The organism is Actinomadura litoris (assembly GCF_009733595.1).
GTDB classification, from domain to species: Bacteria; Actinomycetota; Actinomycetes; order Streptosporangiales; family Streptosporangiaceae; genus Spirillospora; species Spirillospora litoris.
The window spans coordinates 345,310-402,980 of the sequence record NZ_WOFH01000003.1 but is presented as its reverse complement, the minus strand read 5'-3'; the positions used below and the strand labels follow the sequence as shown (position 1 = coordinate 402,980).

Below are 57,671 nucleotides of genomic sequence, written 5' to 3'. Positions count from 1 at the left end.
GCGACCGGCGTGCCGATCGGGACGTCCTCGCCCGCGCCGAGCCGGTTCAGCAGCACCGACAGCGCCGCCTGCACGACCATGAACACGCTGGCCCGGTCGTCGCGGGCGAGGTCGGTCAGCCGCGCGTGGACGCCGGCGGGGACGTCGAACGGGATCGCCCCGCCCCGGTAGGACGCCGCCGCCGGACGCGGCCGGTCGGTGGGGACCGCCAGTTCCTCCGGGAGCCCGGCGAGGGCCGTCCGCCAGTGGTCGAGCTGCCGGGAGACGAGCGCGTCGTCCTCCCCGAGCAGGTCGTGCTGCCAGAGCGTGTAGTCGGCGTACTGGACGGGCAGCGGCGCCCAGTCCGGCTCCGTCCCGGCGCGGCGGGCCGTGTAGGCGGCGGTCAGGTCGCGCGACAGCAGCCGCATGGACCAGCCGTCCCCCGCGATGTGGTGGACGAGCAGGAGCAGGACGTTCTCGCCGGGCGCCGCCTCGCACAGCCACGCGCGGAACGGGATCTCGGCCGCGAGGTCGAACCCGTGGCGGGCCGCCTCGTCGAGTTCGGCGAGGTCGTCCAGGACGGTCAGTTCCGGGGCCGTGCCGCTCGGGAGGATCACCTGGTAGGCGCCCTCGGCGTCCTCGGCGAAGACCGTCCGGAGCACCTCGTGGCGGCCGACGACGTCGGTCAGCGCCGCCTTCAGCGCCGCGCGGTCGAGGTCGCCCTCCAGCCGGACGGCGACGGGCAGGTTGTAGGTCGGGCTCGGGCCCTCCATCTGGTGCAGGAACCACAGGCGGCGCTGCGCGAACGACAGCGGCACCCGCTCCGGACGCTCCACGGCCGACACACCCGCACGGGCGCCACCGGCCGACGCCAGCACGGCGGACAGCCCCGCGACCGTCGGCGACCGGAACACCTCCCGGACCTCCAGTTCCACGCCCAGCACCGACCGCACCCGGCTGACCAGCCGCGTCGCCAGCAGCGAGTGGCCGCCCAGCGCGAAGAAGTCGTCGTCGACGGAGACGGCGGGCACGCCGAGCAGTTCGGCGAAGACGCCGCAGAGGATCTCCTCCTGCGGGGAGCGCGGACGGCGCCCGTCGCGGGAGCCGGCCGGGCCGGGGACGGGCAGCGCGGCCCGGTCGAGCTTGCCGTTGGGGGTCAGCGGCAGCTCGTCCAGCGCCACGAAGACCGACGGGACCATGTAGTCCGGCAGCGTCGCCGCCAGGTGGTCGCGCAGCCCCTCCGGCGCGGACGGCACCACGTACGCGACGAGCCGCTGCTCGTGGACGAGCACCGCCGCCCGCGCGACCCCCGGGTGCGCGGCGAGGACGTTCTCGATCTCGCCCGGCTCGATCCGGAACCCGCGCAGCTTGACCTGCTGGTCGGCGCGGCCGAGGTACTCCAGCTCGCCTTCGGCGTTCCAGCGGGCGAGGTCGCCCGTCCGGTACATGCGCTCACCGGCACCGCCGAACGGGCACGCGACGAACCGCTCGGCCGACAGCCCCGGACGGTTCAGGTAGCCGCGCGCCAGCGACGCGCCCGCGATGTACAGCTCACCCGTGACGCCCGGCGCCACCGGACGCAGCCCCTCGTCCAGCACGTAGACGCGCGTGTTGGCGATGGGGCGGCCGATCGGCGGGGTGGACGGCCAGTCCGCCGGGTCCTCGGGCAGAGTGGTCGCGGTGACCACGTGGGTCTCGGCGGGGCCGTAGTGGTTGTGCAGCCTGCGGCCCGGCGCCCGCGCGAACAGCTCGCGCAGCGGCGCGTTGAGCGTGAGCGCCTCGCCCGCCTGCGCGATGTGCGCCAGCGTCGGCAGGGCCTCGCCCACCTCGGCGAGCGCGTCGATGACGAGGTTCGGCGCGAACAGCTCCTCGATCCGCCGGTCGCGGATCCAGGCGGCCAGGTCCTCGGGGCTGCGGCGGGTGTCCTCGGGGCAGACGACCAGGCGCCCGCCGCCCGCCAGCGTGCCGAGGATCTCCTGCACGGAGACGTCGAAGCTCACGGCCGTGAACTGCGCGGTCGTCCCGGCGGGCACCGCGCCGCCGTGCCAGGCCAGCAGGTTCAGCAGCGAACCGGCGGGCATGACGATGCCCTTCGGGCGCCCCGTGGACCCGGACGTGTAGATCACATACGCCGGGTGCCCGGGCGCCCGCGACACGCCCTCGGGCGCGGTGGCCGGGTAGGCCGCGAGGTCCTGCTCGTCCAGCCGCAGGACGGGCGCGGCGGTGCCGGGCAGCGGCACGTCCCCGGACGTCACGACCAGCGCGGGCGCGGCGTCCTCCAGCATGAACGCGATCCGGTCGGCCGGGTACCCGGGATCGACCGGCAGGTACGCGGCGCCGGCCTTCAGCACCGCGAGCAGCGCGACGGCCAGCTCCGGCGAGCGCGGCAGCGCGACCGCGACGAAGCGCTCCGGCCCGGCGCCGCGTCCGATCAGCAGGTGCGCGAGCCGGTCGGCGCGCGCGTCCAGCTCGGCGTAGGTCAGCGAGGAGTCGCCGTCCTCGACGGCGACGGCGTCCGGGGTGGCGGCGGCGTGCCGCTCGACCAGCCCGGCGAGCGAGCCGGCGGGCGAACCGGCGGGCACCGCGCCGGCGGTGTCGTTCCAGTCGAGCAGGACGCGGCGCCGCTCGTCCTCGGCCAGCACGTCGAGGTCGCCGATCCGGCGGGACGGGTCGTCCGCGACGGCGGCGAGCAGCCGCAGCAGGCGGCCGGTGAGCGCCTCGGCCGTGCCGTGCTCGAACAGGTCGGCGCTGTACTCCACGGCGCCGGTCAGCCCGGCCGGGGCCCCGGCCTCGTCGTGCAGGTCGACCAGCGCGAACATCAGGTCGAAGCGGGCCACGCCCGCGCCGACCGGCGTCCCGGCGATGCTCAGCCGGGGCAGCTCGGTGGCGCCCTGCGGCGCGGCGCTCTGGTCGTTGTTGTTGAAGGCCAGCATGACCTGGAACAGCGGGTGCCGCGCCATCGACCGGACGGGGTTGAGCACCTCCACGAGCCGCTCGAACGGGACGTCCTGGTGCGCGTAGGCGGCCAGGTCGGCCTCGCGGACGCGGTCGAGGAGGTCGGCGAAGCTCGGGTCGCCCGCCGTGTCGGTGCGCAGCACGAGCGTGTTGACGAAGAACCCGACGAGGTCGTCGAGGGCCTCGTCGGCGCGTCCGGCGACGGGCGCGCCGATCGGCAGGTCGGTGCCCGCGCCCATCCTGGTGAGCAGCGCCGCGACGGCGGCGTGCACGACCATGAACACGCTGGCGTTGCGCTCCCTGGCGAGCGCGGCGAGCCGGGCGTGCACCTCGGCGGGGACGTCGAAGCGCACCCGGCCGCCCCGGTGGGACGCCTCGGCGGGGCGCGGCCGGTCGGCGGGCAGCGCCAGCTCCTCGGGGATCCCGGCGAGGTTCTCGCCCCAGAAGGCGAGCTGCCGGGAGATCGGGCTGCCGGGGTCGGTCTCGGAGCCGAGGCTCTCGCCCTGCCAGAGGGTGTAGTCGGCGTACTGGACGGGCAGCGGCGTCCACACCGGCGCGGCGCCGGCGCGGCGGGCCGCGAACGCGGTGGTCAGGTCGCGGGCCAGCAGCGGCATCGACCAGCCGTCGCTGGAGATGTGGTGCACGAGGACGAGCAGCACGTGCTCCCGCGGGCCGAGCTCGAACAGCCACACCCGCGCGGGGATCTCGGCGGCGAGGTCGAAGGGGTGCCGGGCGGCGCGTCCGAGCGCGTCGTCCAGCTCGTCCTCGGTGACCTTCCGGACGACCGGGCGGAGCCGGGCCCGCTCGGGCGACAGCACCTTCTGGTAGGGGCCGTCGTCGTCCTCGGCGAAGACGGTCCGGAGGCTCTCGTGCCGGACGGCGACGTCGTCGAGCGCGGCGAACAGCGCGTCGCGGTCCAGGTCGCCGGTCAGCCGCAGCGCCGCCGGGATGTTGTAGGCGGGGCTCGGCCCCTCCAGCTTGCCGAGGAACCACAGCCGCCGCTGCGCGTAGGAGAGCGGGACGCGGTCCGGGCGCGGCCCGGCGACCAGGCGCGGCCGGTCCTCGCCCGCGCCGTCCAGCGCGGCGGCGAGGCCGGACACCGTCGGCGTCTGGAACACCTGGCGGATCGCGAGATCCCCGCCGAACGCCTTCCGGACGCGGCTGACCAGCCGGATCGCCAGCAGCGAGTGCCCGCCGAGCGCGAAGAAGTCGTCGTCGGGGCCGACCTGCGGGACGCCGAGGACGTCGGCGAACAGCCCGCACAGGATCTCCTCGCGCGGGCTGCGCGGCCGCCGCCCCGCCTCGCCCGCGAGGTCCTCGGGGGCGGGCAGCGCGGCGCGGTCGAGCTTGCCGCTCGCGTTCAGCGGCAGGTCGGCGACCGCGGCGACGACGGCGGGCGTCATGTAGTCGGGCAGGAACGCGGCGGCGTGCGCGCGCACCGCCGCCGGGTCGAGCCGCGCGCCGGAGGCGGGCACGACGTAGCCGACGAGGCGCTGGTCGCCGTGCTCGGGCTCGCGGACGACGGCGGCGGCGCGGGCCACGTCCGGGTGCCCGGTCAGCGCGGCCTCGATCTCGCCGAGCTCGATGCGGAAGCCGCGGAGCTGGACCTGGTCGTCGGCGCGGCCGAGGAAATCGATGTCCCCGTCGGCGCGGAACCGCGCGAGGTCGCCGGTGCGGTACATGCGGGTGCCGGGCGCGCCGAACGGGTCGGCGACGAACCGCTCCGCCGACAGGCCGGGCCGGTTCAGGTAGCCGCGCGCCAGCGACGCGCCCGCGACGTACAGCTCGCCGCGCACGCCGGGCGGCACCGGGCGCAGCGCCGCGTCCAGGACGTAGGCGCGGACGTTCTCGAACGGGCGGCCGATCGGGACGGGCCCGGCCGGGACCGGCGCGCCCGGCTCGATCCGGTGCTCAAGGCAGTTGACGGTCGCCTCGGTCGGCCCGTAGGCGTTGACGACCGCGACGCCTGGGTTGCGGGCGCGCCAGTCCGCCAGCGCCTCGCCGATCAGCGCCTCGCCGCCGAGCACCAGCGTGCCGGACGGCCCGGCGGTGTCGGGCAGCGCGCCGAGGATCGTCAGGTGGCTCGGCGTGGCCTTCATGAACGTGGGGCGCGGGCCGGCCGCGGCGTCCTCGTCCAGCTCGGCGAGGCGGGCGAGGCCGCCGCCGACGAGCGGGGTGTAGACGGCCGCGACCGTCATGTCGAACGCGACCGGCGAGTGGACGAGCACGGTGCCCGCCGCGCTCGGGTAGGCGTCGCGGGCGCGGCGCAGGTAGGCGCCGAGCGCCCGGTGCTCGACGACGACGCCCTTGGGGCGGCCGGTCGAGCCGGAGGTGTAGATCGTGTAGGCGGCCTGGCCGGGCGGGACGTCCCGCCCGAGGTCGGTGTCGGCCAGCGCGTCGAGCAGCGCGGTGGTCCCGGGGGTGTCGAGGCGCAGCACCTCGACCCCGGCCGGGGCGTCCTCGCCGGTGGTGATCACCAGCCCGGGGCGCGCGTCCTCCAGCATGAACGCGACCCGGTCGGCCGGATAGCCGGGGTCGACCGGCAGGTACGCGGCCCCGGCCTTCATCACCGCGAGCTGCGCGACGACGAGGCCCACCGAGCGCCGCATGGCCAAGGCCACGAACCGCTCCGGCCCGGCGCCGCGGTCGGCGAGGAGGCGGGCGAGCCGGTTGGCGAGGGCGTTCAGCTCGGCGTAGGTGAGCGTGACCGACGCGTCCATGACGGCGGGCGCGTCCGGGGTGCGGCGGACCTGCTCCTCGAACATCGTCACGACCGACGGCGCCACGACGGAGTCGTCGTCCGGCACCGGGAGGGGCGCGGGCAGGAGGCGGTGGCGCTCGTCGGGGGTGAGCACGTCGACACGGCCCACCTTCAGGCCCGGGTCGGCGGTCACCGCCGCGAGCACCTGGACGAAGCGCCGCGCGAGCGCCTCGACGGTCTCCCGGTCGAACAGGTCGGTGCTGTAGACGAGCGCGGCCGACAGGCCGTCGGGCGCGCCGTCCTCGGCGTGCCGCTCCTCGACGGCCAGCGACAGGTCGAACCGGGCGATGCCGGTGCCGACCGGGTTGCCGGTGACGGTCAGCCCGGCGAGCCGCGCGACCGAGTCCGACGCCGAGCGCCAGTCGTTGTTGTTGAAGGCGAGCGCGACCTGGTAGAGCGGGTGCCGCGACATCGAGCGCGCCGGGTTGAGCACCTCGACCATGCGCTCGAACGGGACGTCCTGGTTGGCGTAGGCGGCGAGGTCGTTCTCGCGGACCCGCGCGACCAGCTCGCGGAACGTCGGGTCGCCCGACAGGTCCGCGCGCAGCACCAGGTTGTTGAGGAAGAACCCGACGAGGTCCTCGACGGCCTCGTCGGTGCGGCCCGCGATGGGCGTGCCGATCGGCACGTCCGTCCCGGCGCCCATGCGCGACAGCAGCGTCGCGAGCGCGGCGCGCACCACCATGAACAGGCTGGCCTGGCTCTCCCGGGCGAGGCCGAGCAGCGCGCGGTGCAGGTCGCCGGGGACGTCGAAGGAGACCGTGCCGCCCTCGTGGGACGAGACGGCCGGGCGCGGCCGGTCGAACGGCAGCGCCAGCTCCTCGGGCAGCCCGGCGAGGGACTCCTCCCAGAACGCGAGCTGCCGGGAGATGGGGCTGTCGGGGTCGTCCTCGGAGCCGAGGACGCGGCGCTGCCAGAGCGCGTAGTCGGCGTACTGCACCGGCAGCGGCGCCCAGTTCGGCAGGCGGCCCGCGACCCGCGCCTCGTAGGCGAGGGTCAGGTCGCGGACGAGCAGCGGCATCGACCAGCCGTCACCCGCGATGTGGTGGACGACGAACAGCAGTACGTGTTCGTCGGGGGCCGTGCGCAGCAGCCACACGCGCAGCGGCGGCTCCGCCGACAGGTCGAACCCGGAGCGGACGGCCTCGCCGAGCCGCTCCTGGAGGCGCTCCTCCGGGACGTCCTCGATGACGGGCTCCGGGCCGGAACCGGCGGGGAGGATCACCTGGCGGGGGCCGTCGGCGTCCTCGGCGAAGACCGTCCGGAGGCTCTCGTGCCGGTCGGTGACGTCGGCGAGCGCGGCGCGGAACGCCGCGTGGTCCAGCGGCCCGCCGAGGCGGAGCGCCGCCGGGATGTTGTAGGTCGGGCTGGGGCCGTCGAGCTGGTTGAGGAACCACAGCCGCCGCTGCGCGAACGACAGCGGCACCCGCTCGGGACGCTCGGCCCGGGTCAGCGGCTCGCGGCCGCCGCCGTCGACACCGCCGATGGCCGCCGCCAGCGACGCCACCGTCGGCGTCTCGAACACCTGGCGGATCGCCAGCTCGACGTTCAGCGTCGAGCGGACGCGGCTGACCAGCCGGATCGCCAGCAGCGAGTGCCCGCCGACCTCGAAGAAGTCGTCGTCCACGCCGATCCGGGCGAGGCCGAGCACGTCGGCGAACAGCCCGCACAGGATCTCCTCCTGCGGGGTGCGCGGGGGACGTCCGGTGGCGCGGGGCGCGTCGTCCTCGGGGGCGGGCAGCGCCGCGCGGTCGAGCTTGCCGTTCGGGGTCAGCGGCAGCTCGTCGAGCGTGACGACCGCCGAGGGGACCATCGGCTCGGGCAGCGACCGGGCCGCGTGCTCGCGCAGCTCCGCCGCGTCGGGGCGGGCGTCCCCGGCGGGCACGACGTAGGCGGCCAGGCGCGGGTCGCCGGGCTCGTCCTCGCGGACGACCACGACGGCGCGCGCGACGCCGGGGTGCGCGGCGAGCGCCGCCTCGATCTCGCCGGGCTCGATCCGGTGGCCGCGCACCTTGACCTGGTGGTCGGCGCGTCCGGCGAACTCCAGGTCGCCGTCCACGCGGACGCGGGCGAGGTCGCCGGTCCGGTACATGCGGGCGCCGGGCGGGCCGTAGGGGTCGGCGGTGAACCGCTCGGCGGTCAGCGCCGCCCGGTTCAGGTAGCCGCGCGCGAGGGCGGCGCCGCCGATGTACAGCTCGCCCGCGACGCCGGGCGGGACGGGCCGCAGCCCGGCGTCCAGCACGTAGGCGCGGACGTAGGAGAACGGCCGCCCGATCGGGACCGCGCCGTCCGGGGTCGGGGCGCCCGGGTCGAGCCGGTGGTCGAGGCAGTTCACGGTCGCCTCGGTCGGCCCGTAGGCGTTGTAGACGGTGGCGCCGGGGTGCCGGGACCGCCAGCCCTCCAGCACCTCGCCCGACAGCGCCTCGCCGCCGAGGATCAGCGTCCCGGTCGGGGAGATCTCGTCGGGCAGCGAGCCGAGGATCGTCAGGTGGCTCGGGGTGGCCTTCATGAACGCCGTCCCGGCCGGGGCGTTCTCGTCCAGCTCGGCGAGGTGGACGTGGCCGCCGCCGACGAGCGGCGTGTACAGCGCGGTCACGGTCAGGTCGAACGCGACCGGCGAGTGGACCAGCGCCGACTCCCGCGTGCTCGGGTAGGTGTCGCGGGCCCGCCGCAGGTACGCGCCGACGGACCGGTGCTCGACCACGACGCCCTTGGGACGGCCGGTCGAGCCCGAGGTGTAGATCAGGTAGGCGGGGTGCCGGTCGGAGGGCGGTGCTTCCCGGTCGGCCTCGCTGAGGTCGGCGGCGTCGCCGTCATCGGTGATCAGGTCCTCGGCGTGCAGGACGGGCGCGTCCACCGGCGGCAGCTCGGCGGCCGGTTCACGGGTGGTGAGCACCAGCGCGGGCGCGGCGTCCGCGAGCATGTAGCCGATGCGGTCGGACGGGTAGGCCGGGTCGACCGGCAGGTACGCGGCACCGGCCTTGACGGTCGCGAGCATCGCCACGACCAGGTCGGCGGAGCGCGGCATGGCCAGCGCGACGAACCGCTCCGGCCCGGCGCCCAGCCCGACCAGCCGCCGGGCGAGGCGGTTGGCGCGGGCGTTCAGCTCCGCGTAGGTGAGCGTCGTGTCCCCGGCCGTCAGCGCGGGCGCGTCCGGCGTGCGGGCGGCCTGCTCCTGGAACAGCTCGACCAGCGTCGCGCCGGTCTCCTCCTCGCGCTCGGCCGGACGCAGCAGCCGCGCCCGCTCGTCCGGCGCGAGGACGTCGACGGCGCCGACCCGCAGGTTCGGCTCGGCGACCATCGTGTCCAGGACGCGCAGCACCCGGTCGGCGACGGCCTCGGCCTGCGCGCGGTCGAACAGCTCCGGCTGGTAGAACAGCCGGAAGCGCAGCGCCTCCTGCGGCAGCGCGCACAGGCTCAGCGCGAAGTGGTTGGCGGACACGGCCTTCGGGCTGGCGAAGCGCGGGCCGTCCTCGGCCTGCTCGCTCGCGGCCTCGAAGCGTTCGAGCGGGAAGTTCTCGAAGACCACCGAGGTGTCGAACAGCTCGCCGTGCCCGGACGCGCGCTGGATGTCGGCGAGGCCCAGGTAGGGGTGGTCGCGCAGCGGGTGCTGCTCCTTCTGGAGCCGCATCAGCATCTGCGGCAGCGTCTCGGACTCCTCCAGCCGCAGCCGCTGCGGCAGCGTGTTGATGAACAGCCCGACCATCGACTCGACGCCGGGCACCTCCGGCGGGCGGCCCGACACCGTCGCGCCGAACACGACGTCGGAGCGCCCGGTCATCCGGCTCAGCACGATCGCCCAGGCGCCCTGCACGAGGGTGTTCAGCGTCAGCCCGAGGGCGCGGGCCCGCTCCGACAGCGCGGCCGACGCGCGCTCGGACAGCCCGAACTCCAGCCGCTCGGGGGTGACGGGCGCGTAGCCGGGGCCGGGCGAGGCGGCGAGCGTCGGGCCCTCCAGCCCGGCGAGGGCCTGCCGCCACACGTTCTCGGCGGCGGCGGTGTCCTGCGCGGTCAGCCAGCGCAGGTAGTCCCGGTAGGGGCGGACGGGCGGCAGCGTGTCGCCACGCCCGAGGTAGAACGCCAGCAGCTCGCGGATCACGATCGGCAGCGACCAGCCGTCCATGACGGTGTGGTGGATGGAGACCATCAGCCGGTGCCGCTCGTCCTCCAGCCTCAGCATCGTGAACCGCACCAGCGGCGGGCGGGAGATGTCGAAGCGCTTCGCGCGGTCGTCGGCGGCGAGCCGCTCGGCCTCGGCGTCGCGCTCGGCGGCGGGCAGGCCGGACAGGTCCACGTCGGTCCAGGGCAGCGCGACCTTGCGCGCGACGAGCTGCGCCCACTCGCCCGACTTGCGCTGCCGGAACGCGACCCGCAGCGTCGCGTGCCGCTCCAGCAGCCTGCGCGCCGCGTCCTTGGCGGTCTCGACGTCCAGCTCGCCGGTCAGGTCGAAGGAGAGCTGGACGGTGTAGACGTCGGTGGCGTCCTCGTCGTAGAAGCTGTGGAACAGCAGCCCCTCCTGCAACGGGGAGAGGGGCAGGATGTCCTCGATGATCCGCTGCTGCTGACTCACTCCCACGTCCCCCACTCGGCTTCCAGACTCTCTTCGAACTCTTCGATCTCGCTCTGGCTGATGGTGTCCAGCACCACGTCGGACGGCGTCAGCCCGCCCGCGCCCGACCGCGCCGCCGCCTCGGCCAGGCTCCGCAGGGCGGCGAACCAGCCCTCGGCCATCGCGCGGACGCGGGCCTCGCCGATCACCCCGGTCGCCCACGTCCAGCCGGCGACCAGCTCGGGGCCGTGCGCGCCGTCCTGGGTGAGCGCGTTGACCTCCACGACGTGCGCGAGGGGCGCGGCGCCGTCCTCGGCGGGCGCGAGCCCGGCCGCCTCCGGCACCACCGACCAGTCGGTCTCCTCCGCGCCGACCGCGAACCGGCCGAGGTAGTTGAACCCCACGGGCGGCTCGGGCAGGCCGGCGAGGGCCTCGGCCGTGCCGGGGTTGAGGTAGCGCAGCATCCCGTAGCCGATCCCCTGGTCGGGGATCTCCCGGAGGCGCTCCTTGATCCGTTTGAGCGCCGCGTCCGGGTCGGTGCCGCCGGGGTCCAGCCGCACCGGGTACATGCTGGTGAACCATCCCGCGGTGCGGGACAGGTCGGCGCCCGCCACCTGCTCCTGCCGCCCGTGGCCCTCCAGGTCGAGGAGCACCCCGTCCGGCCCGCCGGGCATGGCGAGCGCGAACGCGGTCAGCAGGACGTCGTTGACGCCCGCGTTGTAGGTGGCCGGGACGCGGGTGAGCACGGCCTCGGTGACGTCGGCGGGCAGCGTCAGCGACAGGTGCCCGGCGGTCGCGTGGGTGTCGCGTTCCGGGTCGAGCGGGCGGTCGCCGAGCGGCGGCGCGGGCGGCTCCAGCACGCGCCTCCACAGCGCGGCCTCGGCGGCCCGCGACGGCTCCAGCGCGGCCTCGGCCAGCCGGCGCGCCCACGTGCGGAACGACGTGCCGACCGGCTCCAGCGCCGGGACGTCCCCGTTCGCGGCGGCCCGGCACGCCTCGGCGAGGTCGGGGCCGAGGATCCGCCAGGAGACGCCGTCCACGGCGAGGTGGTGCACGGTCAGCAGCAGCCGCCCCTGCACGTCGGGACCCTGGTCGAACCAGACCGCCTGGACGACGACGCCCGAGCCCGGGTCGAGCCGGTCGCGGGCGGCGAGCGCGTGCGGCCGCATCGCCTCGGTGCCGGCCGTCGTGGCCTCGACGCGGCGCAGGCAGTCGGCGGCCTTGACCGCGCCCGGCCCCTCGATGACGGGGTCGCCGTCGGCGCCGAGGCGCAGGCGCAGGACGTCGTGGTGGTCGAGCAGCGCCTGCACGGCGGCGAGGAGGTGCTCGTGCCGGAGCCCGGCGGGCGTCCGCAGCACCATCGACTGGTGGAACCCGTCGATGGGCCCGCCGCGCCGGGCGAGCCAGCGCATGATCGGGGTGGCGGGCAGCGGGCCGACGCCCGCGCCGGGCGCCTCGCCCCCGGCGCCGTCCGCCGTGGTGACGGTCCGCGCGAGCGCGGCGACGGTCTTGTGCTCGAAGACGTCCCTGGGCGACATCACCAGCCCGGCCCGGCGCGCCCGGCTGACGAGCTGGATCGAGGAGATGCTGTCGCCGCCGAGGTCGAAGAACCCCTGGTCGACGCCGACCCGCTCCAGCCCCAGCACCTCGGCGAACAGCCCGCACAGCAGCTCCTCGCGGGGCGTGCCGGGCTCGGCGGCGGCCGTCCGCTCGGGCGGCGGGGGCGCGGGCAGCGCGCGCCGGTCGAGCTTGCCGTTCGCGGTGCGCGGCAGCGCCTCCAGCGGGACGAACGCGGCGGGCACCATGTAGTCGGGCAGCGTCCGCCCGAGGTGCTCGCGCAGCTCGTCGGCCGGGACGCCCGGGACGACGTAGGCGACGAGGCGCCCCTCGCGGGCGAGCACGGCGCACTGGGCGACGGCGGGGTGCGCGGCGAGCGCGGTCTCGATCTCGCCGGTCTCGATCCGCAGGCCCCGGATCTTGACCTGGTCGTCGGCGCGTCCGGCGTAGTCGAGCGTGCCGTCGGGGCGGTGGCGGACGAGGTCGCCCGTCCGGTACATGCGCGCGCCGGGGCCGCCGAACGGGTCGGCGACGAACCGCTCCGCCGTCAGGCCCGGCCGGTTCAGGTAGCCGCGCGCCAGGCCGGGCCCCGCGACGTACAGCTCGCCGGGGACGCCGGGCGGGACGGGCCGCAGCCCCTCGTCCAGTACGTAGAGGCGGGTGTTGGCGATCGGGCGGCCGATCGGCGGCAGGCCCTCACCGGTCAGCCGGCCGCTCATCGTCGCGGCGACCGTGACCTCGGTCGGGCCGTAGGCGTTGATCATCGTCCGGCCGGCGGACCAGCGGGCGACCAGCTCGGCCGAGCACGCCTCGCCGCCGACCACCAGCACGCGGAAGTCGGGCAGGTCGGTGGCGGGGACGCTGCCGAGCACGGTCGGCGGGATCAGCGCGTGCGTCACCCCGTGGGTGGCCAGCACGTCGGCGAGGTCGTCGCCGACGACCGGTCCGTCGGGCGCGATCACGAGCGCGGCGCCGTTCGGGAGCGCCATCAGCAGCTCCATCACCGACGCGTCGAAGCTCGGCGAGGCGAACTGGAGGACGCGGTCGCCCGGCCCCGCGCCGAGCGTGTCCGCCTCGGCGGCGGTGAGGCTCGGGATGCCCGCGTGCGAGAGCACGACGCCCTTCGGACGTCCCGTCGACCCGGAGGTGTAGATGACGTAGGCGGGGTGCGCGGCCCGCAGCGGCGCGAGCCGCTCGGCGTCGGTGACGTCGGTTTCGTCACCGGGGACATCAAGCTCCTCCGGGCGCAGAACCGGGGCGGCGCCGGACGGGACGTCGCGGTCCGCGACGACCAGCGCGGGCGCGGAGTCCTCCAGCATGAACGCGATCCGGTCGGCCGGGTAGGCGGGGTCGACCGGCAGGTACGCGCCGCCCGCCTTGACCGCGGCGAGCGCGGTCACGACCTGCTCGACCGAGCGGGGCAGGACGAGCGCGACGATCCGCTCGGGCCCGACGCCGAGCCCGATCAGCCGCCGCGCGACCCGGTTCGCCCGCGCGTTCAGCTCCGCGTAGGTCAGCGTCCCGGACGCGGAGATGACCGCCAGGTCATCGGGCGCCGACGCGACCCGGGCCTCCAGCAGCTCGGGCAGCGTCGCCGCCGGGACGGGCGTGGCGGTGTCGTTCCAGGTCACGAGCGCCTTCTCGCGCTCGGCCGGGGTCAGCACGTCCAGCGTCCCGACCGGCGCGGAGGGGTCCCGCACGGCCGCCGCCAGCAGCGCGACCAGCCGGGCCGCCATCGACCCGGCCGTCGCCGCGTCGTACAGGTCGGTCGCGAACTGCACGGACCCCGCGAGCCCGCCCGGCCCCTCGCTGAAGGAGAACACCAGGTCGAACTTGGCGACGTCGAGGTCGGTGGGCTCCCGCTCGGCGGCGAGGTCGCCGAACCGCTCGGGGGCGCCGCCCGTCCCGTCGTTGTCGAAGGCCAGCACGACCTGGAACAGCGGGTGCCGGGCGGTGGAGCGGGCCGGGTTGAGTAGCTCCACCAGCCGCTCGAACGGGACGTCCTGGTGGGTGTAGACCTCCAGGTTCCGTTCCCGGACGCGCTCGACCAGCTCGGCGAACGTCGGGTCCCCCGAGGTGTCGGTGCGCAGCACGAGCGTGTTGACGAAGAACCCCGCGAGGTCTTCGAGCGCGCGGTCGCCGCGTCCGGCGACGGGCGTGCCGATCGGGACGTCGGTGCCCGCGCCGAGCCGGGTCAGCAGCAGGCCCAGCGCGGCCTGCACGACCATGAACGTGCTGGCCCGGTGTCGCCGCGCGAGGCCCGCGAGGCGGGCGTGGACGTCGGCCGGGACGTCGAAGGCGATCGTGTCGCCGCGCTGCGACGCGGTCGCGGGACGCGGCCGGTCGGTCGGCAGCTCCAGCTCCTCGGGCAGGCCCGCGAGCGCGTCCTCCCAGTAGGCGAGCTGGCGGGAGACGACGCTGCCCGGGTCGTCCTCGGAGCCGAGGGTGTCGCGCTGCCAGAGCGTGTAGTCGGCGTACTGGACCGGCAGCGGCTCCCAGCCCGGGGCCGCGCCGGCGCGGCGCGCGGTGTAGGCGGCGGCGAGGTCGCGGGCGAGGACGGGCAGCGACCAGCCGTCCCCCGCGATGTGGTGGACGAGCAGCAGCAGCACGTGCCGGTCGCCGCCCAGCTCGAACAGCCAGGCGCGCAGCGGGATCTCGGCGCCGATGTCGAACGCGTGCCGCGCGGCGGCGCTCAGCTCGCCGGGCAGCCGCCCCTCGCTGGTGCGGACGCGGACCAGCTCGGGGCGCGCCTCGTCCAGGACCCGCTGGTAGGGGGTGCCGTCCTCGTCGGCGATCACCGTGCGGAGCACCTCGTGCCGCGCGACCAGGTCGTGCAGGGCGGCCTGGAGCGCCGCCGCGTCCAGCCCGCCGGTGAGGCGGAGCGCGGCGGGCAGGTTGTAGGTCGGGCTCGGGCCCTCGAACCGGTCGAGGAACCACAGCCGCCGCTGCGCGAACGACAGCGGGATCCGGTCGGGACGCGGCCCGGCGGCGAGCGTTCCGGTGGCGGGTGCGGCCGGTTCGAGCAGGTCGACCAGGTCCGCGATCCGGGGCGCCTCGAACAGGCGCCGGACGGGCAGGTCGACGCCGAGCGCGGAGCGGATCCGCCCCGCCAGGCGCGTGGCGAGCAGCGAGTGCCCGCCCAGCTCGAAGAAGTCGTCGTCGATGCCGACCTCGGGGACGCCGAGCACGTCGGCGTAGATCGCGCAGAGCGCCTCCTCGCGCGGGGTGCGCGGGGCGCGCCCGGCGGGCCGCGCGGCGCGCTCGGGGACGGGCAGCGCCCGCCGGTCGAGCTTGCCGTTGGCGGTCAGCGGCAGCGCGTCCAGCACGACGAACGCGGCGGGGACCATGTAGCCGGGCAGGTCGGCGGCGAGCCGCTCGCGGACCGCCTCCACCAGGCCCTCCGCCGCTCCGTCCGGGACGAGGTAGGCGTCCATGCGGAGGTCGCCGTGCGCGTCGTCGCGGACGACCACGGCGGCCTCGCCGACCCCGGGGCAGCCGACCAGCGCGGACTCGACCTCGCCCAGCTCGATCCGGAACCCGCGGATCTTCACCTGGTCGTCGGCGCGGCCGAGGTACTCCAGCTCGCCGTCCGCCGTCCAGCGGGCGACGTCGCCGGTGCGGTACATCCGCGTCCCGGCGGGGCCGTAGGGGTCGGCGACGAACCGCTCCGCCGTCAGGCCGAGCCGGTTCAGGTAGCCGCGCGCCAGGCCGCCGCCCGCGACGTACAGCTCCCCGGCGACGCCCGGCGGGACCGGCTGGAGCGCCGCGTCCAGCACGTAGGCGGCGAGGTCGCGGAGCGGGCGGCCGATCAGGCTGCGGGACCGCCCGGCGGACGCGGCGTCCAGCGGCCGGTAGGTGACGTGGACGGTCGTCTCGGTGATCCCGTACATGTTCACCAGGCGGGTGCGCTCGCCGTGCCGCGCGTACCAGCCCGAGAGCCGGGACGGGTCGAGCGCCTCCCCGCCGAACACCACGTACCGCAGCGCGGGCAGGCCGGCGCCCTCGGCCGCGTCGGCGGAGATGAGCTGGTAGAACGCCGACGGCGTCTGGTTCAGCACCGTGACGCGCTCGCGGGCCAGCAGGTCGAGGAACTCCTCGGGCGCGCGGGTCACCGACTGCGGGACGACGACGAGCCTCCCGCCGTGGGCGAGCGCGCCCCACAGCTCCCAGACCGAGAAGTCGAAGGCGTAGGAGTGGAAGAGCGTCCAGGCGTCGTCCGGGCCGAACCCGAAGTCGCCGTCGGTGGCGGCCATCAGCCGCACCACGTTGCGGTGGGTGACCGGCACGCCCTTCGGACGGCCCGTCGACCCGGAGGTGTAGATGACGTAGGCCGGGTGGTCGGGGTCGCGCGCGACGCCGGTGAGGTCGGCGGGGTCGTGGGCGGCGAGCGCGGGATCGTCGACGAGGACGCGCGGCACGTCCGTCTCGGTGCCGCCGCTGGTGATCACCAGTTCGGGCGCCGCGTCGTCGAGCATGAACGCGATGCGCGCGGCCGGGTAGCCGGGGTCGATCGGGATGTAGGCCGCGCCCGACTTCAGCACCGCCAGCAGCGCGACGACCAGGTCGGGCGTGCGGGGCAGCGCGACGGCGACGAAGCGCTCCGGGCCCGCGCCGCGCCCGACCAGGTGCCGGGCGAGGCGGTTGGCGCGCGCGTTCAGCTCCCCGTAGGTGAGGGCGTCGTGGCCCGGCGCCGACACGGCGACGGCGTCCGGGGCCTGGGCGGCCCGGGTCTCGAACAGGCCGACGAGTGTGTCGGCCGTGTCGAGCCGCTCCCACGGCGCGGTCGCGGCCTCCCGCTCGGCCTCGTCGAGGATGTCCAGGCTCCCGACGGGCGCGGCGGGGTCCTCGGCGGCGGCGCCCAGCAGGCGGACGAGCCGTCCGGCCATCGCGGCGACGGTCTCCGCGTCGTACAGCTCGGCGGCGTACTCGACCTCACCGCGCAGCCCGATCGGGGCGCCCGTGACGTCGTGCCGCTCGACCAGCGCGAACAGCAGGTCGAACTTCGCCGCGCCGGACTCGCGGGGCGCGACCGACAGCTCCAGCCCGGGGCAGCCGTCGAGCGCGGCGGGCGCCGACCCGGGGTCGACGGTCACGGCCACCTGGAACAGCGGGTGCCGGGCCATGGACCGGGCCGGGTTCAGCACCTCGACCAGCCGCTCGAACGGCACGTCCTGGTTGGCGTAGGCGGCGAGGTCGCCCTCGCGGACGCGGGTCACCAGGTCACGGAAGGCGGGGTCGCCGGACAGGTCCGTCCGCAGCACGAGCGTGTTGACGAAGAACCCGACGAGGCCCTCCAGGGCGCGGTCGTCGCGTCCCGCGATCGGCGTGCCGAGCGGGATGTCGGTGCCCGCGCCGAGCCGCGACAGCAGCGCGGCGAGCGCCGCCCGCACGACCATGAACATGCTGGACTGGGTCTCGCGGGCCAGGCCCGCCAGCCGCGCGTGCACCTCGGCGGGGACCTCGAACGCGACCGTCCCGCCGCGATGGGACGCGACCGCCGGACGCGGCCGGTCGGTCGGCAGGTCCAGCTCCTCGGGCAGCCCGGCGAGCGCCCGCTTCCAGTGGTCGAGCTGCCGCGCCTGGATGCTCTCGGGGTCGTCCTCGGTCCCGAGCGCCTCGTGCTGCCAGAGCGTGTAGTCGGCGTACTGGACGGGCAGCGGCGTCCACCGCGGCGCCGTCCCGGCGGCGCGCGCCGCGTAGGCGGTGGCGACGTCGCGGGCGAGGACGGGCAGCGACCACCCGTCCCCCGCGATGTGGTGGACGAGCAGCAGCAGGACGTGCTCGTTCGGGCTGTTCCGGGGGGTGTGGGGGGTCGTCCCCCCACGAGGGGCCGGCCCTTCCTCCAGCAGCCACGCGCGCATCGGGATCTCGTTCGCGAGGTCGAACCCGTGCCTCGCGGCGGCCTCGAACACGGCCGGATCGTCCAGGACGGTCAGCCGCGGCCGGGCCTGCTCCGAGTCGGCGGGGAGGATCACCTGGTAGGCGCCCTCGCCGTCCTCGGCGAAGACCGTCCGGAGTACTTCATGCCGGGCGACGACGTCGGTCAGCGCCGCCTTCAGCGCCGCGCGGTCGAGGTCGCCCTCCAGCCGGACGGCCACGGGCAGGTTGTAGGTCGGGCTCGGCCCTTCCATCTGGTGCAGGAACCACAGGCGGCGCTGCGCGAACGACAGCGGCACCCGCTCCGGACGAGCGACGGCCGCGACGCCCGCGCGGGCGCCGCTCGCCGAGGTCAGCACGCTCGACAGGCCCGCGACCGTCGGCGACCGGAACACCTCGCGGACCTCCAGTTCCACGCCCAGCACCGACCGCACCCGGCTGACCAGCCGCGTCGCCAGCAGCGAGTGGCCGCCCAGCGCGAAGAAGTCGTCGTCGAGGGAGACGTGCGCGACGCCGAGGACGTCGGCGAAGATCCCGCAGAGGATCTCCTCGTGGGGCGTGCGGGGGCGGCGTCCGCGCGCGTCCGCGCCGAGTTCGGGGGCGGGCAGGGCGCGGCGGTCGAGCTTGCCGTTGGGGGTCAGCGGCAGGTCGTCCAGCGCCACGAAGACCGACGGGACCATGTAGTCCGGCAGCGTCGCCGCCAGGTGGTCGCGCAGCCCGTCGGGCGCGGACGGGACCACGTACGCGACGAGGCGGTCCTCGCGGACGAGCACGGCGGCGCGCTCGACCCCGGGGTGGGAGGCCAGCGCCGCCTCGATCTCGCCCGGCTCGATCCGGAACCCGCGCAGCTTCACCTGCTGGTCGGCGCGGCCGAGGAACTCCAGCTCGCCGGCGGACGTCCAGCGCGCCAGGTCGCCCGTCCGGTACATCCGCTCGCCGGACGCCCCGAACGGGCAGGCCACGAACCGCTCGGCCGACAGCGCCGCGCGGTTCAGGTAGCCGCGCGCCAGGCCCGCGCCCGCGATGTACAGCTCACCGGCGACGCCCGGCGCCACCGGACGCAGCCCCTCGTCCAGCACGAACACGCGCGTGTTGACGATGGGACGGCCGATCGGCGGGGCACCGGGGCCCCGCAACGGCCCGCTCATCGTCGCGCAGACGGTCGACTCCGTCGGCCCGTACGCGTTGATCATCCGGCGGCCGGGCGCCCAGCGGGCCACGAGGTCGGCCGGGCACGCCTCGCCCGCCACGACCAGCACGGTGTCCGGCGGCAGCGCGTCCTCGGGCAGGACGGCGAGCGCGGACGGCGGCAGCGTCACATGCGTCACCGCGTGCGCGGCGAGCGTGTCGATCAGCGCGGTCCCGGGCAGCAGCCGCTCGGCGGGTTCGAGGACGACGCGGGCGCCCGCGAGCAGCGCCATGCACACCTCGGAGACGGCGGCGTCGAAGCTCGGCGACGCGAACTGGAGCACCCGGTCGCCGGGGCGGACGCCGAACCGCTCGATCTGCCCGGCGGCCAGGCTCGCGATGCCCCGATGGGTGACCACGACGCCCTTGGGGCGCCCCGTGGAGCCCGAGGTGTAGATGACGTAGGCGGGGCCGGCGACGTCGAGCGGCGCGAGGCGGTCGGCGTCGGTGACGTCGTCCCCGGCGTACCCGGTGAGGCCGTCGCCGGTCAGGGCGGGGTCGTCCAGGGACAGGAAGTCGATGCCCGGGTGCGGCTCGCCGGTGCCGAGCATGAGCAGCGGCGCGGCGTCCTCCAGCATGAACGCGACGCGGTCGGCCGGGTACCCGGGATCGACCGGCAGGTACGCGGCGCCCGACTTCAGCACCGCGAGCAGCGCCACGGCCTGCCCCACCGAGCGTGGCGCGCGGACGGCGACGCGCGTCTCGGGCCGGGCGCCGCGCTCGACCAGCAGCCGCGCGAGCCGGTTCGCGCGCGCGTTGAGGTCGGCGTAGGTCAGCTCGGTCGTACCGGACACGACCGCGACGGCGTCCGGGGTCGCGGCGGCCTGCCGCTCGAACAGCGCGGGGAGGTGGCCGGACGGCACGTCGCGCGCGGTGTCGTTCCAGCCGTCCAGCGCCGCCCGCTCGGACGGGGTGAGCAGGTCGAGCCGCCCGACCGGGGTCCCGGGGGCGGCGGCGAAGACCTCCAGCAGCCGGACGAGCCGGTCGGCGACGCCCCGCGCGGCGGCGGCGCCGACGGTCTCGCAACGGTGGTCGAGCCGGAACCGGTACTCCTCGCCCGGGGTCACGAGCATCCCGAGCGGGTAGTGGGTGTCGTCGCGGTGCTCGACGTCCAGCACCCGCGCTCCCCCGGCGGCGGCCATGCCGCTCAGCTCGGCGCTGTCCAGCGGGTAGTTCTCGAACACCATCGACGCGTCGAACAGCGCGCCGAGGCCCGCCTGCCGCTGGATCTCGTGGAGGCTGAGGTGCTGGTGGGCGAGCAGCGCCGCCTGCTCCCGCTGCACCCGCGCCAGCAGCCCGCCCACGGGCTCGCCGGGGCTCGTCCGCACGCGGAGCGGGAGCGTGTTGATGAACAGCCCGACCATCGACTCGACGCCGGGCAGCTCCGGCGACCGGCCCGACACCGTGACGCCGACGACGATGTCGCGGCGCCCGGTGAGCGCGCCGACGACCAGCGCGTAGGCGACCTGGACGGCGGTGTTGACGGTCACCCCGGCGGCGCGGGCCGCCTCGGTCAGCGCGGTGACGGCCGGGGCGGGGAGCGTGAACTCCAGGTGGTCCGGCGCGCTCGTGTCCGTCGCGGCGTTCGGCCCGGCGAGCAGCGTCGGCTCCTCCAGGCCGTCGAGCGCCTTGTTCCAGGCGGCCTTGGCCGCGTCCGCGTCACGCGCGGCGAGCCAGGCCAGGTAGTCGCGGTAGGGGCGGACCTTCGGCAGCGCGTCCCCGCCGCCGGTGTAGAGGGCGAGCAGCTCGCGCAGGAAGATCGCGGTGGACCAGCCGTCCCACAGGATGTGGTGGCTGGTGAGGACCAGCCGGTGCCGGTCGCCGCCGAGCCCGGCGAGCGTGAACCGCAGCAGCGGCGGCGTGCGCAGGTCGAAGCGGCGCCAGCGGTCCTCCTCTTCGATCCGGGCCAGCTCGGCGCGGCGTCCGTCCTCGTCGAGGCCCGACAGGTCGACCTCCCGCCAGGGCAGCTCGACCTCGCGCATGATCACCTGGACGGCGCGGCTGAGGCCCTCGTGCCGGAACCCGGCGCGCAGGTTCGCGTGGCGGCGCAGCAGCGCCGACGCGGCCTCCCGCATGGCGGCCGCGTCGAAGCGCCCCTCGAACTCCACCGCGAGCTGGGTGCTGTAGACGTCCGGCGCCTGCTCGTCGTAGACGTTGTGGAACAGCAGCCCCTCCTGGAGGGGGGACAGCGGGAGGATGTCCTCGATATTGCGTGCTCGACGGGTCACCGGTGCACTACTCCAACTCTGCTTCGAGGAGTTCGATCTCGTCCTGGCTGAGCAGGGCCAAGGCCACGTCCGACGGGGTCAGCCCGCCCGCGTCGGGGCGTTCGGCGTCGTCCGCGAGGTCGCGCAGCGCCGCGAACCACGCCTCCGCGAGCGCCCGCGCCCCGCTCTCGGGGAGCAGGTCGCCCGCCCACGTCCAGGTGGCGACCAGCTCGGGGCCGCCGGAGGTGCGGGCCGTGTGGGCGTTCACCTCGATGACGTGCGGCAGCGACAGGCCCGCGTCGGCGCGGCCGCCGGCGCCGGTCGCGGCGACCGTCCACGGCTCGTCCGAGGGCGCGTCGACCTGGCCGAGGTAGTTGAAGCCGATCTGCGGCGCGGCGGACGCCGCGAGCACCGCCGCCGTGCGCTCGTTGAGGTGGCGGAGCATCCCGTAGCCGATGCCCTTGTCGGGGATCTCGCGGAGCTGCTCCTTGACCCTCTTGAGCGCGGCGCCCGGGGCGTCCCCGGCGGGGCCGGGGTCCAGGCGGACGGGGTACACGCTGGTGAACCAGCCGACCGTCCGCGACAGGTCGAGGTTCCCGGCGGCCACGTGCGCCTCGCGCCCGTGGCCCTCGATGTCGACCAGCACGCCGTCCGGGCCGCCCGGCCCGCGCCAGGCGCGGACGGCGCGCGCGAGCGCCGCCAGCAGCACGTCGTTGATCTCGGCGTGGTAGGCGCCCGTGACCGTGTCGAGCAGGGGCCGGGTCACCTCGGGCGCCAGGCGCAGCGTCAGCTCCCGCGCGGTGCCGAAGGTGTCGCGCGCCGGGTCGAGCGGGCGGTCGCCGAGCAGGGGGTCGGGGCCGGCGAGGACGCGCGTCCACAGCGGCAGCTCGGCCTCGCGCTCCGGCGTGTTCGCGGCCTCGTCCAGGCGCTCGGCCCAGCGACGGAACGAGGTGCTCGCGGGCGGTTCGGCGGCGGGGTCGGCGCACGCGGCGGCCAGGTCCTCGACGATCGTCCGCCAGGAGACGCCGTCGACCACCAGGTGGTGCAGCATCAGGATCAGGTATCCGGGTTCGGCGGGGCCCCGGCCGAGGTGGACGGCCCGCACCATCTCGCCCTCGGCGGGCGCCAGCTCGCAGCGCGCCCGCTCGGCCAGCTCGCCGATCCGGGTGCCGAGCGCCGCGGCGTCCAGGCCGGACGCGTCGACCTCCCGCACCGACGCCTCGACCGTCCCGCGCGGCGGCACCTCCAGCCTCCAGTCGCCGGTCAGCCGGGTCCGCAGCACGTCGTGGCGGTCGATGACCGCCCGCAGCGCCGCGCGCAGGCGTCCGGCGCGCAGGTCCGCCGGGACGCGCACCACGATCGACTGCGCGTAGCCGTCGATCGGGCCCCGGTGCGCGGCCAGCCACCGGACGATCGGCGTCGGCGTCAGGGGGCCGACACCGGTGTCGGGGGTGTCGTCCTCCCGCTCCGTGCCGGCCTCCCCGGCGACCCGGGCCAGTTCGGCGGGGGTCTGGTGCTCGAAGACGTCCCGCACCGCGACCGCCATGCCCGCCGCGCGGGCCCGGCTGACCAGGTGGATCGCGAGGATGCTGTCACCGCCCAGCTCGAAGAAGCCGTCGTCCGGGCCGGCCTCGGCGCGGCCGAGCAGCTCGGCGAAGATCTGGCAGAGGACCTGTTCGCGGTCGCCGCTCGGGGCGCGCCCGGCGGACGGCGCGTCCGGCGCGGGCGCGGGCAGGGCCCGGCGGTCGAGCTTGCCGTTGGGGGTCAGCGGCAGCGCGTCCATCCGGACGAACGCGGCCGGGACCATGTAGGCGGGGAGCACGTCGTTCAGGGCGTTCCGGAGCGTCGCGCCGTCGGCCTCGGTGACGGCGTAGGCGACCAGGCGCCTACCTCCCGGGCCGTCCTCACGCGCGACCACGGCGCACTGCGCGACCTGCGGCAGCGCGGCCAGCGCCGCCTCGATCTCGCCCGGCTCGATCCGGAACCCCCGCACCTTGACCTGGTGGTCGGCGCGTCCGAGGTACTCCAGCTCGCCGCCGGGGGTGCGCCGCGCCAGGTCGCCGGTGCGGTACATCCGCGTCCCGGGCGGGCCGAACGGGTCCGCGACGAACCGCTCCGCCGTCAGGCCCGGACGGTTCAGGTAGCCGCGCGCCAGGCCGGGGCCCGCGACGTACAGTTCGCCGACCGCGCCGTCCGGAGCCGGGCGCAGCCCGGATTGCAGGACGTACACGCGCAGGTCGGGGATGCCGTCGCCGATCACGCTCCCGGCCCGCTCGTCGGCGCTCCGCAGCTCCCGGTAGGTCACGTGGACGGTCGTCTCGGTGATCCCGTACATGTTGACCAGCAGCGGCGCGGTGTCGTCGTGGCGCCGGTACCAGTCGGCCAGGCGGCCGGGGTCCAGGGCCTCGCCGCCGAACACGACCGTCCGCAGCGCGAGCCCGCCCGCCCCGGCGGGCGCCTCCGCGTCCACCGCCATGAGCTGGTAGAACGCCGACGGCGTCTGGTTCAGGACCGTCACGCCCTCGCGGACGAGCAGCGCGTGGAACTCCTCGGGCGACCGGCTCACCCCGTAGGGGACGACGACGAGCCGTCCGCCGTGCAGCAGCGGCCCCCACAGCTCCCAGACCGAGAAGTCGAACGAGTAGGAGTGGAACAGCGTCCACACGTCGTCGGGCGCGAACCCGAAGTCGTCGCGGGTGGCCTCGAACAGCCGCACCACGTTCCGGTTGGTCACGGCGACGCCCTTCGGCGCGCCCGTCGACCCCGACGTGTAGATCACGTAGGCGGGGTGGTCGGGGTGCGCGCCCGGCGCCTCGACGGGGACGGCGGCGGCCAGCTCGCGGCGCGTGTCCGGGTCGTCCAGCAGCAGCCGCGGCCCGGGGGCCTCGACACCGGCGGACGTGGTCGTGACCAGCAGCTCCGGCCGTGAGTCGGTGACCATGTGGGCGATGCGCTCGGCGGGATAGCGCGGGTCGATCGGGACATAGGCGCTCCCGGCCTTCAGCACCGCCAGCACCGCCACGACCAGGTCGGACGTGCGCGGCAGCGCCAGCGCCACCCGCCGCTCGGGCCCGGCGCCGCGCTCGGCGAGCAGCCGCGCGAGCCGCCCGGCCGCCTCGTCCAGTTCGGCGTAGGTGAGCGTGTCGCCCTCGCAGGTCACCGCGACCGCGTCGGGGGTGCGGGCGGCCTGCGCCTTGAACAGCTCGGCCAGCGTGACCGGCGGCGCCGGCCTCGCGGTCGTGGCCGGCGGCTCGGCGCGCTCGGCCGCCGTGCGGACGTCCAGGCGTCCGACGGGCAGCGCCGGGTCGTCGGCGATCGCCTCCAGGATGAGCAGCAGGCGGTCGGTGATCGTCTTCGCTTCCGCGGCGTCGTAGACCTCGGGGCGGTAGCGCAGGCGCAGGCGCAGCGCGGAGCCCGGCACGGCGATCAGGCCGAGCGGGAAGTGCGTCGCGTCGTGGCCGTGGGCGGCGGTGACGCGGAGCCGCGCGCCGGCCGCGAGCGAGGCCAGCGCCGCCTCGTCGAGCGGGTAGTTCTCGAACATCATCGCGGTGTCGAACAGGGCGCTCATGCCCGTCCGCCGCTGGATCTCGGCGAGGCCCGCGTGCTGGTGGTCGAGGAGCCGCAGCCGGTCCCGCCGGACCGTGTCGAGCAGCCCCGCGAGCGTCTGCGCCGGGTCCGTGCGGACGCGGAACGGCAGCGTGTTGACGAAGACGCCGACCATGTCCTGCGACCCGTCCAGCTCCGCTGGACGGGTGGACGTGGTGACGCCGAACACGACGTCGTCCCGTCCGGTGAGGCGGCTCAGCAGCAGCCCCCACGCCGCCTCGACCACGGTGTTCAGCGTCAGGCCGAGGCTCCGCGCCCGGTCGGCCAGCCGTTTCGTCGCCTCCTCGGACAGCCCGGCCTCGGCCAGCCTCTCGGGCCGCGTCCAGCGCGCGGCGCCGGGGGCGACGAGCGTGGGCTCCTCAAGATCGGCGAGGACGTCCTGCCAGGCGTCGTGCGCGGCGTCCCGGTCCTGCGCGGCCGTCCAGGCGAGGAAGTCGCGGTACCGCCGCCGGACGGGCGGCGGCGTGCTCCCCGCGTAGAGGGCGAGCAGCTCGCGCAGCAGCACCGGCCGCGACCAGCCGTCGGCGACGATGTGGTGGTTGGTCAGCACCAGCCGGTACCGGTCCCCGCCCCGGTTCACCAGCGTGAAACGGATCAGCGGTGGACGTGTCAGGTCGAACGGGCGCTCACGGTCGGCGGCCATCGCCTCGCGCAGGGCCTCTTCCTCGTCCGGCCCGTCGAGGACGATCTCCCGCCATTCCGTCGGGACCTCGCGGAAGATGAGCTGCACCGACGCGGACAGGCCCTCGTAGGCGAATCCGGCGCGCAGGCTGGTGTGCCGTTCCAGCAGCTCTCCGGCGGCGGTCTTCAAGGCCGGGACGTCGAGCCTTCCTTCCAGGTCCACGACGAACTGCATCGTGTAGTCGTCGTTCGCGTCGCCGTAGAGGGCGTGGAAGAGCAGCCCTTCTTGCAGCGGCGAAAGCGGGAGGACGTCCTCCAGGCCCGGCTCGTTCGCGCGCAGCGATTCGATTTCCTCTGCGGGGAGCGGGTCCTGGAGTTCGACTTCCCCGCGGGTGGACGTCGAAGCGCGTGCCCGTTCCGCGAGGGCGGCCACGGTCCTGCCCTCGAAGACGTCGCGGGCCCCGAGGCCGATCCCGGCGTGCCGGGCGCGGGCGACCAGGCGCAGGGCCAGGACGCTGTCCCCGCCGAACTCGAAGAAGTCGTCGTCGATGCTGATCCGGGGGACGTCGAGGATGTCCGCGGCCAGGTCGCAGAGGATCTCCTCGCGCGGGGTGCGCGGCGTCCGTCCCTGGCCGCCCGCGTTGAGCTCCGGCTCGGGCAGGGCCTTGCGGTCGATCTTGCCGTTGGGGGTGAGCGGCAGTTCGTCCAACTCGACGAACGCCGACGGCACCATGTAGTCGGGGAGCGCCGAGGCGACATGCTCCCGCAGCCCGGCAACCTCGCCGTTCGTGTTGGGGACGACGTAGGCGACGAGGCGCGCGTCGCGCGCCACCACGACGACGCGGGAGACCTGCGGGTGGGACGCCAGGACGGTTTCGATCTCGCCGAGCTCGATCCGGAACCCGCGGATCTTGACCTGGTGGTCGAGGCGGCCGAGGTATTCCAGCTCGCCGTCGCTGGTCCAGCGGGCAAGGTCACCGGTGCGGTACATGCGCGTCCCGGCGGCCCCGAACGGACACGCCACGAACCGCTCAGCGCTCAGCGCCGGACGGTTGAGGTAGCCGTGCGCCAGACCATCACCCGCGATGTACAGCTCACCCGCGACACCGGGCGCGACCGGCGACAGGCCCGCATCGAGCACATAGACCTGCGTGTTGCCGATCGGACGGCCGATCGAGAAGTCCGAGGATTCGACGTCGTCGGCCGTAGACCAGATCGTGGTTTCCGTCGGGCCGTACAGGTTGGTCACCGACCGCCCGGCCTTCGCCAGCTCACTGGCCAAGTCCTGCGGGAGCGCCTCACCGCCGACCATGACGCGCACGCCGGAGAAGGCCGCAGCGTCATGCTCGACCAGCGCACGCCACAACCCCGGCGTCGCCTGCAACGCCGTCACACCGTGGCGGGCGATCAGCTCCACCAGCTCACCTGGGTCGGCGGCCTGATCGCCGGTCGCCAACACCACACCGGCGCCGGAGACCAGCGGCAGGAACAACTCCAAGCCCGCGATATCGAACCCGACCGTCGTCACCGCCAAGAGCCGGTCGCCAGCGTCCAGACCGAACCGGTCCTGCATCGAGGAAAGGAAGTTCGTCAACGCCCCATGGGGGATCACCACGCCCTTGGGGCGACCGGTCGAACCCGACGTGAAAATCACGTAGGCGGGCTGCGATGCGTGAATCTCCGGCAGCGCGACGTCTTCAGCCTCTGGAGTTGCACCCACCAGCAAATGCGGAACGCCGGGGACCGCGTCGCGGGTCGAGTCGTCCACCAGGGCCAGAACCGGAGAGGCGTCCTCGATCATGAACGCGATCCGGTCCGCCGGATACGAGGTGTCGATCGGAACGAACGCCGCACCCGACCGCATCACCGCCAACAACCCGACAACCAGCTCGACCGAACGCGGCAACGCAACCGCGACCAGATCACCAACGCCGACACCTCGGCCCACCAACACCCGAGCCAGAGCGTCCACCCGCGCGTTCAACTCCGCATACGACAGCTCCACGCCATCGCACACCAACGCCACACCATCGCCGCGTCCCGCCAACAAGGACGGCACCGAACCGGGAGCAACATCCAAAGCCGTCGCGTTCCAGGCCGACACAACCCGCTCGCGCTCAGCCGCGCCCAGGACGTCGACGCGCCCCACCGGCATGTCCGGCTCCTGCGCCATCACCTCCAGCACCCGGACGAGGCGCTCCGCGATCGTGCTCACGGCGTCGAGGTCGAACAGGTCCGGCTGGTAGTCCATCCGGAAGGACAGGGAGGTCTCGCCGGGCACGGCCACCAGCGCCAGCGGATAGTGGATCGCGTCGCCCACCCGCCCGTCGACCAGGTCGAAGCCGCACGCCTCGGCGGCGCCGCCCAGCTCGGCGGCGTCCAGGGGGAAGTTCTCGAAGACCGTGGAGGTGTCGAACAGCTCGCCGTGCCCGGCCAGCCGCTGCACCTCGGGGAGCCCGAGGTGCTGGTGGTCGAGCAGCCGGACCTGCTCGCGCTGGACGCGGGCGAGGAGGTCGTCCAGCGACTCGCCCGCGTCCAGCCGGACGCGCAGCGGCAGCGTGTTGATGAACAGCCCGACCATGTTCTCGACGCCGTCGAGTTCGGGGGAGCGTCCGGACGTCGTCGTGCCGAAGACGACGTCGGTCCGCCCGGTCAGCTTGCCGAGCAGCAGGGCCCAGGCCGCCTGGACCATGGTGTTCGAGGTGAGCCCGCGTGCGCGGCCGTACCGGGCGAGCGCGGCCGTGACCGGCTCGGGCAGCGTGAACTCGTGGTGTCCGGGCGCGATCGGTGCCCGCGCCTGGTCGACGGGGACGACGCGGGTCGGCTCGTCCAGTCCGGAAAGGGCCTCGGTCCAGGCGCGCCGGGCGGCGTCGTGGTCCTGACCCGCGAGCCAGGCGAGGTGGTCGCGGTAGGGGCGGACCTCGGGCAGCGGCGCGGAGCCGGAGTACAGCGCGAGCAGCTCGCGGATCAGGATCGGGACCGACCAGCCGTCCACCAGCGTGTGGTTCATGGTGAGGACGAGCCGGTGCCGGTCACCGCCGAGCCGGACCAGGGTGAAGCGGATGAGCGGGGGGCGGGTGAGGTCGAAGCCCCGCGCCCGGTCGGCCGCCAGGACGTCCTCGGCCGGGTCGTCCACGGTGGTGAAGTCGAGGGGGACGTCGGGGGCGACGACCTGGACGGGGTTGGTCAGGCCCTCGTAGCGGAAGCTCGTCCGCAGGCCGGGGTGGCGGGCCAGCAGCGCTGCGGCTGCGGCGCGGAGCTCCGCCTCATCGACACGTCCTTCGAGGTCGAGGACGACCTGGATCGTGTAGACCTCGCCCGCCGTCCGGTCGTAGAGGCCGTGGAAGAGCAGCCCTTCCTGGAGCGGCGACAGCGGCAGCACGTCCAGCAGCTCCGGCTCGCGGTCGCGCAACGCCTGAAGCTCCCCTGCCGGGAGCGGATCGGGCAGTTCCGCGATCGGGCCCGGGGACGACGAGGCACGCGCGCGTTCCGCCAGGGCGGCCACGGTCCTGCCTTCGAACACGTCACGGGCGCTGAACTCGACTCCGGCGTGCCGGGCGCGGGCAACCAGGCGCAGCGCTTGGACGCTGTCCCCGCCGATTTCGAAGAAGCCGTCGTCGATGCCGACGTGGGGGACGCCGACGATGTCCGCGACCAGCCGGCAGAGGATCTCCTCGCGCGGGGACCGGGGCTCGCGCCCCGCGTTGACCGTTCCGAGTTCGGGCTCGGGCAGCGCCTTACGGTCGATCTTTCCGTTGGGGGTCAGCGGCAGCTCGTCCAGCATGACGAACGCCGACGGCACCATGTAGGCGGGAAGCGCCGACGCGACATGCTCGCGCAGCTCACCCGCCCCGACCTCGCCGCCGGGCACGACATAGGCGACGAGGCGTGCGTCCCGCGCGACCACGACGACGCGGGAGACCTGCGGGTGGGTGGCAAGGACGGTTTCGATCTCACCGAGCTCGATCCGGAACCCGCGGATCTTGACCTGGTGGTCGAGGCGGCCGAGGTACTCCAGCTCACCGTCAGCGCTCCACCGCGCCAGATCACCGGTGCGATACATGCGCGTCCCGGCGGCCCCGAACGGGCACGCCACGAACCGCTCAGCCGACAGCGCCGGACGATTCAGATAGCCGTGCGCCAGACCATCACCCGCGATGTACAGCTCACCCGCGACACCCGGCGCGACCGGGGACAGGCCCGCGTCCAGCACATAGACCTGGGTGTTGCCGATCGGACGACCGATCGAGAAGTCCGAGGACTCGACGTCATCGGCCGTCGACCAGATCGTCGTCTCCGTCGGCCCATACAAGTTCGTCACCGATCGTCCGGCCTTGGCCAACTGACCGGCCAGATCCGAAGGCAGCGCCTCCCCACCCACCAGCACCCGGACATCGGAGAACGCCGAGACATCGTGCTCGACCAACGCACGCCACAACCCCGGCGTCGCCTGCAACGCCGTCACACCGTGGCGGGCGACCAACTCCACCAACTCACCAGGGTCAGCGGCCTGGTCGCCGGTCGCCAACACCACACCCGCACCCGTGACCAGCGGCAGGAACAACTCCAAGCCCGCGATGTCGAACCCGACCGTCGTCACCGCCAGGAGGCGATCGTCTGCCGCCAGCGAGAAGCGCTCCTGCATCGAGGAAAGGAAGTTCGTCAACGCACCATGGGGGATCACCACACCCTTAGGGCGACCCGTCGAACCCGACGTGAAGATCACGTAGGCCGACTGCGACGCGTTGATCTCCGGGAGTGCGACATCGTCGGTCTTCGGAATCTCACCGACCAGTAGATGCGGAACACCGGGGACCGCGTCGCGGGTCGAGTCGTCCACCAGTGCCAGGGCCGGAGAGGCGTCCTCGATCATGAACGCGATCCGGTCCGCCGGATACGAGGTGTCGATCGGAACGAACGCCGCACCCGACCGCATCACCGCCAACAACCCGACGACCAACTCCACCGAACGCGGCAGTGCCACCGCCACCAAGTCGCCGGCACCCACACCCCGACCCACCAGGACACGAGCCAAGGCGTCCACCCGCGCGTTCAACTCCGCATACGACAGCTCCACGCCATCGCACACCAACGCCACACCATCGCCGCGTCCCGCCAACAAGGACGGCACCGAACCGGGAGCAACATCCAAAGCCGTCGCGTTCCAGGCCGACACAACCCGCTCGCGCTCAGCCGCGCCCAGGACGTCGACGCGCCCCACCGGCATGTCCGGCTCCTGCGCCATCGCCTCCAGCACCCGGACGAGACGCTCGGCGTGCGCGGCGACCTCGGACGGGCTGTAGAGCGCGGGGTTGGCCTCAAGGTCGAGGCGGACGCCGCTGGCGCCGTCCGGGTCGCCGGACGCGACGATCGACAGGTCCGCGACCGGGCCCGAGGCGAGGAACACCATGTCGAGCGGGACGTCGCCGAGGTGCAGGCGGCTGAGGAACGACATCGCGTTGACCGTGGTGCCGAACAGGCCGCCCTCGCCGCCGGAGCGGCCGAGTTCACGGGTGAGGTCCTCGGCGCGGTACCGCTGGTGCCGGAGGGCCTCGACCACCCGCGCGGACGCCTGGGCGACGACGTCCCGGTAGGTCATCGACGGGGTCACGGTCAGCCGGAGCGGGAGGTCGTTGGCGAGCATGCCGGGGGTGAACCGGGCGGTGGTGCTGGTCCGGCCGGTGACGGGAAGGCCGAGGACGATGTCGTCCTTGCCGGTCATCCGCCGCATATAGACGGCGGTGGCCGCGATCAGCAGCACCGACCAGCCGTTCAGGACGCCTTGGACGAGCCCGAGCGAAGGCGCGAGCGCGGCGGGGCGGACGTCGGCCGACAGGCGGACCGGCACCGGCGACGGCGGCGCCGTGCGGCCCGCGAGGCTGACCGGCTCGGGCTGGTCGGCGAAGGTCCGCAGCCAGTGGTCCCGGTCGGCGCGCCATTCCTCGGTGCCGCGGTAGGCGGCCTCGTCCGCGACCACCTCGGCGAGCGGGCGGAACCGGGTCGGGCGCGGCTCGCGCCCCTCCAGCAGCGACGTGTAGACGCGCGCGAACCTACGGAAGTGCAGGGCCTGCGAGTAGCCGTCCAGGACGATGTGGTGGCAGCGGAAATAGAGCACGTATTCGCCGCCGAGATCGAACAGGACGTGCCGATATAGAACGTCGCGGCCCGGCACGGCGGGCTCGACGAGATCGGCCCGCATATAGCTCAGGGCGGCGCCGAAAGGGTCGGCGGCGGACGAGAGGTCCACGCGCTCCAGCGGGTTCGGTGGGACGGGCCCGACCGTCTGCGCGATGACGCCGTCGCGCTCCTCGAACACCACGCGCAGCGCCTCGGACTCGCCGATCATCCGGCGGGTCGTCTCCTCCAGCAGCGCGACGTCGACCGCCTGGTCGAGCCGGGCGTAGCCGCCGCAGTTGTAGGCGGGGCTGTCCGGAGCGAGCCGCGCCGCCACCCAGACGCCGACCTGCGCGTCCAGGGCGTCGAGCCGGCCGTCCCCCACGTCAGACATGCGCACTTCGCCTCTCCGCGTCGCTGCCGAGTACCGCCGCGCCCGGCCGGGTCCGCGGCAGGCGTCCCCCCAGGCACACGATCACGTTGCCAGCCGTTTCTCTTCGCCATCTATACGCGAGCATCATTGGGCCGCCGCCCGAAAGCGGGCATGCCAGATCGCCCGGCGATCAATTCGGTTATGGGAAATCGCCAAATCGAACGCCGGGCGAACCGTCGACCGCCGGTCAGGCGGCGGTGACGACCGCGGCGCCGAGCGCGCCGTCCGGGTCGGCGGCGAGCACGAGGGCCGCCTCCCCCGGGTTCCGCTCCAGCACGTCCGCCAACTGGAGGGCGCTGTGCGCGCTGTAGCAGTCGCCGATCGCGTCCTCGTCGAAGCGCGGTTCGACGTCGAGCACCGAGGCCAGGCCCGCCGTCTGCGCGTCGTCGACCTCGCCCACCCCGGTCGCCCGCACGGCGGCCGTGGCGATGTCGGCGGCCGCGACCCCGGACAGCTCCAGCGCCTCCCGCACGACCCGGGAGACGGAGTCGGCGTCCACGGACCCGACGGCGCGGACCACGGTCCCCGCGAGGCGGGCCCGTACCCGCCGCCCGGCGGCGGCCGCGGCCTCGGCGTCCTCCAGCACGAACATCGCCGCGCCCTCACCGGGCGTGCCGGTCGCGCGGTGGGTGCGTCCCCACCAGGCGTCCGGCGCGCTGAACTCCTCCGACGAGCCCGCGACGACGCCCTGCGCGTGCCGCGCGCGGATCATCACCTGGGCGTGGCGCAGCGCGCCGACCGCCGAGAGCGGTCCCCCGGCGACGGTCGCGTTGACGCCGCGCAGCCCCGCGCGGATGGCGAGCGCCGCGGCGGCGCAGTTCAGGGCCGCGCTGGGGAAGCGCGCCGCGTCCACCACATAGGGACGCTCCCGGTCGAAGGAGTCGACGCCGAACTCGGCGACGCCCGCGACGCTGCCGAGCGTCGTGCCGACCGTGATGCCGATGAGGTCGCGGTTGTCGTCGGTGACGGTGAGGCCCGCGTCGGCGAGCGCCCGCTCGAACGCGCCCATCGCGAGGACGGTCGAGCGGTGGTTGAACCGGACGGCCTTGCGTCCGAGCTCGGCCTTGGCGTCGAAGTCCACCAGGCACGCGGGCCCGGCGGGCGGCGCCCAGTCGATCTTGCCGCCGGCCCGGCCCTCGGCGGGTACGGCCACCGCGCCGCCCGGCCGCAGCGCGCCGACCCCGGTGATCACGATGTCGTTCACTCCACGCTCCCGAGCAGGACGATCGCGTTGTTGCCGCCGAAGGCGAACCCGTTGTTCTGCGCCACCCGGACGGTCGCGGGACGGCTCTGGTTCGGCACCGGGTCGATCCCGGGGATCTCCGGGTCCAGCGCGCGGTGGTTGATCGTCGGGGGCAGGAAGCCCTCGGCGATGCTGAGCGCGCTGGCGATCGCGCCGAACCCGCTGGCGGCGCCCATCGTGTGCCCCATCATCGACTTGATCGAGCTGGTCGGCGGCGGGGAGTCGCCGAACACCGCGCGCATCGCGGTGCTCTCCACGACGTCGTTGGTGCGGGTGCCGGTGCCGTGCGCGCAGATGTAGTCGACCTGCTCGGGCCGCACGCCCGAACGCCGGTGCGCGATCCGCGTGCAGCGGGCGATGCTGTCGGCGTCGGGCGCGGTCGGGTGGATGGCGTCGCAGGTCATCCCGTACCCGAGCACCTCCGCGTAGATCGTCGCGCCGCGTTCGCGGGCGGCCTCCAGCGGCTCCAGGACGAGCGCGACGCCGCCCTCGGCGGTGAGCATCCCGTCCCGGTCGCGGTCGAAGGGGCGGCACGCCTCCTCGGCGACCGCGCCGAGCCGGTGGAAACCGGCGTGGGTGAAGCGGGTGACCGAGTCGGCGCCGCCCGCGACGCCGAGGTCGGCCTCGCCCATGCCGATCAGGTCGTAGACGTAGCCGAGCGCGTAGTTGCCCGCCGAGCACGCCGTCCCGAGGACGGTGGTCTCGCCGGTCGCGCCCAGCTCGTGCGCGACCGCGAGGCCGAGCCGCGACCCGGGGATCTGCGCGGCGGCGCGCGGGTCGGGCGGGCCCGGCGCGCCGGTGTGCCACTCCTCGATCATGTCGACCAGCGGCGCGAGTTCGCCGTTGGTCGTGCCCACCGCGATCGCGGTCCGCGCGTCCGCCGGGTCGACGCCCGCGTCGGCGACGGCGAGGCGGGCGGCCGCGGCGGCGAACTGCGACGAGCGTCCCCACTCCGCCGGGTCGATCCGCGTGAGCAGGTCCTCCGGCCGGAAGTCCGGCACCTCCCCCGCGAGGGTGTGCGGGAACCCGGTCGGGTCGAAGCCGCGGATCGGGCCCGTGCCGCTCTTGCCGAGGCGCAGCGCCTCGGTGAAGTCGGGCAGGCCGATGCCGATGTTGGACACCGGGCCCATGCCGGTGATGACCACCCGCCTCATCGGATCACCAGCCGGCGATCTCGGCGACCACCTCGTAGGTGGTCTTGAGGTTGGTCATCCGCTGCACCGACTCCTGCGGGATCTCCAGGCCGTACTTGCGTTCGAGCTGGGTCAGCAGCTCGATGGCCACCAGCGAGTCGGCGTCCAGCTCCTCGATGAAGGAGTGGGCGGACTCGACCTCCTCCGGCTCCGCGCTGAGGATGTCGGCGGTGAGGTCGCGGATCTCGGCCATGCGATCGGCCACGGTGTTCTGCATGCGTTTCTCCTAGATCAGTGCGCGAGTCCGCCGTCGACCCGCAGGACGGTGCCGGTGATGTAGGCGGCGCGGTCGGAGACGAGGAAGGAGACGGCGTCGGCGACGTCCCGCGGGACGCCGAACCGGCCCATCGGGATGTCGGTCTCGAACTTGGCGCGGGCCTTCGCCGGCATCGCGGCGACCATGTCGGACTCGATGAGGCCGGGCGCGACGGTGTTGACCCGGACGCCGCGTCCGGCGACCTCCAGGGCGAGGGACGCGCCGAGCCCGAGCATCCCCGCCTTGGACGCGGCGTAGTTGGCCTGCCCGGCGTTGCCGATGATCCCCGACACCGACGAGACCAGGACCAGCGTCCCGGCCCGCCGCTTGATCATGCCGAACATCACGGCGCGGGCGAGGTTGAAGGACCCGTCGAGGTTGGTGCGCAGCACGGCGGACCAGTCCTCGGGGGGCATGAGCGCGAGCGACTTGTCCCGCGTGATCCCCGCGCAGGAGACCGCCGCCGTCACCGGCCCGAGCTTCTCCTCGGCCGCCGCGACGAACTCCTGGACGGCCTCGAAGCCCGCGACGTCCACGGCCTGGTGGTGGACGCGGCGTCCCAGCGCCTCGATCTCGGCGGCGGTGTCGGCCGCCGCGCCGACGTCGCTGCGGTAGCAGAAGCCGACGTCGAACCCGTCGCGCGCGAGCTGCACCGCGATGGCCCGCCCGATACCCCGCGAGCCGCCGGTGACCAGCGCGCACGGCGCGCCGTCGGCGGATGCACTTGCCATGTTGCGGACCCTCCCGGATCTGATGCGGCCCGGATGTCGCGGCCCCGATCTGATGCGGCCCCTCCCGGTTCAATCACTGGCCCGGAGCCTCGCAGTGTCCGCTATGGCGCTCCTATACGATTCCTCCCAGTTCCTTGATAGACCGCCGCCTTACGCTCGGGCCCTGCCGTCCCGCTTCCTCGGGGCGAAGGGGAGGCGGAACCGTGGTCGACTACGACGCGATCGTCATCGGGGCGGGCAACGCCGGGCTCACCGCCGCGGCGACCCTCCAGCGGGCGGGGGCCCGCACCCTGCTGGTCGAGCGGCACAACGTCCCCGGCGGGTGCGCGACCTCGTTCCGGCGCGGCCGGTTCGAGTTCGAGGTCGCGCTGCACCAGCTCTCGGGCGTCGGCGAGGAGGGGCAGGCGTTCTCGCTGCGCGGGCTGTTCCACCAGCTCGGCATCGCCGACCGGCTCGAACTCGTCCGCGAGGACGACCTCTACCGCGCCGCCGTCCCCGGCCGCTACGACGTGACGCTGCCCGCGAGCTGGGACGGCGCCGCCGACGCGCTGGAGGAGGCGTTCCCCGGCAACCGCGCCCGGGTCGAGCGGTTCTTCCGGCTGCTGAAGGAGGTCGTCGCCGGGTACAACGCCGTGCTGCGCGGACGTCCCGCGCGCAGGATCAAGCCGGAGGTGTTCCGGCAGGGCCTGCGCCCCTTCAAGGACGTCCTGGACGAGCACTTCGACGACGAGCGGATCAGGTCCGCCCTCGGCGCGTACTGGCACTACCTGGGGCAGCCGCCGTCGCGGGTCACCTTCCAGGACCTCGCGCAGATCCTCGTCATGTACATCGGGTTCAAGCCGTGGCACATCCGCGGCGGCTCGCAGGCCCTGTCCTCGGCGATCCTCGGCGCGTTCCTGGACGCGGGGGGCGAGGTCCGCTTCAACACGACGGTCGAGCGCGTCCTCACCGAGGGCGGGCGCGCGGTCGGCGTCCGGACCGACGACGGGACGGAGGCGACCGCGACCGACATCGTCTCCAACGCCTCCCTCCCCCTCACCTACGCGATGCTCGACCCCGCCGACGTCCCCGCCGCCGCGCGCCGCGACCTCGGCAGCCGCCGCGTCGGGGTGTCGGCGTTCGTCCTGCACATGGGCCTGGACGCGACGCCGCGCGAACTCGGCTTCACCGCCGCGACGAGCTTCCTCGCCGCCGACACCGACGACGACCGCACGTTCGCGTCGATGCGCACGCTGGAGGGCGCGCGCGGGATCTGCGCCACCGCCTACGACGTCCACCCGATCGGCTTCGCGCCGTCCGGGGCGAGCCACGTCAGCCTGCTCACGCTCCAGTACGCCGACGCGTGGGACGCGGTGCGGCCCGCCGACTACGCCCGCGCCAAGTTCGCCTACGCCGAGACCGTGCTCGACCTCGCCGAGTCGGTGACGCCCGGCATCCGCGACGCCATCGAGGAGGTGGACGTCGCGACGCCGCTCACCCTCACCCGCTACCTCGGGCACCCGGGCGGCGCCATCTACGGCTACGACCAGGACGCCACCGAGGGCCCGCTGTTCCGCGACGCGAGCCGGACGCACGTGCCCGGCCTCCACACGGCCGGGGCCTGGACCGGCGTCGGCGGCTTCCAGCCGACCCTGGAGGCCGGGGCGCGGCTCGCCCTCCGGCTCCTGCACGCACGCGCCGCCTGAGGATCGATGGAGCACCGATGACGCGTCCCACCGCCGAGCTTTACGACGGATACGAGCAGGTCAGAGCCGAGATCGACGCGCGCCCGCCGGACCGGCGCGACCACGTGGGCCAGACCCGCCGCCGGATCGACACCTTCCACCCGAGGCGCCTCGCGCTCGCCGTCGCGGAGATCGTCGTCGAGACACCGACGACCAAGACCTTCCGCATGCGGCGGCCGGACGGCGGCGACCTGCCGCCCTTCCTCGCGGGCCAGTACGTCACGCTGTTCGCGGACGGCACCACCCGCCCCTTCGCGATCTCCTCCGGGCCGGGGACGCTCGACCGCTACGACCTGACCGTCCGGCGCGTGCCCGGCGGCCGGATCAGCAACCTGCTCCTCGACACGCTCAAGGTCGGCGACACGCTCACCAGCACCGGCCCGATGGGCACGTTCCACCACAACCCGCTCTTCCACGGCGAGGACGTCGTGTTCCTCGCCGGGGGGTCGGGCGTCGCGCCCGCCATGAGCATGATCCGCGACATCACCGGGCAGGGGCTCGCGCGGCGGCTGCACCTGATCTACGGGTCCCGCTCGTCCGACGACGTGATCTTCGAGGCCGAGCTGGCCGCCGTCACCGGGGCGCACCGCAACATCCGCGTCGACCATGTCGTCCAGGACCCGGCCCCGGGCTGGACCGGGCGCACCGGCCTGATCGACTCGGCGGCCATCGCCGCGCTCGCCGGGCCCCTCGGCGGTCGCATGGTCTACGTCTGCGGCCCGCAGGCCCTCTACCCGCACGCCCTCCAGCAGCTCACCCGGCTGCGCCACCCGCGGCGCCGGACCCGCTTCGAGGCCAACGGCGCGCCCGCCCGCCCGCAGGACCAGCCGCACTGGCCGCGGGACCTCCCGCCGGAGGAGGAGGTGACGGTCACCGTCCGCGGCACCGCCTTCCGGACCCCGCGCGGGCGCCCCCTCCTGGACGCGCTGGAGGACAACGGCGTCCGCCCCGAGTCGGCGTGCCGGTCGGGCGAGTGCAGCCTGTGCCGGGTCCGCGTGCTGAAGGGCGAGGTGCACAGCGCCGAGGAGGCGCGGCTCCGGATGGCCGACCACGCCTCCGGCCACGTCCACAGCTGCGTCGCCTACCCGCTCACCGACGTCGAACTGGACCTCTAGGCGGACCGCCGGCTCAGTCGCGGAAGCGCCACCGGGTCGCGCCGTAGGGCTCGACGGTCGCGACGCCGACGGCGGTGTGGATCCCGATCCGGTACAGGTACCAGGGCGGCGGGCCCGCGCTGGGCGCGCTGAACGGCGCGGTCAGCGCGTCGCCGTCGACCCGCGCGGGCCAGCCGTCCTGGTCGTAGGACGCCGCGGCCCGCTCCAGCGTCGCGCCGTCGGTGACCCGCGCGGCCTCGCCCTCGACGACCAGGTCGAGGCCCTCCAGCCGCACCGAGTACACGCAGGCCGGGTTCGCGGCCAGGTTGCGCGACTTGCGGGTGCCGGGCCCGCTGGTGAAGTAGAGGTCCTCGTCCAGCCAGAGCGCTCCGATCCCGGCGGCGTGCGGACGGCCGTCCGGCCTGGTCGTCGACAGGAACGCCGCCGTGCTGATCTTGGACAGGTCGACCTTCAGCCGCTCGTGCGCCCTGCTCCAGGGCAGCGGCTCGTTGCCGTAACGGTCGAGGTTGGTGGTCTCGACGGGCTCGCTGACGCCCATGTGATCGCCTCCGGTCGTGTCGCCGTTCACAGGGAATGGACCATCCTCCGACCGGAAACTCATCGGCGCCGGAGGGGAGCCGGTGCGATCGGTCCTCGCTGTCAGGGCTTCCGCGCGACGCCGCAGTAGGCGTCGGCCGAGCCGGGCGGGTCCAGCGGGCTCGGGTCGGGCCGCCACAGCGGCAGCGGCACCACGCCGGGCTCCACCAGGTCGAGGCCCGCGAAGAAGGCCGCCACCGTGTCCGGGTGGCGCAGCCGGTAGGGGACCGCGCCGGTGTCGTCGTAGCCCTGCTGGGCCTCGATGAACGCCTGGTCGGTGGCGGTGCCGTCGTACAGGACGAGGTAGCTCCCGGACGGCAGCGCCGCCAGCAGCCGCCGCGCGATCGACAGCGCCTCCCCGTCGTCGGCCACGTGCCCGAGGATGCCCATCAGCATCAGCGCGATCGGCTCGTCGAAGTCCAGGTAGGCCCGCGCGCGCTCGATGATGCCCGCCGGGTCGTGCAGGTCGGCGTCGATGTAGTGCGTGGCGCCCTCCGGCCTGCTCGTCAGCAGCGCCCGCGCGTGGACGAGGACGAGCGGGTCGTTGTCGACATAGACGATCCTGCTCTCCGGCGCGGCGCGCTGCGCCACCTGGTGCGTGTTCTCCTCGGTCGGCAGACCGGTGCCGATGTCGAGGAACTGGCGGACGCCGCGCTCGGCCGCCAGGTACCGGACGGCGCGGCCGAGGAACTCCCGCGACAGCCGCGCGAGCACGGTGATCGCGGGGAATGTGCGGGCGTACTCCTCACCCGCCTCCTGGTCGACCGCGAAATTGTCGCTGCCGCCGAGCCAGTAGTTCCAGATTCGTGCCGAATGGGGGACGCTGGTGTCGATTTCCGCCATCAGTTCTCGTTCGGCGGCGGCGAAGAACTCCTCGTTGCTCATCACGCATCGTGACCTTTCGGGCGCAGGCGCCGGGGGTGCAGAGGCTCAGCACCCATCAGACCAGATCGCCGATGCGGGGGAAACGGTTACCCGTCCGTCGCCCAGGGCCTGTCCAGCATGCCGCGCAGGCGTTCGACCGTCTCCTCCTCCGGCCACGCGGAGATCGCGAGCCGGCCGAACGCGTGCACGAAATAGTCAACGTCATTTGATTCGTGCGGATAAAGCCCGTACGCGGGATGCTCGATGTAGACGAGGTAGGGATGGTGCCGTTCGGGAAGCTGCATGATGGTGATCGGGCCCTCGGTCACCGCGTGCTCGGCCGATTTCGCCGGAACCAATTGAAGGGTGATATGCCGAAGGCGCGCGAGTTCGATGAGCCGGGCGAGTTGGCCGCGCATCATGAACGAGCCGCCGGGCGTCGTGCGCAGCGCCCGCTCGTCCAGCAGCACCCAGAGCTGCGGCGGGTCGGGCCGGTGCAGGATCTCCTGGCGCCGGCGGCACAGCTCGACCCTCCGCTCCCGCCGCCTCCGGCTCGCGCCGGGGAGGTCGGCGCCCGCCATCTCGTGCGCGTAGTACGCGGTCCGCAGCAGCTCGGGGACGCGGTCGGGGGCGTAGATCCGGATCACGCTCAGCTCCGGCTCCAGTGTGAGGCGGATCTCCTCGTGGCCGAGGACGACGTCGCCGTAGGGCCGCCACCACGCCGGCCCGCCGCGCCGCCTGGCCTCGGCGAGGAGCCGGAGGCGGGCGACGGCCATCCGGGCGCCGGGGCCCGGCAGGGCGTCGCATGCGGGCGGGGGCGCGGGCGGGGCGAGGCGGGCCCGTGCCCCCTCGGCGACACCGGCGACCCCGGCCGCCGGAGCCGGTCGGGGGCGCGGTGGCCTGCCCACCGCGTCATGGTGCAGGCGCAGCTCCTCCAGCGTGATCGGCTCGGGGCCGTCCGCGCCGCGCCGCTCGGCGATCTCCGCGAGCGTGGCCCACAGCGACGCCACCAGATCCCACCGGCGAATGCGCGAGTATTTGCCCTGCATGAGCTCGTGCGCGCTCGATTTCGGCAGGTGCCCGACGGTGACGCCGCGCACCGGAAGCGGGCGCTGGGCCAGCTTCGACGACACCCTCGCGATCTCGTAGTAGGAGGGTCTGCCCGCGAGATATCGGTTGTACGCCAGGGCGGCGATCACCGTCTCGTATCCGTTTCCACGATGGTCGTCCGGCATGTCGTCGATCCGTTTCATCGTCGCCGCGTCCGTGCGCCGGCCGTCGCTGACATGATCCCAGTGGGGTCGCCACGAGTTATGTCACACGACGCAATTCATCCCGATCGGGCGCGGCGTCCCGCCACTGCCCGCTCAGGGTAGCCCGCCCCGTCGTTCACCGCAGGTCGGTCATCCTCGGACGCGATTCGGATACTCTCGGGTATATCCGAATGTGTCCGAAAGCCGGTAATTCTCCTAACCACACGAGGGTCGTCCGGCATTGTGGGGAACCCGATGCCGGCGCACCCGCGGCACCGTTGAAATGGAGGGAAATGCCTTCTATGAGCAGCCGGTGCGGCGGCGCCGGGATCATCCCGCCGCCGGGCGCACCTGTGGCTTCCCTGACGCGAACCGGAGGAGATCCCCCATGCCCACCCTGTTCCGTGCCGCGCACGTCCTCTCCATGGATTCCAGCGTCGGGGACCACTCCCCCGGACAGGTCCTGGTCGAGGGCGACCGCATCGGCGCCGTCGGCGCGACCGTCGTCCCGCCCTCCGGGACCGAGGTGGTCGACCTCCCGGACGGGATCCTGCTGCCGGGCTTCGTCGACTCCCACCGGCACATGTGGGAGGCGCTGCTCAGAGGCATCGCGCCGGGCCACAGCCTGGACGACTACCTGTCCGACGTCCTCGGACGGCTCGCGCCCGCCCTCGGCCCGCGCGACCTCCACCTCGGCACCCTGCTCAGCGCCCGCGCCGCGCTCGCGTCGGGGATCACCACCGTCCAGGACGTCTCGAACGTGCAGGAGAGCCCGGAGATCACCGACGCGGTCATCGCCGCGCACCTCGAATCCGGCGTCCGCACCGTGTTCGCCTACGGCCGGAGCTTTCCGGGCCTGATGCGGGACGGCTTCGCGCTGCCCGGCGACGTGCGCCGCGTCCGCGCCGACCTCCTGCCCGCCGCGAACGGCCTGGTCACCATGGCCCTGGTCACCGAGGGAGGCGACGACGACGTCGAGCGCCGCAACGCCGGGCTCGCCCGCGACCTCGGCCTGCGCGCCGCACGGCACCTCTCGGTGGGCAAGTCGGTCGCGCGGCTGCGCGACATCGGCGCGCTCGTCCCCGGAACCACGTTCATCCACGCCAACGGGGTGGACGAGGGCGAGCTGGCGATCATCGCCGACTCCGGCGGCGGCGTCTCCGTCTCGCCCGCCGTCGAGTTGACGATGGGCCACGGCTACCCGATGACGTCAGCCCGCCACCACGTCCCGATCACGCTCAGCACCGACGTCGAGGTCACGGTGCCCGCCGACATGTTCACCCAGATGCGCGCGGCCTACCAGGCGGGACGGCACGCGGAGCACGGCGTCCACGACCGGCCCGGCCTGTCGGTGCGGGACGTCCTGCGCATGGCGACCCTCGCCGGGGCCCGCGTCCTCGGCCTGGGCGAGCGCACCGGCTCGCTGACCCCGGGCAAGCGCGCCGACCTGCTGGTCCTGCGCGCCTCCCGCGCCGACGTCGCCCCCGTCCTGGATCCCTACAGCACGGTCGTCCTGCAAATGGATCGCGCCCACGTGGACACCGTCCTGGTGGACGGCCGCACGCTGGTCCGGAACGGCCGCCCTCTGACCGACGACGCCCCCCTCCTCGGCCAGGCGGCCGAGGCGATCGCGCGCCTCAGGGAGCGCGCCCCCCTGCCCTAGGCCCGGCCCCCGGGCCGCGTGCGCCGAACGCGGCGACGAGCGCGGACACGCCGACCCCGGTGAGCGCCAGCGTCGCCGCCGTCGAGCCGAGGTCGAACAGGCGGCCGATCACCAGGTCTCCGGCGAAGGCGGCGCCGCCGACGGCGAGGAAGACCGCCGCGACCAGCAGCGCGCCCACGGTCCCGGCGCCGCCGAGCAGGACGAAGCCGAGCGCGCGCACGGCGCAGGCGATCGCGCCGGTCCGGCGGGCGCCGATCCGGTCGGTGACCGCGCCGACCGGCGGCAGGAGCGCGTACTGGAGGCCGACCCGCACGCCGAGGACCAGCCCGACCGTCCCGGCGAGCAGGCCGAGGTCGTGCCTGAGGTGCGCGACGAGGTGCGCCGTCACCGCGAAGAAGCCGAGGCACGCGGCGAGTTGGACCGCGACGACCGTCACGACCACCCGCCGGCCTGACGGGTCGGTGTCGGTGGCGGGCGGGGCGGTGGTGGTGACGGTCACGGACGAAGCGCACCAGAACGGCACGCCCGCCAGCGAACCGATCATGGTCGGGCGACTCGCCGCGCCGCCGCCCTCAGCCGAGGAAGTCCAGGAGGTGGCGGGCGGTCTCGGCCGGGGCCTCCTCCGGGAGGAAGTGGCCGCACGGGAGCGCGGCCCCCCGGACGTCGTCGGCCCAGGTCCGCCAGATCTCCAGCGGGTCGTACCAGGCGGCCACGGCCCCGGTCGCGCTCCAGAGGGCGAGGACCGGGCAGGCGATGCGGTTCGTGCCCCGGTCGGCCTCGTCGTGGCGGTGGTCGAGGGTGGCGGCGGCGCGGTACTCCTCGCAGATGGCGTGGACGGTCGCGGGGTCGCGGAACCTCGCGGCGTACTCGGCGCGGACGGCGGCGGGGAAGGCGTGCGGCGCGTCCGACCAGGAGTCCAGCATGTGGTCGACGAAGGTCTCGGGCGCGCCCGCGATCAGCCGCTCGGGGACGGGTGCGGGCGCCGCCAGGAACGACCACACCCAGTAGCCCAGGCTGAAGTCCATGTCGGCGCGGCCGAACGCCTCGCCGGTCGGGACGATGTCGAGCACGGCCAGGCGGTCGACGGCGGCGGGGTGGTCCAGCGCCATCCGGTAGGCGCAGCGCGCGCCGCGGTCGTGCCCGACCACGCCGAACCGGTCGAAGCCCAGGGCGCGCATGACCTCGACCTGGTCGCGGGCGATCTCGCGCATGGCGTAGGGGGCGTGGTCGGGTGTGCTCGGCGGCGTCCCGCTGTCCCCATATCCGCGCAGGTCGGCGGCGACGACGGTGTGGCGTTCGGCGAGCGCCGGCGCCACGCGGTGCCACATCAGGTGGGTCTCGGGGATGCCGTGCAGGAGGAGGACCGGGGGGCCGTCGCCGCCCCGGCGTCCGTGGATCGTCGTGCCGGTCGTGGTGATGTCGAACTCGGTGAAGCCCTCGAACATCACTCCATGATGGGGGCTCGGTCGGCGGTCGCGGCCCGCCGGGCGCCGCCCTCGTCCAGGAACCAGGTGATCGTGCGTTCTATACCGTCCTCGATGTCGGTCTTGGGCGACCAGCCGAGCGACTGCGCGGCGCGTTCGATGACGGGACGGCGGCGGGGCGGGTCGTCCTGCGGGAGCCCGTGGTGGCGGATCGGCGAGGTCGAACCGGTCATCCGGCGGACGATCGACGCCAGCTCCAGCACGGAGTACTCCTGCGGGTTGCCGAGGTTGACCGGGCCCGGCTCGGTCGAGTCGATCATGGAGAGCAGGCCGCGGACGAGGTCGTCCACGTAGCAGAAGCTCCGGGTCTGGGAGCCGTCGCCGTGGACGGTGAGGGGCTCCCCCGCCAGCGCCTGGGAGATGAACGTGGAGACGACCCGGCCGTCGCCCGCGTCCATGCGGGGGCCGTAGGTGTTGAAGATGCGGACGATCCCGGTGTCGACGTCGTGGGCGCGGCGGAACGCCGACGTGAGCGCCTCGGCGTAGCGCTTCCCCTCGTCGTACACGCTGCGCGGCCCGATCGGGTTGACGTTGCCCCAGTACTCCTCGGGCTGGGGATGCAGGGCGGGGCTTCCGTAGACCTCGCTGGTGGAGGCGAGGACGAAACGGGCCCCGTGCCGCTTCGCGAGCGAGACGGCGTGCTCGGTGCCGCGGCTGCACGTCCTCAGGGTCTGCAACGGGCGCAGGAGGTAGTCGGGCGGGGAGGCGGGGCTCGCCAGGTGGGCGACGGCGTCCACGGAGTAGTCGATGTCCAGCCCGAGCGCGACGTCGCGTTCGACGAAGACGAAGGACGGGTCGGCGATGAGGGATTCGATGTTGGAGAGCTTTCCGGTGCTGAGGTCGTCCACGCACACGACCTGGTCGCCGCGTTCCAGCAGGGCCTCGCACAGGTGCGAGCCGAGGAACCCGGCGCCGCCGGTGACGACAACGCGCATTGACGCTCCTTTCGTGATGCGGAAGGACGCGGCGTTCACACGCAGGTGACGGGGCCCCGGGAGACCCGCCGGGCCTCGCGGAGGACCGCGTCCCGGTAGGGCTCGCCCAGCCGCGCGACGGGCGGCAGGACCACGCACCCGTCCACGCCGCCGTCCGGGTGGGGAAGGGCGAGGCCGACCAGCGGCGACGCCTCGGCGGGGCCGTCGAACATCGCGGTGACGGCGGGGTCGCGGACGGCGCCGTCCGCGTCGAGTTCGGCACCGATCACGAGGAGGTCGGTGCCCTTGGAGGGGCCGCGCACGACGCCGGGGACGCGTCCGGGCGGGACGCAGCGGCGCACGCTCTCCGCGAGGTCGAGATAGCGCTCGTTCGCCTCGTACATGCCGAAGGCGCGGAACGACTCGACGTCCAGGGACGGCCATTTGGAGAGGAAGTAGGTGCCGTTGCCGTCGAAGCTGACGGTGTTGGCGGCGTTGTCGCGGGGATGGGGCAGGTGCAGGCCGAAGACGTCCGGTGCCATCGTGATCGGGGTGCCGGTCGCCTGGATCCGGTAGCCCCACTCCTGGTCCTCGATCCCCCAGCCCCGGAACCCCTCGTCGAAGAGCAGGCCGTGGGCCCGGACGAGCGCGGCGGGCAGCGCCACGAAGCCCGACCAGACGAGCGTCCAGGGCAGGACGACCGGGTCCACGCGGCGGCGCGGATCCGGCGGGGCCTCGCGCGGGTCCAGGTCCGCGAGCACCTTCCGGTAGTGGTCGAAGGGTTCCAGCTCGTCGCCGCCGGACCGGCGGCTGCTGTACCCGATGGACTGGCCGAGGACGCAGATCTCGTCCTCTTTCGCGAAATAGCGCTCGTAGAGGTTCTCCAGCGTCGCGGCGGGGAGCGCCACGTCGGCGTCCAGGGTGACGATCACCCGGCCGGACGCCTGCCGGATCGCGAGGTTGCGGGCCCTGCTGACGTTCCACGGCTCGTCCGACAGCACGGAGCGGATCGTGAGGCGGTCGGCGAAGCGGGCGCAGAGCGCGACGTACCCGGTCGAGTACTCCAGCGCGCCGACGACGACCTCGAACCGAGAACGCTCCATCGTCTGCTCCGCGAGCGACGCGAGGACGATCTCCAGCGTCCGCGGGCGCTGCTTGAACGGGATGACGATGCTGATGTCCACGGGTTCCTCGCGGTCCACCGCGCCTGTGCGGTCCACTGCGCCTCCTCGCCGCGACGGCCTCACCCGGCGGCGGCGGGCGCGGCCGGGGTCTCGATCAGGTTGGACACGCCGCCGAGGTAGTAGCGGACGGTGGGCAGCCCCGTCGGGACGATCCCGACCTCGTTGTTGAGCAGGACCTGGAGGAGCTTGTCGTCGGGCGCCATGTTGTTGGCGTGGTCCTCCTCGCTGTAGGTCTCGGGGATCGGGTGGTCCATGAGGACGTCCCGCCGGATCAGCCAGGAGCTCTGGTCGACCAGGTAGACGGGGTCGCCGGGCTCGATCACGGTGCTCGGGCGCCAGGTCTCGCGCCGGACGGGGTCGGCGCGGTCCATCAGGTGGTTGGTGCCGCGGATCCAGACGCCGCGGTCGCACATCATGTTGTAGATGCGGGCGGCCTCGTCGAGGTCGCGGTGGCGCGCGGTGTGCCACAGCTCGTCGAGGTAGGGCGAGCCGTCGGGGAACAGCATCTTGCGGCCGGAGTGGACGGCGCGGGCGCCGCTCGCGCGGGCGGTCCGCATCAGCGTGCGCAGGTGGTCGGGCTCGTACTCGTTGTCGTCGTCGAGGTAGGCGACCCACGGGGTGGAGGCCCTGCGGGCGCCCTCGTTGAACAGCCGCGCCTGGCGCGGATAGGTGTAGCGGCGCTCGTGCGGCAGCCCGACCTCCTCGGCGGGACGGCGGACCAGGTGCGGCACGACCCGCAGCCCCGGCCGGGACGGCGCCTGCTCGGCGGTGGGCACCGAGTCCGCGTCGTCGTCGATGACGATGACGTGCTCGATCTCGCCCTCGTAGTCCTGGGCGCGCACCGAGTCCATCGCGCGGCGGAGCATCTCCGGGCGGCGGCGGGTGAGCGTCACCACCGATATCGGGTCCAGCGGCATCGGGTCATCCTCCTCGGGGGCACGCCCCGGCTCATGCGGGGGGCGCGGCACGGACATGTCCCACTGCCCTCATGGTGCCAGGCAAGGCAACTTTTGGCAATAGATTGGCAACAATATGCCGGGCAGCCGGGTTCAGAGCAGGCCGAGGCGGTCGCGGGTCGCCGCCAGCGTCTCCAGCGGGACGGGCGCCGCCGTCCACGGCCTGGTCAGCCGGTCGCCGGCGGCGCGCGGCACCAGGTGGACGTGCAGGTGGAACACGTCCTGCCAGCCCGCGTCCCGGTTCGCCTGGAAGAGCGTCAGGCCGTCCGGCTCCAGGACGTCGCGGATGCGCCGCGCCATGCGGTGGACGGTCCGCGCGACCGCCGCCGCCAGCTCCTCCTCGATCTCCCACAGGTCGGCGCGGTGCGGCCGGGGGATCACCAGCGTGTGCCCGTCGGTGACGGCGGTGATGTCGAGGAAGGCCAGCGTCAGCTCGTCCTCGTACAGGAGCGCGGCGGGCTCCCGGCGCGCGATGATCGCGCAGAAGACGCAGCCGCCGGTCATGGCCCTCCCCCGATCGCGGCGGACAGCCGGGCCAGCTCCGCCGCCGTCCGCGACAGCGCGAACCGGGCCGCGTTGCGGCGCCCGGCCGCCCGCAGGTCGGCGAGCGCGGCCTCGTCCCGGCGCAGCCACGCGACGGTGTTCGCCAGGCCGGCCGGGTCGGTGAAGTCCACCGCGACGGCGCTGTCCCCCAGCACCTCCGCCAGGCCCGGCACCGGCTGGTAGAGCACCGGCAGCCCGCACGCCTGCGCCTCGACGGCCACCAGCCCGAACGCCTCCAGCCGGGTGGAGGGGACGAGCAGCAGGTCGTGCCGCGCGAACGTCCGCCACAGCGCGGGCCGGGGCAGCCAGCCCAGGTAGCGGACGCCGGACAGGTCGTGCCGGTCGCGCAGCGCCGCGAACTGCGCCGCCGGGGCCGCGACCGACACCGCGACGCCTTCGAGGCGCGCGCCGTCCACGATCAGCGTCTCGACGCCCTTCTCCGCCGTGAGCCGGCCCGCGTACAGCAGGCGCGGCAGGCCGGGCTCGGCGGGCTCGCGCTCGGGCGGCGCGGCGAGCAGGTGGTCGGGGACGCCCCACGGGACGTGCTCGACGCGGCGCACCACCCCCGGCGCCAGGTTGTGCAGCAGGTCGGCCATGGCCAGGGTCGGCACGACGATGGCGTGCGCGGCGGCGGCCGCCTCGCGGAGCACCTCGCCCTGCGTCGGGTGGTCCGCGGCGAACAGCAGGTCCGTCCCGTGGACGAGCGCGAGGCTCGGCCGGTCCGGGAACGCGCGCAGCAGCGCGGGCGTCGCGCCGAACGCGAGGTGCTGGAGGTGCAGCACCCCGTGCCCGGCGGGCCCGAACCGGCGCCGCACGGCCCCGGCGAGGTCGTCCACGTAGCGCCAGAAGTCGGGGCCGTCCAGGCACTTGCCCCCGACCGCCAGCAACGCCGGATCGCTCCCGCCCGGGTCGCCCGGGTCGCCCGGGTCGCCCGGGTCGCCCAGCATGAACACGTCCGCGCGGATCGGGCGGTCCGGGCCGAGGTAGAGGTCGCGGAGGAGTTCGACGCTGCCGCCGGGGCTGTCCGGCGGCAGGTCGACCCCGGTGATCACTCTCATTGGAGCTCCCGGTACAGGTGGGAGATGTCGATGCCGTCCGACCGCGCGTACTTGGCCGCGACCTGCTGGTAGCTGAGCCGCGACCCGTGCGCCGCCAGGAAGACGACCTTCCCGAAGGTCATCCGGGGGTAGACCCGGACGGGGCGCGCCACCCGGATCTCCAGCGTCCAGCGGATCGCGTGGCCGACGTGCCCGAGCGGCGCGGACACGTGCACCCAGATGCCGAGCCCGCCGGTCGTGTGGTCGCCGTTCAGCAGCTGCGCGTACCGCTCGGACCCGGTGCGCTCGTGCGTGATGCCGAGGTAGAGGCGGCCCGGCAGCAGCACCATGCCCTCGGGCGGGATGACCTGCTCGGGCAGCTCGGTGGAGGCGGCCGCGTCCAGGTCGACCTCGCAGACCCGGATCGTGTCGCCGAGCCGCCAGTCGTAGGCGTTCGGCGAGACCCGCGCGGGATCGAACGGGTCGATGACGATGTCACCGAGCCGGACTGCCGCGCGGATCGCCGGTCCGGTGAGGATCATGGAAGGGCCATCCGGTCCGCCCAGTACCGGGACGCCTGCGGGCCCTCGGAGCCCTGGTACTTCCCGTCGTAGAGGTCGATCCGCCCCAGCGAGACGAAGAACATGATCTGGCCGATCTTCATCCCCGGGTACACGCGCAGCGGGCGGACCGGCGAGAGCATCAGCGTCCACTGCCCGACGAACCCGATGTCGCCGATCGGCGCGGTGATCTCCACGAACAGCCCGAGCCGGCCGACCGAGGAGCGGCCGAACAGCAGCGGGACGTAGACCTCCGACCCGACGCTCTCGACCGTGTGGCCGAGGTAGAGCTGGTCGGGCCGCAGCACGTGGCCCTCCTCGCCGAGCTGCACGGCGCTGGTCGGGTTCGAGCGGTAGGGGTCGATGACCTCGTCGGTGTAGGCCAGCAGCGTCTCGCCCAGCCGGACGTTGTAGCTGTTGGGGTTGACCTGCTCGGGGACGAACGGGGAGATCGTGATCCGGCCGTCCGCCGCGGCCTCGGTGATCTCCGGGCCGGTGAGGATCATGACGGCGCCGGCAGGTCGAGGTCCACCCGGTCGTCGACGCCGAGCTCGCGGATCAGCCGCTGGATCGGCGCGAAGTCGGTCAGCATCAGCTCCGCGCCGGGCAGCGCGCGGCTGTCCTCGACGATCGCGCGCGCGTCGGCGAACCCGGCGAAGTCCAGGATGCGCAGCCACAGCTCGTAGTCCTCCGCGCCGAACGCGGTGACGGCCTCGGGCAGCCGCCGGACCAGCACCTCCCGCTGCGCCGCGTTGAGGTGGACGAACACGTCCTTCATCACTTCGGCGAGGATCGGCCCGTGCGCGGCCTCGTCGCGGGCGTGCAGGCGGGCGATGAGCGCGTGGCCCGGCTGGATCGTCCGGTCGCCGGCGACGAGGTCGAGGAAGGCGTTGATGCTGACCTCCCCGACGACCGTCCACAGCAGGTAGAGCAGGTCGCGCTCCCACTGCTCGGACGCCTCGTCCGCCAGCCTGTACAGCCTGCGGTTGGTGACCGGGTGGAGGTAGTCGTTCGGCTCGGCGGTCACCCGGCGGGCCTCGCGGCTGCGCTGCATCGCCAGCATGTGCATGTAGGTGTGCCACACCTCGTCGATGTGCGACTGCTGGATGGCCTCCCGGGCGTCGACGCCGTCCGCGCCCGGGAACACGCCGTGCGAGAGCTTCTCGAAGGTGGGGTTGGCGACGTGCTCCTCCGCCGCGATGACGCGCTCGTTGTAGGCGAGCCAGGCGAGGGTGTTGACCTGGAGGCGCTGCTCGTCGGACGCGGCCAGGTAGCTCGGATGCCCCGCGAACGGCAGCAGGGAGACGGGGTAGTCCATCAGGGCGGGGTCGTAGGGCCCCGGGTCGGTCACCTTGTCCAGGTCCGTGCGGATGGTCGCGCGGCGCGGCCAGGCCGCGACGAGCCGCCGGAGGGTGTCCGGGCCGGAGCCGGCCGGACCTGGCGCGTCGGACGTGATCGTCATGTCGGTGCTCCTCATTCACTCCTGGTGTGCGGTACCTGAGGTCGAGGGCGGACAACGGGTCAGACGGCGAGGGCTGGGTGGTCTCGGACGGTCAGGGCGGCGCGCACCGCGTCCGCCCGTGCCGACAGGTAGGCGTGGTTGAGCCGCGCGGCGGACTCCCCCCGCGCGTGCGGGGAGAGGAAGTGCAGGCTCCGGCGCGACGAGGCGACCGTCCCGGCGCGCCGTCCGTCCGGCGCCGGGCGCGCGGCGCGGACGGACACCGGGAGCGGCGCGTCACCCGGGTGCGTCCAGTGTGCGCCATCAAGCGGTTCCGGGGGGTACGGGAGGTGTGGGAGGTCGTCCCGCCTCGGGGGGCCGGAGCGGAGCGCGGGGAGCAGATCGTCGAACCAGCGTTCCGCGGCGTCGAGGAGGGCGAGACCGGAACCGAGGTCCTCGATCGGGCCGGTGCCGACCGTCCGCGCCCAGAACACACCCCGCGTGACGAACCTCGGCGGGGCGGACGCCTCGGCGGAGCGGATCAGCGTGAGCGCGAGCAGCGACCTCGCGGTCACCTCCTCGCAGGCCAGCAGCGACAGCCGGGGCAGCGCGCGGTCGCCGGTGAACGCGATCTCGCGCATCGGCGGCGGGCACGGGGCCGCGGCCCCGCACCACGGGCAGTCGACGGGACGGAAGAGGATCTCCGGGTCGGGGCCGTCGGTCCTGACCCGCAGGTCCGGGACGAGCGTCAGCGCGGCGGCCTCCCGCGCCGCCATCGCCGCCACCGTCGCCGCCGCCGCCGCGAACGGGGAGCGCGCGGTCATGGCGCCTCGATCCCGCACAGGTCGGCGGGCGCGGCCGGTGCCAGACCGGCGAGGACGCCCGCGCGGAACCCCGCGAGGCACGTCTCGACCAGCCCGGCGCGTCCGGCCGCGTCCAGCCGCTCCCGGTCGGGTTCGGCGAGCCCCGCGTCCAGCCAGGTCTCGACCGAGCGGCGGAACACCGGCGAGACCTCCGGCACCGCCGCGTCGGGGTCGGCGGAGACGTCGACGCCGAGCAGGTACCCGGCGGCCCAGACCTCCAGCGCGGCCTCGACCGGGAACACCATCGCGTCGGCGATGCCCATCGACGCGTAGGCGTCGCCGCTCTCCATGTGCTCGGCCCATCCGGCGAGGACGGCCTCGGGCGACGCGCCGAGCAGCTCGCACCAGTCGTGCCAGTACCAGCCGAACAGCGAGTCGACCGGCTCCCCGGCCGCGGGACGCGCGAACCGGATCAGGCACCGCGAGTCGTGCAGCTCCAGTGTGTGCGGGAGCAGGGCCCGCGCGCCGGGCGCGCCGGCGGCCTCGGCGCCGTTCCAGTAGCCCGCGTCCACCCCGGCGTGGTCGGCGAACACCGCCGCGTGCCGGGTGCCGTGGGTGCCGTTTCCCGCGACGCTCGGCAGGTCGCCGTGGTCGATCAGGCTCGGCACCGTGCCGACGGCGGGGACGCCGCGCTCGCGGCAGAACACCGTCACGGCCTCGTCGTCGTCGCGGTAGTCGTCGGGGAACGCGCGCAGGTACTCCGCCAGCGCCCGCGCGTGCTCGGCGGGGAGCAGCAGGCCGAGGGTGGGCGTGTACTCGTGCCGCGACAGCGGCGCCCACCGGGAGCCGAGCGCCGCCGCGCGCCGCAGCAGGTAGGAGTTGCGGACGCTGTTGCGGTTGGCGTAGAGCGCGACCGCGTGGGCCGGGCGCAGCCGCACCGCGCCGGTCAGCTGGGTCACGAAGTCCGCGGCGAGGACGACGTCGTCCTGGAGGACCAGGTGGTGCGTGGCACCCGGTGGGCAGGCTGCCCAGGCGCGCTTGGCGGTGCGCAGCGGGCTCGGCGGCCCGCCGGGGTCGGGGTCGGGGACCAGGATCGGCGACAGCTCCGCGCACCCGCGCGCGACGGCCCGCGCGCTGCGCTCCCGGCTCGGGTGGTACATCACCGCGACGCTGACCTGCATGCTGACCTCCATGTCGTCCACCTCCTTCTCGATGTGGGGTCCGTTCAGGCGGTGGGGTACAGCAGGTGCGGGCCCATGACGTCGTGGACCTCGTCGGCGTCCGCGCCCGCCTCCGGCCCCTGGAGGTGGACGCCTATGCAGCGCATCCCGGCGCGGCGCGCGGCGGTGATCCCGACCGCCGCGTCCTCGAAGACGAGGACCTCGTCGGCGCGCAGCCACGGCCGGTCCGCGCGGAGCGTCGCGAGCGCCGCCAGGAATCCCTCGGGGTCGGGTTTGCCGTGCGCGACGTCCTCGGCGGTGACGACCGTGGCGAACAGGCCGAGCAGCCCCTCGGCGGCGAGCACGGGCGCGGCCTCGGCGCGGGGCGCGCCGGTGACGACGGCGAGGGGGACGTGCGGGGCGCGCGCGGCCAGCGCGCGGACGAAGGCCGCCGCGTCCGGCCGCACCGGGGAGATGGAGCGGACGCGCGCGACATAGCGGTCGAGGCGGTCCCGGCAGAGCGTCTCGACGAACTCCGGCGACGGCGCCCCGCCGACGTGGTGGGCATGCATCGCGCGGAACATGTCGGGGTCGTTGAGGCCCCGCAGCCCGAAGAAGAAGGCGCGGTCGAGTTCGGCCCCCATTTTCGCGGCGACGGTTTCGGCGTAGACGATGAATTGGAACTCATCGTCATCCGTGATCGTCCCGTTGAAGTCGAAGACGACGGCCTGTACGCCGCCCACGCCTCCGACGGTGATCGCCTGGTCAATGGCAGGAGCGATTCCGGTGAGGTTCATATCAGCGATCCATCCGCCCTGAAATTCCCTTCCAACGGCGTGCATGGAGAAGATTCGCGCCGCCGAGCGTACGGCACGCGGCGGGCGTTCCGGTTACAGCGTGCACGACCCCCGAGAAAGGCGGCTAGCGTGCGGCGGCGGCAGCATGGGGCAATGGCAGTGAGCTGTCAGACGCGCCGGACCACATGCAGCAGGTACTCCTCGCGGTCGAGCGGATCCACGCCGGAGCGCGGGCGGCTCGGCGGCTCCCCGCGCACCGGCTCGTAGCGCTCGAAGGCCGATTCGAGGACGCCCTCCCCGTGCGTCAGGCCGGGCAGCCGCCGCTGCAGCTCGTGCACCCGCGCCGCCGGGATCGTGCCGTCGAGCAGGCACGTCCCGCCCCTGGTCCGGTGGTCCCGCGGGACGGCCCGCAACTGCGCGAGGACCGGCAGCAGCGCCCGCACCGTGCTCGCCGGAGTCTCGATGCTGAACCCGTGCAGCGGCTCGTGCACCCGTGTCCCCGCCTGTTTCAGGGCGCTCATGAGAACCAGCGGTGTCAGGTTGCGGAAATCTCCGGCGGTGCTCGACATGCTCTTGTCGAAGGTTCCGTGGGAATGGCTCTGGCGCGCCCAGTACCCGCAATGCGTCATCGAAACGGCGCAGTCGACGACCTGCCATCCGCGCAGGCCCTGGCGGAGCGTCTCGGTGACGCTCTCCTCCACCGCGCGGAAGAACGTGGGCGGCATCGCGCCGAGTTCGACCTCCAGCCCGAACCGCACGCCGGTGCCGGGCGGAGCGGGCCGCACGCGCAGCCCGACGGTCGCGAGAAAGGGATTGGGGTCCACGCCGATCGCCTCGTCCGCCGCGCCCGCGCCGACCGGCCGCTCGACGCAGATCGTGGTCGACTCCCGGAAGGCGACCCGCACGCCGAATTCGTCGAGCAGCGTCGCCTGGAGCACCTCTTTCTGCACCTCGCCGTAAAGCAGCAGCGACATCTCGCCCGGCCCGTCCTCGCGCAGGTTGATCAGCGGGTCCTGCTCGGCGAGCCGGGTGAGGGCGGCGTGCAGGGCGCCCCGGTCGGCGCGGCGCACCGGCGCGACGACGGTCTCCAAGGTCGGCGGCGGGAAGTGACGCTGCCGGCCGAGGCGATCAGGGGACGCGGCGGGCCGCTCCCCGATGTGGTCGCCGACCCGCACGCGGCCGAGACCCCACAGCTTGCCGATCCGCCCGGCGGTGACCGGGGCGCGCAGGACCTCCGCGCCGTGATCGACCACGCCCACGTCGGTGACCTTCTCCTCGGCGCCGTCGGCGGCGCCGAAGCCGATCCGGTCGCGCGGGCGCACCGTCCCGGAGTACATGCGGACGTAGGCGATCTTCTCCCCGCCCTGGCCGCGCTCGACCTTGAACACCGTCCCGGACGGCGGCCCCTCCGCGTCGCCGCCCGCGCCCGGCAGCAGCCCCGTGATCCCGTCGAGCAGGGCGGGCACGCCGGCGCCGGTCATCGCCGAGCCGAAGTAGAGCGGATGCGCCGCCGCCCGCGCGGTCTGCGCGGCGAGCGCGGCGCGCAGCCGCCCGGAGCCGACGGCGGCCTCGTCCTCGACGTAGTCGGCCAGCAGGTCGTCGTCCTGGCGGGAGAGCAGGTCGAGCAGCCGCGCGGTGAAGCCGGGGTCGCCGGCGGCGAACGGGGTGAAGCGCGCGTCGCGCGAACCGGCCCCGGAAACGGCGCCCATCGGGACGACCGCCGGGGTCAGCCGCTCGGACACGCCGCGCAGCACGCCCTCGGGGTCCGCGCCGCGCCGGTCGATCTTGTTCACGAAGACCAGCGCGGGGACGCCGAGGCGGCGCAGCGCGCGCCACAGCACCCGGGTCTGCGGCTGGACGCCCTCGACGGCGGACACGACCAGCAGCGCGCCGTCCAGCACGCCGAGCGCCCGCTCGACCTCGGCGATGAAGTCGGGGTGCCCCGGTGTGTCGATCAGGTTGACCGAGGTGCCGCCGACGGTGAACGACACGACGGCGGACCGGATCGTGATGCCGCGCCGCCGCTCCAGCGCGAGCGTGTCGGTCTGGGTGCTGCCGTCGTCGACGCGTCCGATCTCGTCGATCACCCCGGCGTGGTGCAGGAGCCTCTCGGTCAGGCTCGTCTTACCGGCGTCGACATGGGCGAGGATGCCCAGGTTCAGCCTTTTCACTTAGCGTCATCTCCTCCGCGATGGCAACGATCACCGGTGTGCTGGACATGACGCTTGTCCCCATCTCGACTCCTCCTCGGTGCTCGCACGCACGGCGGACGCCGCGATGCCTTGCCCGAACGACAACAGGACGGGTGCCCTCCCGTCAACCGGATATGCCGTCCTGCGGTCAGGGCTTGTCAGGCGTACCTGTCCGGTGCTGCCATCGGCGGGCGAGTCTCTGGCATCATGTTGTCATCGTGTACCTTGACCGCTGCTAACCGATGATCAGAAGGGGAACGCCGCAACCGTTCGCCTGATCAGTTCTGCGAGTGACGACATGCTGGAGCAACCGGCTTTCGGTCGGCGTTTGAAGGCCCTGCGGCTCGAACGGGGGCTGACGCAGGCCGCGGTCGCCGAGGGCGGGGTGTCGACGGGCTACCTGTCGCGCCTGGAGTCGGGGGCGCGGCCGCCGACGGCGCGCGCCGTGGAGTTCCTCGCCGCGCGGCTCGGCGTGCCGGTCGCGGCCTTCGAGGCGACCTCCGAGCCGCATTCGCTGGCGCAGATCATCGCGGCGGTCTCCTCCGCGCCCGAGGAGGACCGCCACCCCGAGGCGCTCGCCGACGTGCTGGCCGAGGCGCTGCGCGCCGAGCCGGGCGCCGACGTGGCGCTGCGCTGGCAGGGGCTGTGGCTGCTGGCCCGGCTGCGCTCGGCCGAGGGCCGCTACGAGCAGGAGCGCATGCTGCTGGAGGAACTGGTCGAGCTGAACGACCGGATGGGCGTCGCGGAGCTGTCGGTGCGCACCCGGGCGCGGCTGTCGCGGTGCGCGCAGACGCTCGGCGACAACGCCGCCGCGCGCGCCCACGCGCTCGCGGCCTACCAGCGGGCCGAGGGCCTCGGCGTCGCCGACCAGGTCGCGGTGCTCCAGGTGCTGGTGTCGGCCGAGGCCGAGGCGGGGCGGCTCGCCGAGGCGCGCGGCCACGCCGACCAGTGGTGCGCGCTCGCCGAGCCGCTCGGCGGCGCCGCGTGGGTGCGGGCGCTGTGGGCGTCGGCGACCGTCGCGATCCGGCAGGCCGACTACGCGGCGGCGCGCGACGCGCTGGAGAACGCGCTGCGCCGCGCCGACCCGCGCGAGGACCTCGTGCTGTGGCTGCGGCTGCGGCTGGCCGCGGCCTCGCTGTACCTCCAGGTCTCCCCCGCCGCGACCGAGCAGGCCCGCGCGATGCTGGACGAGGTCGCGCCGGTCACCGAGCTGACCGGGACCGAGCTGCACCGCCAGCAGCTCGTGACGCTGCGCGCGCACCTGGCGTTCGAGGAGGGCCGGATCGAGGACGCCCGCACGCTGTGCGCGCGGATCGACGAGGCGGGCCTGCGGCTGTCGTTCCGCGACCGCGTCCGGTTCCAGGCGCTGCGCGGGCAGCTCGCGATCCTGCGCGGCGACGTCGAGGAGGGCACCCGCACGCTGAACGAGCTGGCCGAGCAGGCGCAGCAGGCGCTGAACGTGGAGCTGGCGGCGGAGGTCTGGCGCGGTCTGGCGCGGGCCCTCGCCGACGCCTACGGGAGCGACGATCACGACGCCGCGTCCAGGCCGCGCGCGGGCACTAGCCGTTGACCCCGGTGTAGTGCCGCAGGGCGAAGTTCCACAGCAGCCGTGATCCGACGAACCCCGCGAGCCCGGCCAGCGGGGCGGCGGCGGCCAGCGCGGCCGGGACGCCGAGCCCGGAGGTGTTGCCGGTGAGCGTGGCCGCCGGGAAGTAGGCGACGAACGCCAGCGGCAGGATGAACGTGAACGCGCCGTTGACCACCCCCGGCAGGATCTTCAGCGGGTAGTTGCCGAAGGTGCTGAGCAGCTCCTCCACCCACCGGCTCCAGGAGAGGCCCGCCGGGAGCCGCAGTTGCAGCGCCGACAGCAGCGTGAAGATCGCGCCCTCCATCAGCGCGCCGCCCGCGACCGCGGCGCCGACGTAGGCGACGCGCAGCGGGGTCCACGCGGTGTCGAGGGCGACGACCGCGCTGGTGAACATCGACACGCCGACCAGCAGGTCGCCGAGCGCGTTGCTGGGGAAGATCGAGAGCTGGACCTGCCGGTACACCGGCAGCGGCCGCAGCAGGTAGGCGTCGATCTTGCCCGCCTGGACGATCGTGGACAGCTCGGTGGCGCGCCCGCAGAACAGCTCGAA

29 protein-coding genes (2 of these 29 only partly in view) are annotated in these 57,671 nt (G+C 74.4%); 4 read left to right on the top strand and 25 right to left on the bottom strand.

Going from position 1 to position 57,671, the window contains the following annotated elements:
• The 7 genes from GNZ18_RS43070 to fabG all read right to left on the bottom strand — a co-directional run.
• On the bottom strand, window positions 1-10,265 hold the 5' portion of the coding sequence (locus GNZ18_RS43070) for a non-ribosomal peptide synthetase (protein ID WP_156215883.1). Its footprint begins 2,317 nt before the window's first position; the window shows 10,265 of its 12,582 coding nt (coding positions 1-10,265); its start codon is at window positions 10,263-10,265; its stop codon lies off the left edge, out of view.
• A complete protein-coding gene (locus GNZ18_RS09510; protein WP_216651219.1) occupies window positions 10,262-21,094 on the bottom strand; it encodes a non-ribosomal peptide synthetase in 10,833 nt (3,610 codons plus the stop codon). The genes GNZ18_RS43070 and GNZ18_RS09510 overlap by 4 nt, the downstream gene beginning before the upstream one ends.
• A gap of 7 nt (window positions 21,095-21,101) precedes the next feature.
• Entirely contained in the window at window positions 21,102-31,808 is a 10,707-nt protein-coding gene (locus GNZ18_RS09505; protein WP_156215882.1) for a non-ribosomal peptide synthetase, read from the bottom strand.
• Between the two features lie 226 nt (window positions 31,809-32,034).
• Entirely contained in the window at window positions 32,035-33,051 is a 1,017-nt protein-coding gene (locus tag GNZ18_RS09500; protein ID WP_156215881.1) for a beta-ketoacyl synthase N-terminal-like domain-containing protein, read from the bottom strand.
• The gene (locus GNZ18_RS09495) at window positions 33,048-34,244 is read right to left on the bottom strand and encodes a beta-ketoacyl-[acyl-carrier-protein] synthase family protein (RefSeq protein ID WP_156215880.1); all 1,197 of its coding nucleotides are present in this window, start codon (window positions 34,242-34,244) and stop codon (window positions 33,048-33,050) included. Before GNZ18_RS09495 ends, GNZ18_RS09500 begins: the two co-directional genes overlap by 4 nt.
• A 4-nt stretch (window positions 34,245-34,248) precedes the next feature.
• Window positions 34,249-34,500: an acyl carrier protein gene (locus tag GNZ18_RS09490; protein WP_156215879.1), complete on the bottom strand. Its 252-nt coding sequence runs from the start codon at window positions 34,498-34,500 to the stop codon at window positions 34,249-34,251.
• A 14-nt stretch (window positions 34,501-34,514) separates the two neighbouring features.
• A complete protein-coding gene (fabG, locus tag GNZ18_RS09485; protein WP_156215878.1) occupies window positions 34,515-35,270 on the bottom strand; it encodes a 3-oxoacyl-ACP reductase FabG in 756 nt (251 codons plus the stop codon).
• Between the two features lie 203 nt (window positions 35,271-35,473).
• Here fabG and GNZ18_RS09480 point away from each other — a divergent pair, with 203 nt between their 5' ends.
• Both GNZ18_RS09480 and GNZ18_RS09475 read left to right on the top strand, forming a co-directional pair.
• Window positions 35,474-36,955, top strand: coding sequence for a phytoene desaturase family protein (locus tag GNZ18_RS09480; protein WP_216651218.1), 1,482 nt, complete (start codon window positions 35,474-35,476; stop codon window positions 36,953-36,955).
• Window positions 36,956-36,972: 17 nt separating this feature from the next.
• The gene (locus GNZ18_RS09475) at window positions 36,973-38,109 is read left to right on the top strand and encodes a 2Fe-2S iron-sulfur cluster-binding protein (RefSeq protein WP_156215876.1); all 1,137 of its coding nucleotides are present in this window, start codon (window positions 36,973-36,975) and stop codon (window positions 38,107-38,109) included.
• A gap of 13 nt (window positions 38,110-38,122) precedes the next feature.
• Here the strand turns inward: GNZ18_RS09475 and GNZ18_RS09470 are convergent, their stop codons facing one another.
• The 3 genes from GNZ18_RS09470 to GNZ18_RS09460 form a co-directional block, all read right to left on the bottom strand.
• Window positions 38,123-38,647, bottom strand: coding sequence for a pyridoxamine 5'-phosphate oxidase family protein (locus tag GNZ18_RS09470; RefSeq protein ID WP_156215875.1), 525 nt, complete (start codon window positions 38,645-38,647; stop codon window positions 38,123-38,125).
• A gap of 101 nt (window positions 38,648-38,748) precedes the next feature.
• On the bottom strand, window positions 38,749-39,570 hold the full coding sequence (locus tag GNZ18_RS09465; RefSeq protein WP_156215874.1) for an SAM-dependent methyltransferase: 822 nt from the start codon (window positions 39,568-39,570) through the stop codon (window positions 38,749-38,751).
• Window positions 39,571-39,656: 86 nt separating this feature from the next.
• Entirely contained in the window at window positions 39,657-40,802 is a 1,146-nt protein-coding gene (locus tag GNZ18_RS09460; RefSeq protein ID WP_156215873.1) for a DUF5753 domain-containing protein, read from the bottom strand.
• 388 nt (window positions 40,803-41,190) lie between these two features.
• Here GNZ18_RS09460 and GNZ18_RS09455 point away from each other — a divergent pair, with 388 nt between their 5' ends.
• Window positions 41,191-42,465, top strand: a complete 1,275-nt coding sequence (locus GNZ18_RS09455) for an amidohydrolase family protein (protein WP_173390704.1) — start codon at window positions 41,191-41,193, stop codon at window positions 42,463-42,465.
• Here GNZ18_RS09455 and GNZ18_RS09450 read toward each other — a convergent pair.
• From GNZ18_RS09450 to GNZ18_RS09385, 14 genes are all read right to left on the bottom strand, one after another.
• Entirely contained in the window at window positions 42,440-42,964 is a 525-nt protein-coding gene (locus GNZ18_RS09450) for a hypothetical protein (RefSeq protein ID WP_156215871.1), read from the bottom strand. The two genes, GNZ18_RS09455 and GNZ18_RS09450, sit on opposite strands and share 26 nt — an antisense overlap.
• 73 nt (window positions 42,965-43,037) lie before the next feature.
• Complete coding sequence (locus GNZ18_RS09445; protein ID WP_156215870.1) at window positions 43,038-43,910, bottom strand: alpha/beta fold hydrolase; 873 nt, start codon at window positions 43,908-43,910, stop codon at window positions 43,038-43,040.
• Window positions 43,910-44,884: a UDP-glucuronic acid decarboxylase family protein gene (locus GNZ18_RS09440; RefSeq protein WP_156215869.1), complete on the bottom strand. Its 975-nt coding sequence runs from the start codon at window positions 44,882-44,884 to the stop codon at window positions 43,910-43,912. The genes GNZ18_RS09445 and GNZ18_RS09440 overlap by 1 nt, the downstream gene beginning before the upstream one ends.
• A gap of 35 nt (window positions 44,885-44,919) precedes the next feature.
• Window positions 44,920-46,083 carry a glycosyltransferase gene (locus GNZ18_RS09435; RefSeq protein ID WP_312874402.1) on the bottom strand — a complete coding sequence of 388 codons (1,164 nt, stop codon included), beginning with the start codon at window positions 46,081-46,083 and terminating at the stop codon, window positions 44,920-44,922.
• Between the two features lie 23 nt (window positions 46,084-46,106).
• On the bottom strand, window positions 46,107-46,964 hold the full coding sequence (locus GNZ18_RS41980) for a glycosyltransferase family 2 protein (RefSeq protein WP_246249556.1): 858 nt from the start codon (window positions 46,962-46,964) through the stop codon (window positions 46,107-46,109).
• Between the two features lie 132 nt (window positions 46,965-47,096).
• Complete coding sequence (locus GNZ18_RS09425; protein WP_156215867.1) at window positions 47,097-47,507, bottom strand: HIT family protein; 411 nt, start codon at window positions 47,505-47,507, stop codon at window positions 47,097-47,099.
• Window positions 47,504-48,604 (bottom strand): glycosyltransferase family 4 protein, encoded by a 1,101-nt coding sequence (locus tag GNZ18_RS09420; RefSeq protein ID WP_156215866.1) that lies wholly within the window; start codon window positions 48,602-48,604, stop codon window positions 47,504-47,506. The genes GNZ18_RS09425 and GNZ18_RS09420 overlap by 4 nt, the downstream gene beginning before the upstream one ends.
• Window positions 48,601-49,125, bottom strand: coding sequence for a dCTP deaminase (locus GNZ18_RS09415; protein ID WP_156215865.1), 525 nt, complete (start codon window positions 49,123-49,125; stop codon window positions 48,601-48,603). The genes GNZ18_RS09420 and GNZ18_RS09415 overlap by 4 nt, the downstream gene beginning before the upstream one ends.
• Window positions 49,122-49,649 (bottom strand): dCTP deaminase, encoded by a 528-nt coding sequence (gene dcd, locus GNZ18_RS09410; RefSeq protein WP_156215864.1) that lies wholly within the window; start codon window positions 49,647-49,649, stop codon window positions 49,122-49,124. Before dcd ends, GNZ18_RS09415 begins: the two co-directional genes overlap by 4 nt.
• Window positions 49,646-50,605, bottom strand: a complete 960-nt coding sequence (locus GNZ18_RS09405) for a diiron oxygenase (protein ID WP_156215863.1) — start codon at window positions 50,603-50,605, stop codon at window positions 49,646-49,648. Before GNZ18_RS09405 ends, dcd begins: the two co-directional genes overlap by 4 nt.
• Window positions 50,606-50,664: 59 nt before the next feature.
• On the bottom strand, window positions 50,665-51,405 hold the full coding sequence (locus GNZ18_RS09400) for a hypothetical protein (RefSeq protein WP_156215862.1): 741 nt from the start codon (window positions 51,403-51,405) through the stop codon (window positions 50,665-50,667).
• Window positions 51,402-52,577, bottom strand: a complete 1,176-nt coding sequence (locus GNZ18_RS09395) for a hypothetical protein (RefSeq protein WP_156215861.1) — start codon at window positions 52,575-52,577, stop codon at window positions 51,402-51,404. Before GNZ18_RS09395 ends, GNZ18_RS09400 begins: the two co-directional genes overlap by 4 nt.
• A gap of 32 nt (window positions 52,578-52,609) precedes the next feature.
• Entirely contained in the window at window positions 52,610-53,287 is a 678-nt protein-coding gene (locus tag GNZ18_RS09390) for an HAD family hydrolase (RefSeq protein ID WP_173390703.1), read from the bottom strand.
• Window positions 53,288-53,508: 221 nt separating this feature from the next.
• Window positions 53,509-55,512, bottom strand: a complete 2,004-nt coding sequence (locus tag GNZ18_RS09385) for a GTP-binding protein (RefSeq protein WP_312874401.1) — start codon at window positions 55,510-55,512, stop codon at window positions 53,509-53,511.
• Between the two features lie 319 nt (window positions 55,513-55,831).
• Here GNZ18_RS09385 and GNZ18_RS09380 point away from each other — a divergent pair, with 319 nt between their 5' ends.
• Window positions 55,832-57,103, top strand: a complete 1,272-nt coding sequence (locus GNZ18_RS09380; RefSeq protein ID WP_156215859.1) for a helix-turn-helix domain-containing protein — start codon at window positions 55,832-55,834, stop codon at window positions 57,101-57,103.
• Here GNZ18_RS09380 and GNZ18_RS09375 read toward each other — a convergent pair.
• Window positions 57,093-57,671: the 3' portion of an ABC transporter permease gene (locus GNZ18_RS09375; protein WP_214618549.1), read on the bottom strand. It continues 330 nt past the right edge of the window; only the last 579 of its 909 coding nucleotides appear in the window; the start codon falls outside the window, past its right edge — the gene reads right to left on this strand; the stop codon is at window positions 57,093-57,095. The genes GNZ18_RS09380 and GNZ18_RS09375 overlap by 11 nt on opposite strands.

Coding starts and splice junctions, on each gene's coding strand:
- GNZ18_RS09505 (WP_156215882.1), bottom strand. CDS start 31,808: ATGTCTGACGTGGGGGACGGCCGGCTCGACGCCCTGGACGCGCAGGTC.
- GNZ18_RS09495 (WP_156215880.1), bottom strand. CDS start 34,244: ATGAGGCGGGTGGTCATCACCGGCATGGGCCCGGTGTCCAACATCGGC.
- GNZ18_RS09490 (WP_156215879.1), bottom strand. CDS start 34,500: ATGCAGAACACCGTGGCCGATCGCATGGCCGAGATCCGCGACCTCACC.
- fabG (WP_156215878.1), bottom strand. CDS start 35,270: ATGGCAAGTGCATCCGCCGACGGCGCGCCGTGCGCGCTGGTCACCGGC.
- GNZ18_RS09475 (WP_156215876.1), top strand. CDS start 36,973: ATGACGCGTCCCACCGCCGAGCTTTACGACGGATACGAGCAGGTCAGA.
- GNZ18_RS09470 (WP_156215875.1), bottom strand. CDS start 38,647: ATGGGCGTCAGCGAGCCCGTCGAGACCACCAACCTCGACCGTTACGGC.
- GNZ18_RS09465 (WP_156215874.1), bottom strand. CDS start 39,570: ATGAGCAACGAGGAGTTCTTCGCCGCCGCCGAACGAGAACTGATGGCG.
- GNZ18_RS09460 (WP_156215873.1), bottom strand. CDS start 40,802: ATGAAACGGATCGACGACATGCCGGACGACCATCGTGGAAACGGATAC.
- GNZ18_RS09455 (WP_173390704.1), top strand. CDS start 41,191: ATGCCCACCCTGTTCCGTGCCGCGCACGTCCTCTCCATGGATTCCAGC.
- GNZ18_RS09445 (WP_156215870.1), bottom strand. CDS start 43,910: ATGTTCGAGGGCTTCACCGAGTTCGACATCACCACGACCGGCACGACG.
- GNZ18_RS09440 (WP_156215869.1), bottom strand. CDS start 44,884: ATGCGCGTTGTCGTCACCGGCGGCGCCGGGTTCCTCGGCTCGCACCTG.
- GNZ18_RS41980 (WP_246249556.1), bottom strand. CDS start 46,964: ATGCCGCTGGACCCGATATCGGTGGTGACGCTCACCCGCCGCCGCCCG.
- GNZ18_RS09425 (WP_156215867.1), bottom strand. CDS start 47,507: ATGACCGGCGGCTGCGTCTTCTGCGCGATCATCGCGCGCCGGGAGCCC.
- GNZ18_RS09420 (WP_156215866.1), bottom strand. CDS start 48,604: ATGAGAGTGATCACCGGGGTCGACCTGCCGCCGGACAGCCCCGGCGGC.
- GNZ18_RS09415 (WP_156215865.1), bottom strand. CDS start 49,125: ATGATCCTCACCGGACCGGCGATCCGCGCGGCAGTCCGGCTCGGTGAC.
- dcd (WP_156215864.1), bottom strand. CDS start 49,649: ATGATCCTCACCGGCCCGGAGATCACCGAGGCCGCGGCGGACGGCCGG.
- GNZ18_RS09405 (WP_156215863.1), bottom strand. CDS start 50,605: ATGACGATCACGTCCGACGCGCCAGGTCCGGCCGGCTCCGGCCCGGAC.
- GNZ18_RS09400 (WP_156215862.1), bottom strand. CDS start 51,405: ATGACCGCGCGCTCCCCGTTCGCGGCGGCGGCGGCGACGGTGGCGGCG.
- GNZ18_RS09395 (WP_156215861.1), bottom strand. CDS start 52,577: ATGGAGGTCAGCATGCAGGTCAGCGTCGCGGTGATGTACCACCCGAGC.
- GNZ18_RS09380 (WP_156215859.1), top strand. CDS start 55,832: ATGCTGGAGCAACCGGCTTTCGGTCGGCGTTTGAAGGCCCTGCGGCTC.